Origin of the sequence: Cecembia lonarensis LW9 (assembly GCF_000298295.1) — a bacterium.
Taxonomy (GTDB): Bacteria; Bacteroidota; Bacteroidia; order Cytophagales; family Cyclobacteriaceae; genus Cecembia; species Cecembia lonarensis.
In genome coordinates this window covers 1-57,671 of sequence record NZ_AMGM01000013.1, presented here as the reverse complement: position 1 = coordinate 57,671, position 57,671 = coordinate 1, and the positions used below count along the sequence as shown (strand labels likewise).

At 42.3% G+C, this 57,671-nt stretch carries 51 protein-coding genes and 1 tRNA gene (1 of these 52 running past the window's edge); 31 read left to right on the top strand and 21 right to left on the bottom strand.

From position 1 onward, the window contains the following. The 3 genes from B879_RS06275 to B879_RS06265 form a co-directional block, all read left to right on the top strand. A protein-coding gene (locus tag B879_RS06275; protein WP_009184314.1) for a gluconate:H+ symporter crosses the window boundary here: on the top strand, positions 1-916 show its 3' portion. 398 nt of this gene lie to the left of the window's left edge; only the last 916 of its 1,314 coding nucleotides appear in the window; the start codon falls outside the window, past its left edge; the stop codon is at positions 914-916. A gap of 159 nt (positions 917-1,075) precedes the next feature. Then, positions 1,076-1,540, top strand: a complete 465-nt coding sequence (locus B879_RS06270; RefSeq protein WP_009184313.1) for a RidA family protein — start codon at positions 1,076-1,078, stop codon at positions 1,538-1,540. Positions 1,541-2,147: 607 nt separating this feature from the next. After that, positions 2,148-3,245 (top strand): dipeptidase, encoded by a 1,098-nt coding sequence (locus B879_RS06265; protein ID WP_009184312.1) that lies wholly within the window; start codon positions 2,148-2,150, stop codon positions 3,243-3,245. On the opposite strand, the gene B879_RS06260 is transcribed toward B879_RS06265, so the two are convergent. Continuing rightward, positions 3,216-4,886 carry a carboxylesterase/lipase family protein gene (locus tag B879_RS06260; protein ID WP_009184311.1) on the bottom strand — a complete coding sequence of 557 codons (1,671 nt, stop codon included), beginning with the start codon at positions 4,884-4,886 and terminating at the stop codon, positions 3,216-3,218. The genes B879_RS06265 and B879_RS06260 overlap by 30 nt on opposite strands. A gap of 317 nt (positions 4,887-5,203) precedes the next feature. On the opposite strand from B879_RS06260, the gene B879_RS06255 reads away from it, so the two are divergent. From B879_RS06255 to B879_RS06245, 3 genes are read left to right on the top strand one after another with little or no spacing between them, the layout of a single operon-like run. Beyond that, the gene (locus B879_RS06255) at positions 5,204-7,759 is read left to right on the top strand and encodes a DUF7133 domain-containing protein (protein ID WP_009184310.1); all 2,556 of its coding nucleotides are present in this window, start codon (positions 5,204-5,206) and stop codon (positions 7,757-7,759) included. Between the two features lie 2 nt (positions 7,760-7,761). After that, positions 7,762-8,865, top strand: coding sequence for a sugar phosphate isomerase/epimerase family protein (locus tag B879_RS06250; protein ID WP_009184309.1), 1,104 nt, complete (start codon positions 7,762-7,764; stop codon positions 8,863-8,865). Between the two features lie 33 nt (positions 8,866-8,898). Further along, a complete protein-coding gene (locus B879_RS06245) occupies positions 8,899-9,678 on the top strand; it encodes an SDR family NAD(P)-dependent oxidoreductase (protein WP_009184308.1) in 780 nt (259 codons plus the stop codon). Here the strand turns inward: B879_RS06245 and B879_RS06240 are convergent, their stop codons facing one another. Then, positions 9,679-11,010: a GntP family permease gene (locus B879_RS06240; RefSeq protein ID WP_009184307.1), complete on the bottom strand. Its 1,332-nt coding sequence runs from the start codon at positions 11,008-11,010 to the stop codon at positions 9,679-9,681. A gap of 118 nt (positions 11,011-11,128) precedes the next feature. Here B879_RS06240 and B879_RS22975 point away from each other — a divergent pair, with 118 nt between their 5' ends. The 8 genes from B879_RS22975 to B879_RS06200 all read left to right on the top strand — a co-directional run bounded on the left by B879_RS22975 (position 11,129) and on the right by B879_RS06200 (position 18,781). Further along, entirely contained in the window at positions 11,129-11,521 is a 393-nt protein-coding gene (locus B879_RS22975) for a collagen-like protein (RefSeq protein WP_009184306.1), read from the top strand. Positions 11,522-12,213: 692 nt separating this feature from the next. After that, positions 12,214-13,581 carry a D-arabinono-1,4-lactone oxidase gene (locus B879_RS06230; protein WP_009184305.1) on the top strand — a complete coding sequence of 456 codons (1,368 nt, stop codon included), beginning with the start codon at positions 12,214-12,216 and terminating at the stop codon, positions 13,579-13,581. 37 nt (positions 13,582-13,618) lie between these two features. Next, positions 13,619-14,323 carry a 6-phosphogluconolactonase gene (locus B879_RS06225; protein WP_009184304.1) on the top strand — a complete coding sequence of 235 codons (705 nt, stop codon included), beginning with the start codon at positions 13,619-13,621 and terminating at the stop codon, positions 14,321-14,323. A gap of 128 nt (positions 14,324-14,451) precedes the next feature. Further along, positions 14,452-15,135 (top strand): orotidine 5'-phosphate decarboxylase / HUMPS family protein, encoded by a 684-nt coding sequence (locus B879_RS06220; RefSeq protein WP_009184303.1) that lies wholly within the window; start codon positions 14,452-14,454, stop codon positions 15,133-15,135. Between the two features lie 26 nt (positions 15,136-15,161). Then, positions 15,162-16,196 (top strand): zinc-binding dehydrogenase, encoded by a 1,035-nt coding sequence (locus tag B879_RS06215; protein ID WP_009184302.1) that lies wholly within the window; start codon positions 15,162-15,164, stop codon positions 16,194-16,196. 1 nt (position 16,197) lies between these two features. After that, positions 16,198-16,998 carry an SDR family NAD(P)-dependent oxidoreductase gene (locus B879_RS06210; RefSeq protein ID WP_009184301.1) on the top strand — a complete coding sequence of 267 codons (801 nt, stop codon included), beginning with the start codon at positions 16,198-16,200 and terminating at the stop codon, positions 16,996-16,998. A 14-nt stretch (positions 16,999-17,012) separates the two neighbouring features. After that, positions 17,013-17,900 carry a sugar phosphate isomerase/epimerase family protein gene (locus B879_RS06205; protein ID WP_009184300.1) on the top strand — a complete coding sequence of 296 codons (888 nt, stop codon included), beginning with the start codon at positions 17,013-17,015 and terminating at the stop codon, positions 17,898-17,900. Between the two features lie 11 nt (positions 17,901-17,911). Then, positions 17,912-18,781, top strand: a complete 870-nt coding sequence (locus B879_RS06200) for an SMP-30/gluconolactonase/LRE family protein (protein WP_009184299.1) — start codon at positions 17,912-17,914, stop codon at positions 18,779-18,781. A gap of 588 nt (positions 18,782-19,369) precedes the next feature. Here the strand turns inward: B879_RS06200 and B879_RS22595 are convergent. Then, on the bottom strand, positions 19,370-19,507 hold the full coding sequence (locus tag B879_RS22595; protein ID WP_157231546.1) for a hypothetical protein: 138 nt from the start codon (positions 19,505-19,507) through the stop codon (positions 19,370-19,372). Between the two features lie 150 nt (positions 19,508-19,657). Between B879_RS22595 and B879_RS06195 the strand changes: the two genes are divergently transcribed. After that, positions 19,658-21,103 (top strand): protein adenylyltransferase SelO, encoded by a 1,446-nt coding sequence (locus B879_RS06195; RefSeq protein WP_009184297.1) that lies wholly within the window; start codon positions 19,658-19,660, stop codon positions 21,101-21,103. 310 nt (positions 21,104-21,413) lie between these two features. Continuing rightward, positions 21,414-21,959 (top strand): energy transducer TonB, encoded by a 546-nt coding sequence (locus B879_RS06185; protein ID WP_009184295.1) that lies wholly within the window; start codon positions 21,414-21,416, stop codon positions 21,957-21,959. 151 nt (positions 21,960-22,110) lie between these two features. Here B879_RS06185 and B879_RS06180 read toward each other — a convergent pair whose 3' ends face one another. Then, positions 22,111-24,342 (bottom strand): S9 family peptidase, encoded by a 2,232-nt coding sequence (locus B879_RS06180; protein ID WP_238542091.1) that lies wholly within the window; start codon positions 24,340-24,342, stop codon positions 22,111-22,113. Positions 24,343-24,428: 86 nt separating this feature from the next. Between B879_RS06180 and B879_RS06175 the strand changes: the two genes are divergently transcribed. Together B879_RS06175 and B879_RS06170 are read left to right on the top strand one after the other, a co-directional pair. Further along, positions 24,429-25,997 (top strand): L-serine ammonia-lyase, iron-sulfur-dependent, subunit alpha, encoded by a 1,569-nt coding sequence (locus B879_RS06175; RefSeq protein WP_009184293.1) that lies wholly within the window; start codon positions 24,429-24,431, stop codon positions 25,995-25,997. A gap of 50 nt (positions 25,998-26,047) precedes the next feature. Then, positions 26,048-26,539 (top strand): DUF2165 domain-containing protein, encoded by a 492-nt coding sequence (locus B879_RS06170; protein ID WP_009184292.1) that lies wholly within the window; start codon positions 26,048-26,050, stop codon positions 26,537-26,539. 70 nt (positions 26,540-26,609) lie between these two features. Here B879_RS06170 and B879_RS06165 read toward each other — a convergent pair whose 3' ends face one another. The 12 genes from B879_RS06165 to B879_RS06095 form a co-directional block, all read right to left on the bottom strand. Then, positions 26,610-27,164, bottom strand: coding sequence for a cupin domain-containing protein (locus B879_RS06165; RefSeq protein WP_009184291.1), 555 nt, complete (start codon positions 27,162-27,164; stop codon positions 26,610-26,612). Positions 27,165-27,711: 547 nt separating this feature from the next. After that, positions 27,712-28,092 (bottom strand): hypothetical protein, encoded by a 381-nt coding sequence (locus B879_RS06150; protein ID WP_009184290.1) that lies wholly within the window; start codon positions 28,090-28,092, stop codon positions 27,712-27,714. A gap of 961 nt (positions 28,093-29,053) precedes the next feature. Continuing rightward, entirely contained in the window at positions 29,054-29,218 is a 165-nt protein-coding gene (locus tag B879_RS22590; RefSeq protein ID WP_157231545.1) for a hypothetical protein, read from the bottom strand. Between the two features lie 155 nt (positions 29,219-29,373). Beyond that, entirely contained in the window at positions 29,374-32,592 is a 3,219-nt protein-coding gene (locus B879_RS06140; RefSeq protein WP_009184288.1) for a type I restriction endonuclease subunit R, read from the bottom strand. Continuing rightward, positions 32,589-33,029: a GxxExxY protein gene (locus B879_RS06135; RefSeq protein WP_009184287.1), complete on the bottom strand. Its 441-nt coding sequence runs from the start codon at positions 33,027-33,029 to the stop codon at positions 32,589-32,591. Before B879_RS06135 ends, B879_RS06140 begins: the two co-directional genes overlap by 4 nt. A 22-nt stretch (positions 33,030-33,051) precedes the next feature. Then, the gene (locus tag B879_RS06130; RefSeq protein ID WP_238542090.1) at positions 33,052-34,056 is read right to left on the bottom strand and encodes a virulence RhuM family protein; all 1,005 of its coding nucleotides are present in this window, start codon (positions 34,054-34,056) and stop codon (positions 33,052-33,054) included. Between the two features lie 4 nt (positions 34,057-34,060). Beyond that, complete coding sequence (locus B879_RS06125) at positions 34,061-34,918, bottom strand: hypothetical protein (protein WP_009184285.1); 858 nt, start codon at positions 34,916-34,918, stop codon at positions 34,061-34,063. After that, entirely contained in the window at positions 34,906-37,197 is a 2,292-nt protein-coding gene (locus B879_RS06120; RefSeq protein WP_009184284.1) for a Piwi domain-containing protein, read from the bottom strand. Before B879_RS06120 ends, B879_RS06125 begins: the two co-directional genes overlap by 13 nt. Before the next feature lie 11 nt (positions 37,198-37,208). Next, positions 37,209-38,351: a restriction endonuclease subunit S gene (locus B879_RS22585; protein WP_009184283.1), complete on the bottom strand. Its 1,143-nt coding sequence runs from the start codon at positions 38,349-38,351 to the stop codon at positions 37,209-37,211. Continuing rightward, positions 38,335-39,891, bottom strand: a complete 1,557-nt coding sequence (locus B879_RS06105; protein WP_009184282.1) for a type I restriction-modification system subunit M — start codon at positions 39,889-39,891, stop codon at positions 38,335-38,337. Before B879_RS06105 ends, B879_RS22585 begins: the two co-directional genes overlap by 17 nt. A 610-nt stretch (positions 39,892-40,501) precedes the next feature. Continuing rightward, the gene (locus B879_RS06100) at positions 40,502-40,759 is read right to left on the bottom strand and encodes a GIY-YIG nuclease family protein (RefSeq protein WP_009184281.1); all 258 of its coding nucleotides are present in this window, start codon (positions 40,757-40,759) and stop codon (positions 40,502-40,504) included. Positions 40,760-40,779: 20 nt separating this feature from the next. Then, a tRNA-Arg gene (locus B879_RS06095) sits at positions 40,780-40,851 on the bottom strand. Between the two features lie 231 nt (positions 40,852-41,082). Between B879_RS06095 and B879_RS06090 the strand changes: the two genes are divergently transcribed. From B879_RS06090 to B879_RS23420, 11 genes are all read left to right on the top strand, one after another. Further along, the gene (locus B879_RS06090) at positions 41,083-41,646 is read left to right on the top strand and encodes a 30S ribosomal protein S16 (RefSeq protein ID WP_009184280.1); all 564 of its coding nucleotides are present in this window, start codon (positions 41,083-41,085) and stop codon (positions 41,644-41,646) included. A gap of 14 nt (positions 41,647-41,660) precedes the next feature. Next, positions 41,661-42,191, top strand: a complete 531-nt coding sequence (gene rimM, locus B879_RS06085; RefSeq protein WP_009184279.1) for a ribosome maturation factor RimM — start codon at positions 41,661-41,663, stop codon at positions 42,189-42,191. Then, positions 42,191-42,877, top strand: coding sequence for a tRNA (guanosine(37)-N1)-methyltransferase TrmD (gene trmD / locus B879_RS06080; protein ID WP_009184278.1), 687 nt, complete (start codon positions 42,191-42,193; stop codon positions 42,875-42,877). Before rimM ends, trmD begins: the two co-directional genes overlap by 1 nt. A gap of 85 nt (positions 42,878-42,962) precedes the next feature. Further along, entirely contained in the window at positions 42,963-43,328 is a 366-nt protein-coding gene (gene rplS / locus B879_RS06075) for a 50S ribosomal protein L19 (protein ID WP_009184277.1), read from the top strand. Positions 43,329-43,632: 304 nt separating this feature from the next. Further along, positions 43,633-45,171 carry a glutamate--tRNA ligase gene (gltX, locus tag B879_RS06070; protein WP_009184276.1) on the top strand — a complete coding sequence of 513 codons (1,539 nt, stop codon included), beginning with the start codon at positions 43,633-43,635 and terminating at the stop codon, positions 45,169-45,171. Between the two features lie 13 nt (positions 45,172-45,184). Next, positions 45,185-45,442 carry a hypothetical protein gene (locus B879_RS06065; RefSeq protein WP_009184275.1) on the top strand — a complete coding sequence of 86 codons (258 nt, stop codon included), beginning with the start codon at positions 45,185-45,187 and terminating at the stop codon, positions 45,440-45,442. A gap of 62 nt (positions 45,443-45,504) precedes the next feature. Beyond that, complete coding sequence (locus B879_RS06060; protein WP_009184274.1) at positions 45,505-48,267, top strand: TonB-dependent receptor; 2,763 nt, start codon at positions 45,505-45,507, stop codon at positions 48,265-48,267. Positions 48,268-48,295: 28 nt separating this feature from the next. After that, a complete protein-coding gene (locus B879_RS06055) occupies positions 48,296-48,967 on the top strand; it encodes an outer membrane beta-barrel protein (RefSeq protein ID WP_009184273.1) in 672 nt (223 codons plus the stop codon). A gap of 54 nt (positions 48,968-49,021) precedes the next feature. Next, a complete protein-coding gene (locus B879_RS06050; RefSeq protein WP_009184272.1) occupies positions 49,022-49,603 on the top strand; it encodes a NifU family protein in 582 nt (193 codons plus the stop codon). Positions 49,604-49,674: 71 nt separating this feature from the next. Then, positions 49,675-50,745 (top strand): DUF3810 domain-containing protein, encoded by a 1,071-nt coding sequence (locus tag B879_RS06045; protein ID WP_009184271.1) that lies wholly within the window; start codon positions 49,675-49,677, stop codon positions 50,743-50,745. 115 nt (positions 50,746-50,860) lie between these two features. Then, positions 50,861-50,986 (top strand): hypothetical protein, encoded by a 126-nt coding sequence (locus tag B879_RS23420; protein WP_262481905.1) that lies wholly within the window; start codon positions 50,861-50,863, stop codon positions 50,984-50,986. A 35-nt stretch (positions 50,987-51,021) separates the two neighbouring features. Here B879_RS23420 and mnmC2 read toward each other — a convergent pair whose 3' ends face one another. From mnmC2 to metK, 5 genes are all read right to left on the bottom strand, one after another. After that, positions 51,022-51,708 (bottom strand): tRNA (5-methylaminomethyl-2-thiouridine)(34)-methyltransferase MnmC2, encoded by a 687-nt coding sequence (gene mnmC2 / locus B879_RS06040; RefSeq protein ID WP_009184270.1) that lies wholly within the window; start codon positions 51,706-51,708, stop codon positions 51,022-51,024. Position 51,709: 1 nt separating this feature from the next. Continuing rightward, positions 51,710-52,192, bottom strand: coding sequence for a 2-C-methyl-D-erythritol 2,4-cyclodiphosphate synthase (gene ispF / locus B879_RS06035; protein ID WP_009184269.1), 483 nt, complete (start codon positions 52,190-52,192; stop codon positions 51,710-51,712). A gap of 147 nt (positions 52,193-52,339) precedes the next feature. Further along, a complete protein-coding gene (locus B879_RS06030) occupies positions 52,340-53,581 on the bottom strand; it encodes a M16 family metallopeptidase (protein WP_009184268.1) in 1,242 nt (413 codons plus the stop codon). A gap of 27 nt (positions 53,582-53,608) precedes the next feature. Then, positions 53,609-53,818 (bottom strand): heavy-metal-associated domain-containing protein, encoded by a 210-nt coding sequence (locus B879_RS06025; protein ID WP_009184267.1) that lies wholly within the window; start codon positions 53,816-53,818, stop codon positions 53,609-53,611. 13 nt (positions 53,819-53,831) lie between these two features. Then, positions 53,832-55,085, bottom strand: a complete 1,254-nt coding sequence (gene metK, locus B879_RS06020; protein WP_009184266.1) for a methionine adenosyltransferase — start codon at positions 55,083-55,085, stop codon at positions 53,832-53,834. 236 nt (positions 55,086-55,321) lie between these two features. On the opposite strand from metK, the gene B879_RS06015 reads away from it, so the two are divergent. Continuing rightward, positions 55,322-56,485 carry an AIR synthase related protein gene (locus B879_RS06015; RefSeq protein WP_040400325.1) on the top strand — a complete coding sequence of 388 codons (1,164 nt, stop codon included), beginning with the start codon at positions 55,322-55,324 and terminating at the stop codon, positions 56,483-56,485. Continuing rightward, a partial coding sequence (locus B879_RS06010) for a neutral/alkaline non-lysosomal ceramidase N-terminal domain-containing protein (protein WP_040400324.1) occupies positions 56,485-57,671 on the top strand: 1,187 nt, incomplete at its 3' end. The genes B879_RS06015 and B879_RS06010, both read left to right, overlap by 1 nt.

Genomic DNA, 57,671 nt, shown 5'->3' with positions numbered 1-57,671 from the left:
GTTACCTGCTGTGTATGTAGGAATACCCTTATTGGCGGCGCTTTCGGTAACCCACGGCTTTCTCCCACCCCATCCCTCACCGGCGGCTTTGGTGGCTCAGTTTGGAGCCAATATGGGCTTGACCTTGGTTTATGGTCTTTTTATCGCTGTCCCCACCATTATCATTGCAGGACCCTTTTTTGCGAAATTTCTTAAAAAAATTGAGGCCAAACCCTTGGCTACTTTTCAGGCCAAACCAAAAGCGGAAAGTGAATTACCGGGCACGTTCAACAGCTTCTTTTCTGCCCTTTTCCCCGTATTTCTTTTAATAGGCACAACGATACTCAGTTTACAGCTATCGGAAGGCCATGCTTTGTTTCCACTTATCAAATTCATAGGTGATCCAGGTATGGTGATGTTGATTTCCATTTTATTGGCTACCTACACCTTGGGTATCCGAATGAAATTCAAAACAGAAGCGTTGATGGATATCTATGTAGTGGCCACCAAGGACATTGCCATGATTCTACTGATCATTGCTGGTGCAGGGGCGCTAAAAGAGGTACTCATGGCCTCTGGCGTAAGCAAGGAAATTGCAGATGCCTTACAAGGTTGGGATGTTCACCCGCTTATTTTGGCCTGGACCATCACTGCCATTATCCGCGTAGCAGTGGGTTCAGCTACGGTGGCCGGGTTGACCACAGCGGGCATCATAGCCCCTATGGTTGGAATGGGCCATGTGGATCCCAACCTTTTGGTGCTTTCCATAGGTGCTGGAAGTTTGATGTTTTCGCACTTCAATGATGGAGGATTTTGGTTATATAAGGAATATTTCAACCTTTCCGTAAAAGACACCATCCTATCCTGGTCCTTGATGGAAACCATTGTGGCTGTGGTGGGCTTGCTGGGCGTCTTGGTTTTGGATATATTTATTTGAAAGGATACCCAGATTTCTGCCAAAATTCGGATTATCCTTGTTAACGGAAAAGATATTTATTGATATTGGATATTCATTGATATTTAATCACAGCGATTATTAATTACATTAAATGTTTCCCTACCGGGTTGATTTATTATAAACATTTCAAAAAAAAAGATGAAAACAGCTGAAGAAAATTTCGCGGCCTTAGGCCTTACCCTTCCTCCCGCCCCCAAACCACTTGGGGTATACAAACCATGTTTGGTAGACGGGAAATACCTTTACCTTTCCGGTCATGGCACCGTAAAGGAAGACGGAAGTCTGATCATTGGAAGAATTGGAGTAGATATGGACATGGAAGCAGGAAAATTGGCCGCTAGGCAGGTGGGACTGGCCATGCTGGCTACCATCAAGGCCAACATAGGCTCCCTGAATAAAGTCAAAAGGGTCATCAAGGTCTTGGGCATGGTCAATGCAACAGGAGATTTCGAAAGACATCCTTATGTGATCAATGGGTGTAGCGAACTCTTCGCTGCAGTTTGGGGAGAGGAAAATGGCATTGGTGTACGAAGTGCCGTGGGCATGGGGTCGCTGCCGGATAATATTCCCGTGGAGATTGAGGCAATGTTTGAATTGGAGTGAAAGATTAGAGACTAGAAGCGAGAAGCGAGAGAGGGCCGAGCGTTATAAAAAGTTATTTTGATAGCTTTTTAGCGAGGAGCCAGGTTGCAGGGCTGGAAAAATAAGAACTTAGTACCGAAAGAAAAGGCACAAGAATCAAGAAGGGAGCGTAATTCAGAATGGAGAGTGATGAATGAATAAAAATTCGGTTAGAAGGCAAATTTCTGGAAAATGATGCATTCAGCATGAGCTAAATGCATACGATAGGGCTTGCTGAAAAAGTCTCAGGCATGCCAGCTTCAAAGCGGGCGAATGAAGATGTATGCTTATACTTCGAATGAGCCCAATGAAGAAGATGGTATGCCTGAGGCTAGCCTGAAAATTTCAAAATTTGAAATTTTCAAGTGCACGCAAATCAAACTAGATCATTGAATAAGTTTGCACCTGCTTAAAAAGACTACTCTTAATAAATGGGGTATTCATCAAAATTTAAAGAAATTATTCTCCAATTGGCGTTTTTCAGCACGCCCTACGATAACTACGAAGTGCCTGACCATCCGATCAAGTGGGGTTACAAACCTTTCAATAGACCTGATCAAAAATTATCATTAATTTTAAGAAACAGAAAATGTTCACCATAGACGCCCATTTAGACCTGAGTATGAATGCCCTGGAATGGAACAGGGACCTGAGAAAACCTGTTGCTGAGATCAATCTTAGGGAAAAGGGCATGGATGATAAACCCGACAGGGGAAAGGCCACGGTTTCCTTGCCTGAACTCAGAAAAGGAAATATAGGGTTGGTGGTGGCCACACAAATTGCCCGCTTTGTTGACAAAGACAATCCCCTTCCGGGCTGGCATTCCCCGGAGCAGGCCTGGGCACAAACCCAAGGGCAGCTGGCTTGGTATAAGGTCATGGAAGATGCAGGAGAGATGGTACAGATTAAAGACTTGGAGGGTTTAGAAAAACACCTGAATCTGTGGTTGAATGAATTGCCTTTTGGCCCCAAACCCATTGGCTATATTTTATCCCTGGAGGGAGCCGACTCCTTGGTCAATATATCTTACCTGGAAAAGGCTTATGCTAATGGCCTACGGGCTTTGGGTCCGGCACATTATGGCCCAGGGAGATACGCCAATGGCACAGATGCCAGTGGAAAAATGGGCCCACAAGGGCTGGAGTTGCTTAAGGAAATGGAGCGCCTTAATATCATCTTAGATGCCACCCACCTATGTGATGATGCTTTCTGGCAGGCAATGGATCATTTCCATGGTCATGTTTGGGCCAGCCATAATAATTGCCGGACTTTGGTCAGCCACAACCGTCAGTTCTCAGATGAGCAACTCAAAGTGCTTATTGAAAGAGGTGCCGTGATTGGAGGAGCGATGGATGCATGGATGATGGTACCAAACTGGGAAAGGGGAAAATCCAAACCAAAAGACATGGGCTGTAACCTCGAAGTATTGATCGATCATATGGACCATATTTGCCAACTTGCAGGCAACGCAGATCATATTGGGATTGGGTCAGACCTGGATGGTGCCTTTGGCAAGGAGCAATGCCCTTACGATTTGGGCACCATCGCAGATCTTCAAAAGATTCCTTCCCTGCTATCCAAGCGAGGTTACTCCGCTAAAGACATTGAAAAGGTCATGTTCGGTAATTGGCTACGCTTTTTAAGGCAAGCTTGGAAATCAGACAACCGGGAGGGACTGTCTAGCTGACCTATCAGGGTCATTTTGTACTTGACAAGTATCATTGAGAACCATGGTTTCCCCTTTTTCAATCGTGAAAGCCGGCCAAGTGGGAAGTTGAGGACTATTGGGATTACCAGAACGCATAAAGGAAAGTAATGCATCAGACATTTTTTCAGATAGTTTCCTTGGTCTACTACCCCCACCCGTATGGGTGTACATTCTATCTGTATTAGAAAACCAAAAACAGATATCTATGCAATGGAAGGCCCTCATCCTTCCGCTATACAGACTGGGCTCCCATCCAAACCAAGCCATATATACGGGCGCATTTTGGGTGGACTTGGCAGTAGCTGTGTTTACTGCCGATAACCTGTTAGACAATATCATTGACCAGATTTCAGCAGGTTTTTTCCCGGGGAAATTGGTCTGAAAAGCCTTTACTATACTTTCTGATTGATCTCCGAATCTTGGTTTAATTTGCTCAATGACTCCCTGAAAATCTATGGCCTCCAATTCAGGACTTGTTCTGGTAGGATTCCATTCATGGAAAGTGGTACAAATCAACAAGGGAACTTCAGAGCCATGGCTATCCGGACCTGCGAAAAATTCTCCAGACGGCAGATGAACCCCATCCGCAACAGGGGCAAAACCTGTCCTTGAGCTCCCAGTTCTTTCATTTCTCATTTTTTCCAAAGCCCGATAGGAGATATCCAAGTATTCTCTCCATGGCAGTTCCTGCAATTTATCCAAAGTTGAAGGAGTAAGACCTGCTTCCAACATTACATATTCCCCCAATTTTTTCGAATAATTAGGATCAATTCCTCTCAACATAGATCCGCTTAAGGCGACAGCTTTTTGCACTTTCCCTTTGGAACTGGGCATGGCCAAAGTGGCCGTTACTTTCGAACCACCACCGGATTGACCGATGATGGTCACATTATTGGGATCTCCTCCAAAATTTGCAATATTCCCTTTGACCCAGTCCAAAGCTGCAATGATATCCAACATCCCCACATTACCTGAAGCTTTATACTTTTCACTTCCCACTCCCGAAAGGTCGGTGAAACCCATAGGTCCCAGGCGGTGGTTGATGGACACAAATACAATATCCCCTTGCTTACTCAGGTTCTCCCCATGATAACCATCCTGTTCAATGGCATTGCCATTGGTAAAACCTCCACCATGAAACCATACCAAAACAGGGCGTTTTTTACCGCCCCCAATTTCAGGAGTCCAGACATTGAGCTTAAGGCAATCTTCGCTGACATCATCATAGTTCCAATGATCTGCAAAGGAGTAATGAACATTGGCATAGCGATTGTCCATAATCTGAGGGGCAGAATTACCCCACCAAATGGTATGTTTTACATCAGACCATGGTTCAGGCTTTTGGGGAGGCATAAATCTATTTTTCCCAGATGTATCCGCGCCATAAGGAATCCCAAGAAACGTATATATTCCATTCAGTTGGTAACCCCGGATTTTACCATATTGCGTATTTGCATTGGCTATTTCGTCGCCTATCTTCAGAAATTGATCATCATCTGCAGGCACATTTTGATACTTAACAGGGTGGGGCATAGCATGTAAAGGAATGGTTGCTGCCATACCCAAACCGGCACTTCCAAGTCCTACTTTTTGTAAAAATTCTCTTCTGTTTGTTGCCATGGTTATCAGGTTTAAGTGTTTTAGAAACATGAACAATCTAATCAAAAAGACTCCCTGAAAACAAAAACACCCTTAGGATTACACAGAAGGTAAATTCTTATTGTGAATTTAACATAATGAGTTTTGAAATATTGATCTCAACCTCCTGGAACTCATCAGAACAACAATTTCATTTTTCTGCTAGTCAATTATTTAGCCACTGCTGTAAAACCCTATTGCGTATTTGAGGAATTAATGCCATATTATGGCAAGTGCCGGTTTTCATAAAAATTATCAATCTGCACCTACCCGCAATAACCTATTAACCCAACCGTAAGATGCATACCATCCGGTTTTTATTCCTTATTGGCATACTCGCCTGCTATGCTGCTTGTTCGCAGCAAGAAGCTATCGATGGGTCAGCCCCTTCCCCACCCAAAAGCACCAAAGAAGCACTTAGAAGCTTTCAAATAGAAAGTGGATTTGAAATCCAATTGGTCGCCTCAGAACCATTGGTTCAGGACCCCATATTTATCACTTTTGATGAAGATGGAAGACTATGGGTGATTGAAATGAGAAGTTTCATGCCGGATATTGATGGAGAGGGAGAAAGCTTACCGCTGGGTAGGATCAATGTTTTGGAGGACAGCAATCGCGATGGACAAATGGACAAAAGCACCATTTATCTGGACAGCCTCATCATGCCAAGGGCACTTGGACTGATCAAAGGTGGCGCATTGGTGGCAGAAAATAATGCGCTTTGGATAACTTATGATGATGATGGGGATTTGGTAGCAGACAGGAAAGAACTTTTTGACCCTACCTATGCTGCCAATGGGATACCCGAGCATTCGGATAATGGCTTGCTCAGAAATATTGACAATTGGTACTACAATGCTAAATCCAAATTGCGGTACCGTCAAATTAATGGAGAATGGGTAAGGGATAGTACCGAAGCAAGGGGCCAATATGGCATCAGCCACGACGACCAAGGTAGGTTGATTTATAATTACAATTGGTCACAGCTTCACGGAGACCTCGTTCCACCAAATTACTTAAACAGAAATCCTCATCACAGCCCCTCTTCAGGCATTGACCATGGCTTGACCTTGGATCGAAGAATTTACCCGATCCGGCCCACGCTGGCGGTCAATAGGGGTTACATTCCTGGCACATTGGATGAAGAAGGGCGCTTATTGGAATTCACGGCAGCCTGTTCCCCAGTAGTTTTTAGAAGTCCCTTGTTTTCTGAAAATTACTATGGGAATATTTTTGTCTGCGAACCTGCTGGCAATTTGATCAAAAGGAATGTGGTCAGAGAGGCCGGTATTGTTTTGGAAGCTTTTGACCCAAATCCTGGCAGAGAATTCTTGGCTTCAACTGACGAGCGATTCAGGCCTGTACATTTGGCTGTAGGCCCAGATGGGGCAATGTATGTAGCGGATATGTACCGCGGTCTGATTCAACATGGAAGCTACGTCACGCCCTATTTACGGGAACAGACTTTGAAAAAAGAATTAGTGCTACCCATTCATATGGGAAGGATTTGGAGAATAGTACCCAAAAAATGGAAACCATCCCCCTTTCCGAAATTATCCCAAGAAAGTAGCGAAGCGCTTGTGCAAAGATTGAATCATGAAATAGGGTGGCACAGAGATATATCACAGAGGTTACTGGTAGAAAGAAAAGACCGGTCAGTTATCCCTGGGTTGGAAAAAATGGTGAAAGATGGAACCCATGAACTGGGCAGGATGCATGCTTTATGGACTTTGGAAGGAATGGGGGCCTTGTCCAGTGATCTTTTGCTCTCCCTGATTTCTGATCCCTCCACACTTTTGGCCAACCATTCCCTGAGGCTTTTGGAAGAAAAAATCAACCAAGAACCAAGTTTGGCGGAAATAATTCAAACATCCTTTTTAGAAGAAGCCCCAAAAGCTTCTAGAAAAAGAGCCCTCCAATTGGCCTTAAGCGCCGCCATACTCCCTGAGGCAAAACAAGTGGATTTGGGTAAAATCTTATTTGAAAAATATGGAGAAGAGCCATTGATCCGGGATGCCTTGATAAGCAGCCTGACAAATAGGGAATTTCAGTTAGCCCAAGCTTTATGGAATTCAGAAAGCTGGTCAAAAAGCAACCCCGAAAGAGAGATATTTTTGGAAATGCTGATCACTGCGATTATCAATAAAAAAGATACCCAGCAGCTCCGGGAGCTTGTCCGATGGATAGAAAAAAAAGATCCGAATGAAGACTGGAAAGCCAATATAGCCCTCAACAGCATGGCCATTCAGGCAGCAGAAAGTCAAAATCTAGGATTATTGACCTATAGGGATCAACCATCAATCATTGCACTAGCTGAAAAAAATCTCAGCCCCAACAAAGCAGACTTTATCAAAAGAATGTTTCAATGGCCTGGACATTCACCGGAAATGTTTGCTGCATCCACTGTCAGCCTTAGTGAATCAGAGTTAAAGCAATTTGCTTTGGGAAGACAAAAATACCTATCAAGCTGCGCAGGATGCCATGCTTCTGATGGCAAGGGTGTAGCCCGAATGGGTCCTCCTTTGGTGGGTTCGGAGTGGGTAACAGAAAATGAAACCCGCCTTGCCCTGATACTCTTACACGGCATGGAAGGGCCATTGGAAATTGCCGGCAAAATATATGATGCCCCGGAAATCCTTCCTGTCATGCCCTCCCATTCCACCATGGACGACGGAAGCATTGCCGCCATTCTGACCTACATCAGAAACGAATGGGGCAATCAAGCTGGTCCGGTCAGCGGGAGATTGGTGGGTACTACCCGGCATTTGAACCAAGGGCGGGTATATCCTTGGACTGCAACTGAACTCAATGAGCATATCAAACGCCTGGAAAATCCTCCCAGCCAAAACCCTTGACCATGAAACCCACACTTGAACCCCAACACCCCTTTGACCCTAGCCGCAGAAATTTTCTCCTCAGTGCGGGAATGTTGGCATTGGCCATGAATTTTCCAGGACCTGTTTTGGGAAAATCTGTTACTAGGCAAAAAATGGGGATAGTCGTGCATTCTTATGGGCTACGATGGAATTCCTCCGTAGACAGCCAGGATTTTCCTGGATTTCAAAATGCCCTTCAGCTATTGGAACACTGCCATAAAATAGGTGCCGGAGGCATACAAGTTGGGGTGCAAAATTGGACCAATGAATTTGCAGGCCAACTCAGGGAAAGAAGCAAAGCTCTTAATATGTTCATTGAAGGAAGTATAGGGCTTCCCAGGTCAGAGAAAGAAGCCAACACCTTTGAAAAGCAAATTGAAATAGCCAAATCGGCCGGAGTGGGTATTTTCCGAACCGTTTGCTTGGGAGGAAGACGCTATGAGACTTTTAAAAGCCGATCAGAATTTGACAGTTTTAAGGAAGAATCCTTGAAGGCCTTAAAAACAGCCTGCAAAATAGCAGAAAAGCATCGGGCAAAACTTGCCATTGAAAACCATAAGGACTGGAGGGCCAGGGAATTGTTAGAAATCATTCAGTGGCTGGATAATCAATGGGCAGGGGTGACCTTGGATTTTGGAAATAACATTTCCCTTTTGGAAGATCCGGATGAAGTCATTGAAATTCTGGCGCCTTATGCCTTTTCCACCCATATCAAAGACATGGGGCTAAAGGCATATGAAGAGGGGTTTTTACTTTCAGAAATCCCTCTTGGACAAGGAGTGGTCAACCTGGAAAAAGCAGTGGCCCTTTGTATGGAATACAATCCCGACATCAAATTCAACTTAGAAATGATTACCCGGGACCCCTTGAAAATCCCCTGTCTGGAGGAGGAATATTGGAAAACTTTTGGGGATTTGCCGGGAAATGAACTGGCAAAAACACTGAGGTTGGTAAGGGATAAAGGTTTCCCCGAAGACCTACCTATCATCAGCACATTGAATCCTGAAGAAAAATTATCAAAGGAGGAAGAAAATATCCTTGCTTGCTTGGCTTACAGCCAAGACAAACTAAACATGAATCAATAAAACAAAGCATTCTAATTATCTAAATGAAAGACTATGGAAAATCTACCTGGAATAAAACTTTTTGATTTAAGTGGAAAAGCGGCCATCGTAACTGGTGGCTCGAAGGGCTTGGGCCTTGCCATGGCAGCCGGGTTGGCCTCGGCAGGTGCCAACGTAATGCTTGTAAGCAGAAACCAAGCTGAGGGAGAAAAAGCAGCCAAGGAACTGGCTTCCCAATACCCGGTTAAAGTAAGCTATTTCAGTGCAGATGTATCCAATCAGGAGCAAACCGAAGCCATGGCCCAAAAGGCCATTGAATTATTTGGCCGAATTGACATTTTGATCAACAGTGCGGGAATCAATATTCGTGGCGCTATTGATGAACTGAGTTTGGAGGATTTCCAAAAAGTCATGGATATCAATGTGACCGGGACTTGGTTGTGTAACCGTGCTGTTACGCCTTATATGAAAGCCGCAAAAAAAGGGAGCATTATCAACTTGGCCAGCACCTTAGGCTTGGTCGGCTTGGCAAACAGGACACCCTATACCTCGAGCAAAGGCGCGGTGGTACAAATGACAAGGGCCTTGGCTTTGGAACTTGCTCCATTTAACATCACAGTAAACGCCATTTGTCCAGGACCTTTTCTTACGGAAATGAATTTACCCATTGCAGACACAGAAGAGGGTAAAAAATTTGTAGTCGGTGCCACCGCCTTGGGCAGGTGGGGTGAACTGAAAGAAATCCAGGGAGCTGCCCTTTTCCTGGCCAGTGATGCCGCTACCTATATGGTGGGATCTATCATTACTGTAGATGGGGGTTGGACAGCCCGTTGATTAATAGAAAATTTTGGTAATCAGGAAAATGAGACCTATAGCTGTAAAGGACATGATGATGGTTCCTAAGCTATGGGTTTTGTTTCCTTGAGAGATTTTTAAACCAGACAATTGGGTAACCGCCCAGAAAAAGCTGTCATTGGCATGAGAAATAGCCATTGCGCCAGCTCCGGTAGCCAATACAGCAAAAACACGCATGGATTCAGAATCCATGCCTAAAGACCCTAATAATGGGGCAATGATGGAGGCTGTGGTAATCATGGCCACAGTGGAAGAACCTTGGGCAGTTTTTAGGGAAAAGGCAATCAGAAAAGGTAAGAAGATTCCCCAGCTGGCACTGGCCAAACCTTCTCCGACCAAATCCGCAATGCCTGAGTTTTGCAGCATTTTCCCAAATACTCCACCTGCTCCGGTAATAAGAATCACAGGCGCTGCAATTAAAATGGCTTCTCCTATCCAGCCTGAAGAGGAAAGTAATTTATTGTCAAATTTGGCAGGTAAAGTAAAGGAAAGAAAAACACCTAACAATAGGGCTATCACCGGACTGCCGACAAAGGTAATGATGGTGGTAAAGATGCCGTCTCCAAAGGGTTGGGAAGGGTATTTGGCAATAGAAGCCAGGATTATTAATAACAAAGGCAATACGACCGGCATAAAGGACTTCGCTGCTGAGGGGTATTTCTTTTCAATTTTTTCAGTGTCAATTTTTGCCAATTGGGGCTCTAAAGGAATTTTATAAGCTACTTTTTTGATAAAATAATAGGAAGGTATTAATGTGATCAAACTGATAATCAGCCCCCAAAAGATCACCATGCCGAGATCTGCTTCCAGAATACCTGCTGTGGCAATTGGCCCTGGGGTGGGCGGAACAAGGGAATGGGAAGCAGTGGCACCCAAAGCTACTGCAATAGTAGTCGCTGCATAAGGCACCTTGCTTTTTAGGGAAAGGGACTTACTGATCGGATTCATCATGATAAAGGTACTGTCTCCAAAAACGGGGATGGATAGAATATAACCGCAGAGCAACATGGCTTTGGTAACAGATTTATGACCGATCCAATCCAGGATTTTTTCAGCTATGACAATGGCTCCCCCAGTCTTCTCCAGGAAAGTACCCAAAAACACACCCAAAAGAATCAGCAATCCAATACTGCCAAGGACGCCTCCAAAACCCTCAGAAATAGATTTGATGATGAGGTCTCCGGACATTCCTGACAACAATCCATACAAAATGGCGGTAACAAAAAGTGCTAAAAAAGGGTGGATATCAAACTTAACGATGGCGATCAGGATAATGGCCAAGGCAAGCAAGATGGTCAAGATCAGTATCATGCGGGTTGTGGTTAAATAGGTTTATTGCTGAAACTCGTCCTCTCAATATACCCAAACTTTAGACAGAGGAAAAACCATTAAAAGATTTTCAGTTAATCGCCACTGATATTTTATATAAATGTGCCGAAATGGCCAATCAGTGGTGGTATTTTCCCTGTCATACGAAGAACCGGAAGGTCCTGTTGGACCTGCGGGACCCGCTGGTCCTCAAGGTGCTGCTGGCGCGCAAGGCACTATCGGGCCCCAAGGCCCTGCAGGAATTGGTGCTTATAAAATAGTAGATTTTCAAACTATTGAAGAAGGCTGGTTTGAAGATGAAGAAGAAGGCGAAGAGGGCTATGGTTTCTCTTATATAGAACCCATCCCAGACCTTACCCCTAATGTGGTTAATTCCGGAGCAGTCTTGGTCTTTGTGCAATTAGTCGACTTTGAGGAATGGGCGAAATTAAACATCGTTCAAAAAATATACACTGATAAAAAACAAAAGCGGGAAGCAATCTTTGCAGATTGACTTCCCGCTTCATGATCTGATAACCGTAATCATCAAATCATGTCAAGCTACAGTTATTACGACTTTCGATCCAGTTACCCAAACCGAAAAACCCCCTCTCAAAATTACTTTCAACCTTGCGGTTCAAGTCAAAAGTAAAATGCTTCTGCGGTTTCCCGTCTCAAACTTTAACCAGTTGATCAAAGCTCCTTCACAAATAACTTTTACATTTTCAAAGTCAGTCCGAAATACTACTTTCGATCTTTTATCTCTCACTTGATGTTATCAAAGTACGTAAATTTGTTTTTAAAAAACAAAATTTTATATATTTATTTATCAACAAAATATTAACATCAATTTTTGATTTATCAACAAACTTATAAACAGTCATTACGGCTTTCTTCCATTATTAATTAAAACATGAAACCTTGTACAGGATAAATCAATCGGGAATTTAATTTTTTGCATCAAACCTTGCTTTCTGTTTATTCGGTTTTAAATCCATTCGATAAAATGGATATTAATACTTTAAATATAACCGCAGAAACAGGATGCAGTTCTTGCGAAGCAACTTCCCGTCTCATTTTTTGAAAATCATTGTCACCAAAACATGTCAAGCTAAAGTGATTATGGATTTAACCCGGTTTCCCTACATTACTCCTTCATTTTTATTAACTTGTCAATGCCCTTGTTCTTAATTATTCCCAGCCACTATGGACAAAAGACAATTTCTCAAAACAGCCTCCACCCTTGCGGGAGCAGCTATTGTAAGCCCGCTCCTCCAATGTAACCCTAAGCATGAAAAAATAGCATCCACAGAAACGCTCTATAATTGGGCGGGAAATTTACAATTCAGCACAACCCATCTCCACCAACCCAAAAATTTGGAAGAAGCTGTCCGTTTGGTTAAAGAACTTCCAAAATTACGAGTGTTGGGTTCCAGGCACTCATTTAACTCCATTGCTGACAGTGAAGAACATTTGGTTTCGACCAACTTTTTGAATCGCTTGGTGGAGCTTGACAAAGAAACCCGAAAAGTAACCGTCGAAGCCGGGATGAAATATGGAGACCTTTGCCTATTACTAGAAAAAGAAGGATACGCTTTACATAATCTTGCTTCTTTGCCCCATATTTCCATTGCCGGTTCCATCAGTACAGCTACCCATGGATCGGGAATGGAAAATGGCAATCTTTCAAGCGCTGTAGCAGCTATTGAATTTATTAATGGAAATGGAGCATTGGTAAGGCTTAGCCGGCAAAAAGACCCTGACATTATGGGGGCAGTTATTGGACTGGGTGCTGTCGGGATGTTAACCAAGGTTACCCTAGACATCGAACCTTCCTATGACATGGCACAGGTAATTTATAAAGATTTACCGATGCATGTACTCAAAGACCATTTGGCTGAAATCATGGGAGCTGGCTACAGTGTCAGCTTGTTTACTGATTGGAAAAGTGAAAATATCAATCAGGTTTGGGTAAAGAAACGCCCCAATGAAAATGGAGAATTTGGTTTCCCTTCGGAATTATTCGGGGCATCCCCATATGAAAAAGCGGTTCATCCAGTGCAGAGCATGTCCGCTGAAAGTTGTACCACCCAGCTGGGTGAGACTAAAAAATGGTTTGAAATCCTCCCCCATTTCAAAATGGAGTTCCAACCCAGTGCAGGTAAAGAATTACAATCAGAATATTTTATTCCCATAGAACATGCATACGAAGCCATTTCAAGTATTCAGGAAATGGCCAATGAAATCAGCCCTTTATTGTTTATTTCAGAAATACGGGCCATCAAGGCAGATGAGCTATGGTTGAGCCCCTGCTATCATAGAGATGCCATCGCTATTCATACCACGTGGAAACAGGAAGTCCCCGAGGTAATGGAAATTTTGCCTAAAATGGAAGCAAGATTGGCCCCTTTTCAAGCCAGGCCCCATTGGGCTAAATTATTCACCATTTCCCCTTCTGAACTGGAGAGCAGGTATCCGAAACTCAATGACTTTAGAAAACTCATGCATCAATATGACGCAGAAGGAAAATTCCGAAACCCTTTCATTGAGAGGAACATTTTGGGAAATAACTGACTCGATTTAAATTTTAAACAATAGACCCCAAACCCTTATGAACATTCATTATGTGAAAGACTATGAATCCCTTAGCAAACAGGCTGCGGGCATAGTAGAACAAGAGGCAAGTAAAAAAAGTAATTTACTCTTTTGCGCCGCTACAGGTAACTCCCCAACCGGCATGTATGCAGAAATGGCCAAGAAACCCAGTGTTTTTGGCAGTCTTACTATTGTCAAAATGGATGAATGGGGAATCATCCCATTGGATCATCCCGATTCCTGCGAATCCTATATCAAAAAACATATACTAGACCCTTTACATATTGCAAAGGATATGTATGTAAGTTTTGACACCAAACCAGAACTTGTAGAACAAGAGTGCGAAAGGATGGAGGCCTATATTCAGGAAAATGGCCCTTTTGATGTAATCATTTTGGGTTTGGGAAAAAACGGCCACATTGCATTCAATGAACCTGGGGAATATCTGGAAACGGGTTTCCACAAAAACCTCTTGGAACCCTCCACGATTCAGCATGACCCTAACCTTTCCAAAGGAACAGAACCGGCCTATGGACTTTGCGTGGGCATGCAAGGCATCATGCAGGCCAGGAAAATTATTTTCCTCGTAACCGGAAAAGGAAAACAGGACGCCATCCAAGAAATTCTGGAAAGAAGAATCAGCACCTATTGCCCTGCCACTTTCCTTTGGATGCACCCCAATGTGGAATGTCTGATCGATATGAGTAGCCTAAGCACCTAAAAAATAAAATCGGGAAGTGTTTGGTTGAATGCTTCCCGTCTCATATTAAATTAAGAATTCTTTCCTTTTTTGTCAAAAAAGAATCAAAGTCCTATCTTTAAAAAGACCCCATCAGACCTAAATAGCCTATGAAACCCATTGTTCAAATTTCTTTGGACCTGACCAATATCGATGAGGCATTGGAAACCGCTGCCATGGCCCTTCGTGCAGGTGTAGACTGGCTAGAAGCCGGCACGCCTTTAATTTTAGCCGAAGGCCTCCATGGAGTCAGAAAATTAAGAGAAGCCTTCCCTGACACACCCATTGTAGCTGATCTAAAAACCATGGACGGCGGCTACCTGGAAGCTGAAATGATGGCCAAAGCAGGTGCCACCCATGTGGTCGTGATGGCAAGGGCACATGAAGAAACCATCAAATGTGTGGTAAAGGCCGGTAAAGATTATGGCATTGGGGTGATGGGGGACAATTTGGGTTGCCCGGATATGGTCGCAGGGGCAAAATTCCTCGAAGACCTGGGCTGTGATTATGTGATTCATCACATAGGTTATGACGAGAGAAGAGGAATTGCTGCCGCAGGCAAGCCGATGCCAAGCCCATTGGACCAATTGAAGGAGGTAGTAGCTGCAGTAAAAATCCCCGTACAAGCCGTTGGTGGGCTGAGCTTGGAACAGGCTATCCAATGCCCGAAATTGGGCGCACCTCTTGTCGTATTAGGCGCTCCACTTACCATAGATGCAGATGCCTTCAAAACCGCAGACGGGGATTTGGAAGCGTCTTTAAGAAAAATATGTGCAGCCATTCATGGCCAGTAATCAATCAAATTCACACCCAAAAAAACATGTCCAGCAAATCAGCAGCAGTAGTCAATTACGCAGAGGCCAAAGGCTCTGTGGAAATCCGAGAAATCCCCATTCCTGAAATCGGGGAAGATGATATTTTATTGGAAGTTGAAAATGTAGGCGTCTGTGGCAGCGACCTCCATCAGTGGACTTCTGACCATAGTTGGCCAGTGAATTACCCTGTAGTATTAGGGCATGAATTCGGCGGAAAAATCGCCGCACTGGGAAACAGGGTAAAAGGCTGGTCAGTAGGCGACAGGGTGGTAAGTGAAACAGCAGCGGTAATTGATGCCCAAAATCCCATGAGTAGGACAGGGCTCTATAATCTCGACCCAACCAGAAAAGGCTTCGGATATGGCGTAAACGGCGCCATGACAAGATTTGTAAAGGTTCCTGCCAGGTGTCTCCACCATGTGCCTGATCAATTGGCCTTTGAGGAGGCCTGTCTTACCGAACCTTGCTCCGTAGCCTACAATGCAGTAGTTGGGAATTCAAGGATCAAACCTAGGGACAGGGTATTGGTGATCGGTCCTGGGACAATTGGGATCCTTTGCGCGGCAGTCGCCAGCTTATGTGGAGCAGAAGTAGGCATTGTGGGCCTGGAAGCAGACAAAGGAAGGCTGGAAATTGCAAAAAATTATGGTTGCGATGCTTTGATTGGAGACGCCGCAAAAGATTGGGCAAAAAAAACCGATGGCTTGGGTGCAGATCTGATCGTGGATGCCGCAGGTGTTTCAGCCACCCTTAAAATTGCCATGGATCTGGTACGGCCCAATGGGCAGATCACCAAAGTAGGTTGGGGTCCCCAGCCCTGCAATTTCTCCCTTGATCCCTTGGTTCAGAAAAATGTGCGCTTGCAGGGAAGTTTCAGCCACAACTGGCCGATATGGGAAAAGGTGATCAGCCTGATGTCCAGTGGGAAATTGGATGTCAAACCCATCATCGGCGGCGTCTGGCCCATCACAGAATGGAAAAAGGCATTTGAACTCATGCATGAAGGCAAAGTGGTGAAAAGTGTTTTAAAGCCGGTATAGGATGCGATTAAAGGACAAAGTAATCATCGTCACCGGAAGCACGACAGGTATAGGAAAAGCCATTGCCAAAGCGGCCATTTCAGAAGGAGCTAAAGTCCTGGTGCATGGATTGGAAGAGGACTTAGGCCTACAAGCCATCCAAGAACTTGGAGAAGAAAATACTGTCTTGCATATAGAGGACATTAGTGCAGCAGGTTGTCCTGAAAAGTTGGTGGAACTGGCCATTAAAACCTGGGGAAAAATAGACGCCATAGTCAACAATGCTGCATGGGTTGTCAATTCCGACATTGGCACCACTGGCAAGGCATTTTTAGGAAAAGTACTGGAGGTAAACAGTATTGCACCATTTCTATTGATCAAATCAGCCCTTCCTTATTTATCTGTCTCCAAGGGGGTGGTACTGAATATTGGTTCGGTAAATGCCTGGAGCGGCGAACCCAATTTATTGGCCTACAGTATATCCAAAGGGGCATTGATGACCATGACCCGAAACCTGGGCGATGTATTACCCAGAACCCATAGTGTCAGGGTCAATCAGATCAACCCGGGTTGGGTACTCACCGAAAGAGAGCGGCAGCACAAAAAACAGGATGGTTTATCAGAAAACTGGTACGAGGAAATCCCGGCCATGTATGCCCCTTCGGGAAGGATACTTTGGCCTTCGGAAATCGCTGCAGCTGCAGTTTATTGGTTGGCAGACGAAAGCGGACCTATCAGCGGGCAGGTCGTAGACCTTGAACAACATCCACTGATGGGCAGGAATGCACCCAAAGATCCTTCTACTATTCATGGAAAACCTTAAACAAGCAAAAAATTATGCCCAAATTAGCCGCATTTCCAAAAGCCTTTATGCATTCCCTCTGCAAAGATGGCAGCATGAAATTGGCTACCTGGATCGAACTTGCCTCCCAATTGGATATTGAGGGACTGGAATGGTATGCCGGTTTTTTGGAAATGCAGGATACCCATAATTGGAAGCTTTTTAGAAAAATGGTGGAAGACAAAGGGAAAGTCATTCCCATGATGTGCTGCTCCCCTGATTTCACCCATCCCAGCAAAACTTTCAGGCAAAAAGAAATCGACAAACAAAAATACTGGATAGACATGACCCATGCACTGGGCGGTTCCTATTGCCGGGTGCTATCCGGTCAAAGACGTCCAGAACTGAGCATCCAGGAAGGTGTAAAACTGGCGGCGGATTCTATCCAAAGCTGCCTTCCCTATGCCGAGGAGCGTAACATTATCCTGATTTTAGAGAACCATTACAAAGATGATTTTTGGGAATATCCGGAATTTGCCCAAAAAATGGACGTATTCACCCAATTGGTGGACAGCATCGACCATCCCAATTTTGGGGTAAATTACGATCCCAGCAACGCTTTTTTGGCAGGGGAAGATCCATTGGAATTGCTCAAAAAAGTTTCCCATCGGGTGGTCACCATGCATGCCAGTGATAGGTACCTGAAATACGGTACCATTGAAGATTTGAGGAATGAAGAAGACGGCGCCCTTGGCTATGCCAAAAGGTTGAGCCATGGAGAAATCGGCAAGGGTTTAAATGATTATGATGCCATATTTACCGAACTAAAACGGGTGGGTTTTGACAGTTGGATCAGCATTGAGGATGGCGTGGAAGGTATGGATCAACTGGAAAGAAGCGTGGCATTTTTAAGAAAAAAAATGGCCCAATATTGGCCTGATTAAAATTGATGATTATGGAAGCAGTTCAATTGTACGCATCGCAATGTTTTTTGGGAGAAGGGCCCTATTGGCATGCAATAAGAAACAGTTTTTTCTGGGTGGATATAGAAAGTGGGAAGCTGTTTGAATATCCCATGGACAAAGGAAAAGTTAACACCTGGAAATTTGAACAGCGCATCACTTTGGTGGTGGAAGGAAAAGCCGATCACCTGATTTTGGCTTTGGACCAAAAAATCGCAAGGTTTAACCTCAAAACTGAAAACCTGGAATGGATTGCTTCGATAGAGGACATACCAGGTAACCGCCTGAATGACGGAAAATGTGATGCCAAGGGAAGATTATGGGTGGGTTCAATGAGCAAATCATTCGACAAAGGTGCTGGAGCATTTTACAGCCTGGATGCAGATCTCAAAATTCAAAAGTATTTGGACCAGATTACCATCTCCAATGGAATGGCCTGGACCCATGACAACAAAACGCTCTACTATATTGACAGCCCCACACAAAAGGTCAATGCCTATCATTTTGATTTGGAAAGTGGCAACATTCAATTTGACCGGAACGCCATTGATATTCCCAATTCCTTAGGAACGCCTGACGGGATGTGTATCGACGTAGAAGGAAAACTGTGGATTGCCCATTATGGAGGTTCGGGGATCTACCGATGGGATCCGCTTACCGGAAAATTGATGGAAAAAGTCTCTTTGCCTGTTCCACATGTCACTTCTTGCGCTTTTGGTGGAGAAAACTTGGACACCTTATTGGTGACAACGGCCAGAGAAAACTTAAATGAGGCTCAGTTGAGGAAATTTCCTTTCAGTGGGGATGTGTTTGTAATCCAAACCAAAACCAAAGGGTATTTACCGAATGCCTCTTGCTTCTGAATAAGCCCGAGTAAATCAATCTGACTATCCTCAATTCCACAAATAAGAGAATTTAATTTGGCTTAAGATCTCGTCGGAATAGTTCGGCAAGCTCACTAACCGATCTCGGGGAAGAGGATTTAGATTGGGAAAATTAAGGGGAGTAAACAAAACAAAAGCGGGAAGCTTTCTTTCGAATACTTCCCGCTTCATAACCTGGTAAACCGTAGTTTGCCAAACTATGTCAAGTTACAGTTATTATGAGTCATTTCAGTTACCCGATTTGAAATTACTTTTTCCTGGTATAACGGTCCATCAGATGGCCGCAATGCATTTTCATGCTTTTACAGATTCCAGAATTTCAGCATTACCTGTTATAGTTTGGTTTCTCAACCTCCCTATTTCTTGATCTAATCCAGTTTGTCAAAGTAACCTGAAGCTTTACCTTCACTCTTTTATCTCTCACTTGATGTTATCAAATTTCGCTAATAAAATACTGAAAACCAATATTTTACCATTTTATTTATACACAATTTTTCCACCAGAATTATCGATTTATACACAAAATATCAACATTCATTATCGTTTTTTGGATTTAATTTCAATCTTCTAGTTCAAATCCACCAAGAGATACATTTTGATGGAATAGATCGGCCCTACAGGCCTCTGGGCTACATATTCTTTTGACCCCAGAATTCCGAAAGCTTCAGTCTGGGTTGGCACATATAAGCCTTTCAGGCTTTTCATTTGCCTCTTTCCTAACTTTTTAAAAAACATTAAATTTTATCGACCCTATTATATTTCACATAAATTTGATTTCCCTAATTTTTAATCATTCACAATAGGAATCAAAAACCAATCTCTGTTGTTAAGCCAACAACAACGCATATTTGAAGCATGGAAATTACCTGGAACCTAGAACATACCTACCAACAGTTGCCCGAGGCACTATTTAGCCCCATTCACCCCATTCCCGTAAAAGCACCCCAATTGGTTTTGTTAAACCATAGTTTGGCAGAGGAACTGGGTATTGCACTGGAAAAATATGATGCAGAGACTTTGGGTGCATTGTTTTCGGGCAACCAAATCCCCAATGACGGCCAACCGCTGGCACAGGCTTATGCCGGCCATCAATTTGGCCAATTCACCATGTTGGGCGATGGCCGGGCCATCTTATTGGGAGAGCAGATTACCCCAAAAGGAGAAAGATACGACATCCAACTGAAAGGTTCCGGTAGGACACCCTATTCCAGGGGCGGAGACGGAAGAGCACATTTCAGCGCCATGTTGCGGGAATACCTGATTTCCGAGGCCATGCATTTTTTGGGCATCCCTACCTCCAGGTCCTTGGCCGTGGTGATTACAGGGGAACCGGTGTACAGGGAAAAAGTCAGACACGGCGCCATTTTGACACGGGTGGCTTCAAGCCATATCCGGGTGGGAACTTTCGAGTATGCCAGGAATTTTCATGAAGGCAAATACCTCAAAGACCTGCTCCAATACAGTATTGCCCGGCATTATCCGGAACTGGATGAGGCAGAAAATCCGGCCTTGGCCTTCTTTGAAGCCGTCATGGACAAGCAGTTGCAACTGATCCTTCAATGGATGCGGGTAGGCTTTATCCATGGGGTCATGAACACAGACAATATGAGTATTCCAGGCGAGACCATTGACTATGGCCCTTGTGCTTTCATGAATGCTTATGACCCGATGACGGTATTCAGCTCTATCGACACCCAGGGCCGCTATGCCTATGGCAACCAACCTTTCATTGCCCACTGGAATTTGGGTTGCCTCGGATCAGCCCTGCTTCCTGAAATCGCCTCCAATACAGAAGAAGCGGTAAAACTGGCCAAAGCATCCATCAACGAATTCCCAAAAGCCCATGAAAACCAATGGTTGGAGATGATGGGCAAAAAATTGGGCATAGCCGAAGTGAAAGCCTCAGATAAGGCTTTGGTGGACGACCTTTTGCACTGGATGAAAAATAACAAAGCAGATTTTACCAATACTTTCCTTTACCTCAGAAGAAATGCCTTTCCTCAGGACAGCATTTACCAAGAAACGGATTTCAAGGCTTGGCTTCAATTGTGGCAGGAAAGGATTTCAGGTACCAGATCAAAAGCCCAGGAATTGATGGATCAGAACAACCCTGCTTTTATCCCCCGCAACCACTTAGTCGAAGAAGCCTTGGAGGCAGCAAGTAATGAGGGCAACATGCAGCCATTTCAGGAACTGTTGGCTGTGCTACAGGACCCTTACAGCGATAAGCCGGGCTTTGAGAAATTCCAGGAAGTGCCTGTGGAAGTAGATAAAGGTTATCAGACTTTTTGTGGGACTTAAGTCATGGTATTTTTGATTTTTTCTCATAATCTCATAATTTAGTTAAATGAAAAGTATTGGAGTTCTCAAATATTCCAGTCTTTGCTGTTTCCTTTTTTTAATAGCGGGGGCTGTATTTTCCCAAAACAGAGTTATTGTTCCGATTAATGCGCACTTAATCCCAACTGAAAACGGAAGCAATGAACACATCTACAACAAAGTGGTTTCTGTTTCAACGCAAGGGGAGCTTTTGGAAAAAATATACAATTTAGAAAACCGCCCCATATAAATAAGTAAGTCCTCTTTCAAAGATCCTGAAGGGAAACAACTATTGTGGAAGGAAACCCAAAAGTTTAATGAATTAGGAGAGATAGACAGGATAATAATTGTGGATGCCAGTAGCGATTCCACAAAAACAAAGGTTTTTAACAATGAGAAGTTCCTTCTTGAATTATCCTGTGATGAATTCAGCAATTGCAACGGCTTATTTTACCCTGAGGATTCAGAAGAAACCATACCTGTATACAGGAACATATTCGAGCCTAATTTTTCAGATATCCAAGGTTGGTTTAAGTTTGCCCGAGAGAATTTTAAATACCCAGAAATAGCAAGAAAGGGCAAACATGAAGGAACCGTTTGGATGGGTTTAAGAATAGGTGCAAATGGAGAACTTTTGGAGAGTACGGGCATTAATGCCAAGGAATTGCACCCATCTTTGATAAAAAAAGTCCAAGAAATTATAGATGCTTATCACGGAGGATTTTCTCCCGCACTGGATAAAAAAGGAAATCCTATTGAAGGTTGGATGTATTTCAATACGGATTTTTATTTGCTTCAAACAAAAACTACTAGAACAGTACCAAAATTTGATTTTTAAAGGTTTTTGATAACTTTAAGCTTGCTGGCACCCACTTGATAAAAGAATTATATAAGCCTCTCATATTTTGCGTTACGTAAATTACGTAACGCAAAATACGTCAAAAAACCAGTCACAGACCGAAGCCAATTGCTACCTGATTTCCCCAAGCTTACTTTCCTCCCGGAGGTGAATTGTTCAGCCAAAATCGCTCCATGGTTTTTCGAAGATGAAGGGACGTATTTTCCCTTTCATTGATCCCATGGGCCCGCATGGGGTAGGACATCATTTCAAACTGCTTGTCGTATTTGATCAATCGGTCCACCAACATTTCAAAGCTCTGGTAGTGCACATTATCATCAGCTGTCCCATGAATGATCATCAATTTACCTTCAAGGTTTTGGGCAAAGTTGATGGGTGAGCCATCATGGTAACCACGGGGATTATCCTCCAATAATCCCATATAGCGTTCTTGGTAAGTAGCATCATACAAACGCTGGTCTGACACAAATGCCAAAGCCAGTCCCGCTTTGTACAATTCAGGATACCTAAACAAGGCATTCAAGGTCATCTGACCTCCACCGCTCCATCCCCAGATTCCAATCCTCTCCGCATCAAGGAAATTGTAGGTCTTCAAAAGTTGCTCTGTGGCTAGCTTTTGGTCCTGAGATGCCAGGATTCCAATCTGTCCATAGATTGATTTTCTCCATTCCCTGCCCCTAGGGGTCTTGGTGCCCCTGTTGTCAATACTGACCACCACATATCCCAATTCGGCCATATAATGGTGCCATAAATCTCCTCCCATCCAGGCATCCTGTACCGTGGACCCGGCGGGCTCTCCATAGACATAAAACAACAAGGGATATCTTTTGGAAGGATCAAATGCTTTGGGTTTCAACATCCAGGCATCCAAGACAGCGTCCCCAATGTCAATTTTAATGAATTCTTTATGGGTCAACCCCAAAGCATGGTATTTATTATACAGGATTTCATTGGCTTCCAACACCCTGATGGATTCATGTTTTGGCAAGCTGATCAAAGATATTTTTGGTGGGGTCACCGTATTCTGAAAAGTATGAATCGCATATCCCGAATTGGGGGAAAGCTGATAGGCATGTTGCCCGGGTTGGTCAAGTGGCGTAATGCGCTCCGCCTTTCCCCTCTGCATCAAAGGACTTCGGTAAAGGTACCTTTGCGTGAAATTTTCCGGAGAGGCGATATAATAGACATAGCCGGTTTGGGGATCAATATGGCTGATACGTTCTACATCAAAATCACCCTCAGTAATCAAATCCATTGTTTTTCCATCCCTGGAGACTTTATAAAGATGCATCCACCCATCCCTTTCACTGGTCCAGGTAAAGAATTTTTCATTTTCCAACCACAGGATATTGTCATGGATATCCAGAAAAGCTTCATCCTCATCCACCAGGATGGTGGAAATTTCCATGGAATGAATGTTTCCTATCCAGACTGTATTTCTGTTCTGCGGCCGATTGACTTGCTGCACCATCACTTCTTGAGAATGGGGAATAAAATCCATTCTTGCCAAGTAATTGTTTCTCGGATCTCCCGGAAAATCAAACCAGCGTGTATCCCCTCCTTTGCTGGACACCACGCCAATTTTTACTGAAGAAAGCATTTCTCCCACTTTTGGATAGGGCATAGGAATGGGCTGAGAATAAATCGAGTCAATGTTATTGATCAGGTAAAAGGTCCCCACTCCTTTGGTGTCGGACCGCCAATAGGCGATATGCTCTCCATCCGAGCTCCACCTGAATCCATCCCTGCAATTGAGTTCCTCCTCATAGACCCAATCAAAAGTGCCATTGATGATTTCCTCGCTGCCGTCATGGGTAATTTGGGTAATGGTAAAAGACTGCAGATCCTCCACATAAATGTTGTTCTCACTCACATAAGCTACCCTGGAGGCATCGGGGGAAAACTTGGCAAACATCAGAGAAGAGGTTTTGAGTCCCTTCCCTACCTGATTTAATTGTTTGGATTGAAGGTCCAACACCCAATAATCCCCACGGGTATGGTAACGCCATACTTTTTGGGTATTGGTGAAAATCAATAATTTGCTATTGTCTTCAGACCATTGATAGTCCGCGACGGTCAATGGCTTGTTCGCTCCTGCAGGGATCAACTCATTGGCCCCAACGAGAATAGTACGGTTACCATTTTTGGCCTCATACCTTACAATATCATCCCCTACTAACTGCGAATTTCTTTCAATACTGGAATAGCCTTCAGCATCTTTCATCCAACGGATAGGGCCAAACCTTTTCTGATCATAGGTCCCATTTTGAAAAATATCTTCCAAAGTCAGCGCATTTTGACCCAATACCACCACAATGGAAAGGAAATGGAGAATAAACCCTAAGGCAATTGTCTTTTTCATAGCTAAAATTTTCAGAACCAATGGGTTTAAAGATAATAAAATAAGGCAAAATCATTATATTTAAAGCTAACCAATTGCTGACAACCATGAGCTATCCCAGTATCTTCAATGATGTGCTTGGACCTGTAATGAGAGGGCCATCAAGTTCCCATTGTGCTGCCTCTCTGAGAATTGGCAGGATATGTCATGACCTGATGGGCGGCATCATTTCACACATAGAGATTGATTTTGATCCCAATGGCTCCTTAGCCACCACCCACAAAGATCAGGGGTCTGACATGGGATTATTTGGGGGATTCCTGGGTTGGGAAGCCGATGATGAACGCCTTGTAAACTCAGAGCAACATATAGGAATTGCAGGAATCCGGGTAAATATCAATATCAAAGACATCCAGGCCGAACACCCCAACACCTACCAAATCACCCTGCAGAGCCTAAGGGAACAGCATCAGGTAATTGCCCTTTCCACTGGAGGCGGCATGATTGAAGTGATTGAAATTGATGGGGCGCCCCTGTCCCATGCAGGGGATGCTTACCTTACTTTGATTTATACTTCCAATCCGGAAAGGGTTACCCATTACTTTGAACAGGTTCCCGAGATTGACAGTATTGAGTTTAAAAAGGGAGATCAAAGCTACTGTTTGGTCCGGTCCCAGGCATATTTGGAAAAAGCCATCCTACAGGATGTAGTAGCTATGGATGATGTCTCCAAGGTAAAAGAAATTCGACCGGTATTACCTGTGCTGACAGCCAATGACCAAAAAGTCCCTTTTATCACCTGCGAGGAAATGCTGGCATACAATGAGGATAAAAATCTGAGTTTATGGGAGCTGGCAGTCAGGTATGAAAGCATCAGGGGAAACATTACGGAAGAAGAGGTCTTATCCAAAATGAGGCATATCTACGGCATTATGCGCAACGCTGTGGACACAGGATTGAAGGGCACCCAATTTGAGGACAGGATTCTCGGGCCCCAGTCAGTCACCTTTAAAGAAAGGATGGAAAACAAAAAAATGGTAGATGCCTCTGTGCTGAACAGGATCATCATGTATGTATCGGCCATCATGGAGGTAAAGAGTTCGATGGGGGTGATTGTGGCCGCTCCCACGGCTGGCTCTTGCGGGGCAATGCCGGGTGCAGTTTTGGGCGTTGCCGATGCTTTGGATTTACCCGAGGAAGAGGCAGTGAAAGCATTGATGGTGGCAGGTTTGATCGGCGTTTTCATTGCGGCACATTCCACCTTTGCCGCTGAAGTCGGAGGTTGTCAGGCAGAATGCGGTTCTGGATCCTGCATGGCGGCAGCAGCAATCGTGGGTCTGGCAGGAGGCAATTTACATCAAAGCCTTTCCGCAGCCTCTATGGCTTTGCAGAGTTCATTGGGCATGATCTGTGATCCCATTGGTAACAGGGTCGAAGCCCCCTGTCTCAACAGAAATGTCATGGCCGCTTCCAATGCTCTGTCTTGTGCCAATATGGCCCTGGCGGATTATGACCATCTGATCCCTTTGGATGAGGTAATTGAAACCATGTATGAAGTAGGAAAAAGTATACCCAACACCCTTAGGTGCACCAATTTAGGCGGACTTTCCATCACCAAAACCGCCAAGGAAATAGAGAAGAGACTGGAGCGAAAGCAGTTTTTCAAAAGTTGCTGAGGGCTGTGGGTAAATCTGGAAATTAAAGCACCAATAGAAAAATACCAGCTATGAATCCAAAGCAGATAAAAAGCCTCTTTGCTGCATTTTTTTCCTTATACTTTTTTCTACTTGCCTTTAATAACCTCAGTGATTATGCCTCTAATCAGGCTTTTGTAAAGGGGGTACTGAGTATGGAGGATGTTTTTTCAAACCCGGCCAACCAATGGAGGGCAATTCCCTGGGATTGGGCCGTACCGCTATTTTATGGATTGATTATCATTTGGGAGTTGGGGACTGCCTTTGTATTGGGCGTGGGAGCTGTGCTGATGTTTCGCCATTCCGAAAAAGACAGCCTCAAGTTTGAACAGGGAAAAAGATGGGTCAGCACAGGCTATGTGATGAGTTTTGTGCAATGGTTTGTTTTCTTTGTCACCATAGCCAGCGAATGGTTTCTGATGTGGCAATCAGAAACCTGGAATGCACAGGGCACAGCTTTTGCGTTGACAGGGATTACTTTGTTATTGTTACTGTTTCACCATTTGGTGCCGGAGAAGAATTAATGATCAGAATTTAATCTGTTTTCAAATTCCTTAATACCCAATATATTGGTTTAGCTTACCGGATTGTATCTCAGTTTGCCTTTGGAGCAATACTTTTAGCTCTCCCGGTTATTTTGGCAAAAAGCGCTAGGGTCCCTAATAGAAGGTTTTCTACAAATATTGGCATCCCTCCTATCCTTTGTTCATCCCGGCATTGCCACATAATATAGCCCATTTCAGGAAGACAAGTTAAATCATTTCGGCTACAATTTTTCTCGACTGCTACCTTAGCCGATTCAGTCATAAACCATTGAAAATGCAGCGCAGGCTCCAGCGTGATGCGTGTTTCAAGTGGTTGGTCCTTACTGGCATTTGAAAAAGTATGTATAGCCCCTGGGGGCACAATAAAAGTCTCGCCTTGTTGGAGGACTTTTTCTTTTTGCCCTTTAATTCTTCCGATCATTTTACCTGCCACCACATAAAAGGTTTCTGTTTGCTTCGGATGGACGTGAAAACCAGGTCCTTTTGCACCTGGAGCAAAAACACAATCAAATTCGACCATGTTTGCTTTACTGTCAGGCATTGAATGAAAGACCAGTTTTTCTCCTTCTTTTACAATGTCATAAACTATTTTTTCTCCTAGCATGCTGAATTTTCGGACAGAATTCAAAGGAAAATGAAGTGTATTTAGGTTTTAAAAAAGCAAAATTTAAGAAAAAGAATTTCTTTTGAATTATTCCTACCACCAAAATCCACCTAAGGGAGGAGTAAAATTTTTCTGGTTTTAAAGGAGTATTAAGAGGTTGGAGGGAAAAAGGGTAGGGTAAATTGTGCTGGAAATTGAACTCATTTACATGTCTGGTTTTTCCAGACATCTCAAGTTTGGCTAATATCTGGCCTGAAATAATGCGGCTAGGATAGGATTATCTGATTTTTTAAGGGTTTGCAGTTTTTTTTGAATGTTTACGAAGTCGGAGAAATTGATTTTTGAGTTGTAGGACCAGTTTAATGCCCTGAATTGATTGAGGATGTCGCCTGTTGTTGTACGGATTGATTTATCGGATTTATACCACTTGGGTCTAGGCAGGACCTGGCTTTTAGCTGTTTCTGCGGCCAACATATAAGGGCTAAACCGAAATTCCGCTGCGCTCCACTTCGGTTTAGCCCTTATATCTTAGCGGTTCGGTTTTCTTCTATTTGTTCCATTTTGGTAATTTTCCTGTTTGGTAAACAAAATCTTTTAGCATTTCAACTTGTTCTTTCTTTTGGTCGTCTTTGCTATTTGTTACATACCAATAAACGTCAAGTGCGTCAGTTTTATCTTTTATTGTTTGATAAGTCCACCCAATTTTCCTCGGATTTTTGTCGTAGTGAAGCCCGTTTACTATTTCGTTGTAAAGTCCACCCGAATTTGAGAAACCGATATAAACTAAATTTATTTTTCCGTTTCGTAGTTCCAAAACTTTAAAAACACCGTCTTTGTCTTTCGGAGCGTTACAAACTTTTTCCAATTCCTGATTTGGTTCAAAAAAGAAATGGTCGTTTTCTGTATATTTTGTAGGTTCTTGAAACATTATCTATTTGTTATTATATTTTGTGAAGATTGAATCTTAATAATTCATTTTCGTAGCCACAAACGTTTATTTTCTTTTTCAATTCGTTTGTCTGCCGTGCCTAAAACAAATTCTGGGTGTTTATATGTCGGTTTTATTTTTGTCATTTAGTTCATGTTTTACGGTCTGTTCTAAACTGACCGCTAATCGGGTCAGGCAAGGGAATTTCACCCTCACCTTCCCACAGAACCGTGCGTGAAGGTCTCTCCGCCGCGGCGGACTCTTCATACCAATAACCACTAAAGGTAATGCACTGATACTAATTTATCAGTGGTGGTCTTGTTTCCTTTTTCATAAATCCTCTCCGCCGCGGCGGATTGTAAACAAATTGGAAACATGATATGCTCCCACCCCGCACACCTCGCTCAAATGTCCTTCCCGGACATTTGCCGTGCTCCACTCCCATTACAGGAGCTTCAACACTACTACGAATGAGTCTGCCCCCAACACCTCTTCCACATTACCTGAAAGTCTGCATCCTCTCTCGATTTTACAGAGCGGTGTAGAGTTCACTTGTTCCCCCGAAATAATCGGGGCAGGCATTGAAGTGGCCTATACTGCGTTCCTGCCAGCTTAACCCCGGATGCGATGTGGCCAGTATATCCGATCGTCCGCCACACTTTGTCATAGTTATCCCGATAGCTATCGGGATAACTACCTATTTTTCACATCGTAATTTGCCTTATCGAGGCTTCGTCACTGGTTCTCCGCCGCGGCGGATCAGCTCCATCAGTACTCAACTACAGGGATCAATGTCCCCGTTTTTCCTTACCGCTCACCACATATTGGTTTCCTAGATATGCAGCGTAAGGTAGTTTGATAGCTGTCTCGGTAAACCGCCATCGGAGGGCCTCTCTATTGGTTACCCAATAGTCCTCCATCCATTTCAAAGCATTCGACCTGCTTTTAAGGTCGATTCAAGTCACACACGGTCCGCGTGTATGTTCAGTAGCGGATTAGAAGCACTTCCCTTTCCATTTAGCACAAAGTTTCTTAGAAGCACAGACCTTCGATTTACCACATCACCCGCTATTGCCACATACACGCTGTTGTGCGTTCGGTGTTCTTCTTTCGCCTTGATTTTCATTCGTTTGTACGTATTTCTGTCAGCGTTGGCAAAGACATACTCTTTTGCAATTTTTGGTTGCAGCGTGGGCTGGTGCGAAACGAAGTTCACGAACTCCAAAAACAAATCAAAAATGCGTGAGTAATTGCAAATGTGTATGGCTTTTAGCGTTGGCATTATTTCGTTATTACTCTGTTTTTTTTAAAATTTTCTGCTTGTTCAAATATGTCCTTATATACTTCGTCTCTTTCTACTGGCGGATATCCGTGTTCGTCCAAGAGTATTATCAGTCCTACTTTTAAAGCAGATTTGATGTCTTCTCGTTTGCTCCAATCAGGGTATTTGGCTTGTGAATCCACCAAGTCTTTAACTGCCTGGGCTAACACAATCAGTTTGTCCTCTGGATATTTGAAGTCATACTTGATGCACAAGTCTTTCAAAATGTCGTAAAAGGCTTTTTCTTCAAAGTCAATTCCTAATTCGTCTCCTGCTGAAAATTCCTTTTGAACTTCCCAAATCAAGTTGGTCAAATGCTCCGCCATTTCTTCGTACACTTCGCTTCGCAAAACGTCATCTTCTTTCCGCTCGTTGTAGCGTTCTACCAAGGTTTGCATTTTCTTAGAAAAGTCAATTCCTTTTACTTTATTGACTTTCTTCATCTCTCCAATGGCTTTGGCTAAAAGTTGTTGAAGCAATTTGATTTTGGTATGTGGCAACTTGATTTTATCAATCTTGGCCAAATAGTCTTCTGAAAAAAGGTCTTGTTCGCTTTGGGTTTCATCTCCGAGTTTGAAGATTTCCTGTACGCCATCGCTTTCCAATGCGTCTTTTATCATTTCCCGAACTTTGGCGTTCATTTGCGCTGTGTCGGGTGCACTGCCTTTGGTTAGTTTGAAAACGATGGAACGAACCGCTAAATAGAAATGCGTATAGTCTCTTTCTTTCTGTGTTAAATGTTCACTTCCTGCACAAATATCATAAGCGGCTTTCAGACGTTTTACCAAGCCCATAAATCGGGTTTCCAAGTCTTTGGTCAACTGAACATACTCAGCTGCCATATTCAAGGTGTTCAATTGTTCCAAAGCTGCACCTGAAAAATATTTTGAGCTGTCGAACTTATGGAACACTTTAGCCAAAAGATCTAAATGGTTTCTTACCACAATCAGCGACTCTTGAATGTCTTCAAAGTTTTCTCTTTCGCCTTTGTTGTATTTGGCAAGAGCCATATTCATAGCTTTCTTGATGCCAATGTAATCGACAACCAAGCCCTTGTTTTTGCCTTCAAACTTGCGATTAACTCTTGAAATGGTCTGAATTAAATTGTGTTGTTGAATCGGCTTGTCAATGTAAATGGAATCCAAGAATGGCACATCAAAACCTGTGAGCCACATATCTACCACAATGGCTATTTTGAAATTGGATTTTTCATTTTTAAACTGTCTGTCTAATTCCTTCCGGTATTCTTTTGTACCGAGCAAATCGTACATTTCTTTTGGGTCGTCTTTCCCTCTGGTCATAATCATTTTGATACGCTCCATTGGTTTGATTTCCCTTTTGTCTTTGTCTGTTAAAACAGCTCCTTCTTCGGCAATTCGTATTTCCGCCCATTCAGGCCGTAAGGCGATTACATTCTTGTAAAACTCGTATCCAATTTCACGGCTACTGCAAACAAACATTGCTTTGCCTTTTACAGTTGCTCCTTCGTTTACTCTGTTTTCATAATGCCGAACAAAGTCTTCTGCTAATTTCAATAAACGGTCCGGGTCACCTAAAATAGCGTTCATTGTTGCCGTTGCCTTTTTGCTTTCTTCTATTTGGTATTCATTGGCTCCTGCTTCGGCTGCTTCTTCGTAGTATTTTTCTATTTTCTCTAATTCGCTGTTGTGCAAGGCAACTTTAGCCGCTCTGCCTTCATACACAATACGAACAGTGATTTCATCTCGTACCGATTCTGTCATTGTGTAAGCATCAACCACTTTACCGAACACATCCAAAGTGGCATCAATTGGCGTTCCTGTAAATCCAACAAAAGTGGCGTTGGGTAAAGAATCGTGCAGGTATTTCGCAAAACCGTAGGTTTTCTTCACACCATCTTTGGTGACTTTTACTTTTTGGTCGAGATTGGTTTGGCTTCTGTGGGCTTCATCCGAAATACAAATCACATTAGTTCTTTCGGTAAGCAGTTCGGTGTCTTCTGTAAACTTATGGATGGTGGTCAAGAATACGCCACCGCTATTTCTCCCTTGTAGTTTGCTTCTTAAATCGGCTCTGCTTTCCACACTTTCAACCGCATTGTCTCCAATGAATTGTTTGGCATTGGTAAACTGTCCTGAAAGTTGGTCGTCTAAGTCGGTTCTGTCGGTAATGAGCACAATGGTCGGACTTTCGAAATGCTTGCTTTTCATCAACAAACGGGTGAGATAAAGCATTGTGAAACTCTTTCCGCTTCCTGTTGCTCCAAAGTACGTTCCGCCTTTTCCGTCACCGTCTGGTTTCTCTGCTATTTTGATGTTTTCGTACAAACTGCGTGCTGCGTAATACTGCGGGTAGCGACAAACGATTTTCTCATCCTTTTTGGATGAATCGGGAATGTAAATGAAGTTCTGAATAATATCCCGCAAGCGGTTTTTATGCAACATTCCCTGAACCAAGGTGAACATACTGTCTATGCCGTCCACATCTTTTGCCAAACCTGCAATTCTTCGCCACGCATAGTAAAACTCGTAAGGGGCAAAGAATGAACCTGCCTTGTTGTTCACACCATCACTGATGATGCAAAAGGCATTGTATTTAAACAACTCGGGGATGTCCCTTTTATAACGAGTGGTCAGTTGGACAAATGCATTGTGAATGGTGGTGTTTTCCTGAATGGCGGTCTTAAATTCAAAAACTACTACAGGCAAACCATTGACGTATAAAATGCCGTCTGGAATGCGTCTTTCTGTGCCAACAATTTCCAATTGGTTGACGAACTTGTAAACATTGGTATCAGCCGGATATTGTGCTTCAGGTTCAGCAACAATGATGTCTAAATTTTCACTTTGTCGCTGACGGTCTAAACCAGCGTAATCAATGAGCGAAATATGAATGTCTTTTTGGGTTCGGTCTTCTCGTTTAAGAATGAAACCATCAGCCAACCACTGCATTATCTTTTTGTTGCTTTCGTAAAGGTCTGCCGAGGAAAGCGTTTTGAGTTGAAGAATAATGGATTGAGCTTCTACCTCGGTGAGATTGGCATTCTGATAGCGAGTGAGTAAGTAGGTTTTTAGGTCTTCTTCAATAATTACTTCGCTTTCATCTGCACGTACCAAACTACTGCCCACAAAATGCGGATAGCCCTCATTTCCTAAAAGCTCTATAAATGCTTGTTCTAATTTCGCTTCTGTGAATTTCATCGTCTCGAACTATGATTCTTCTGATTTTCTGATGGACTTTGATGTCTTTGAGGTTTCATAACCCGTTTGAATTGAAGTGATGTGTTTCCAAAATTGATTAGTAAGCCTATTTCCATTCCATAGGCCTCAAGGTAGTTGATGGCTTGTGCCAAATGAACATCTTCCAATTCTTTAACCGCCTTGATTTCTAACATTATTTTTTCTTCAATAAAAAAGTCAACTCTTCTGGTTCCAATATCAAAACCCTTGTATTGCAAAGGCATTTCTTGTTCTCTAACGTGGGCAATTCCTTGCATATTTAATTCAATGGACAAGGCTCTTTGATACACTACTTCCTGAAAACCATTACCCAAATATTTGTGTACCTCCATAGCACAGCCTATAATCTTGCCCGTCAATTCGGAATATTTATACTTTTCGTCAATCATAGTTTTCATTAAATCATTTAAAAATCATAGTTCAGGACTTTTTCAGCTTCTTAATATCTTCTTCTAACTCTTTCATACTCGCCTCTTTTTCAATGGCTTTTTGCTGTTTTTTGAATTTCTCATATTCTTCTCCTGATTTCTCCAATGCCATTTTATGCGAGATTTTGCCTGCGTGGGTCAGCAACTCCCTGCCGTTGAGTTGCAAAATGGTGTCCAATCGCTCAATCCAATCTTTCATATACATTGGCGTTTGCTGCTGTGCCATTGTCTCGGCAAATGCCAAGTATTGCTCCACCAACAAGCCCAAAAGTTTCATTTCATCTTCATTCAAGTAATTTTTAGCTATGCTCACTTCGGCTTTTTTAATGGAAGCCACTTGTTTTTTGTCGTAAGAAAGCATTCCCATTAAGGGCAAACTGGCATCCACACGCCTGTACACCAATTCGGCTGCGGTTTGCTCGCTGATGGCCCAAAGCAGTTTGTTTTGCACGATTTTGAAAAACTCAATGGTTTTTTCGTCTTTCGGGTCATAGTCGATACTGGTGGCGTAGATGTCTTTGATTTTTTGGTAGAAGAATTTCTCCGAAAGGCGTATCTCCCGAATGCGCTCTTGCAGTTCGTTGAAATAGTTCATTGAGCTGCCCGACTTAAAGCGGTCGTCATTGAGCGTAAAGCCTTTGATGATGTATTCCTTTAATCGCTGGGTTGCCCAAATACGGAATTGTGTACCCTGAACCGACTTTACCCGATACCCAACCGAAATAATAACATCTAAATTGTAGTGGTCAATTTCTCTTTCTACGGCTCTCTTTCCTTCCGTTCGAACCTGTCGGAATTTCCGACTAGTTCGATTTTGCTCTAATTCACCTTCTTCGTAAACATTTTGAATATGCTCGGTAATCGTGTTTCTGGCTTTGCCAAAAAGTGTAGCCATTTGGTCTTGGGTAAGCCAAACGGTTTCTTCCTGCAAGCGAACATCTATTTTGATATTGCCCTCTTGGTTTTGGTATATGAGAATGTCGCTGGTCATTTTCATTTTTTTATGGATGATAGCCAAAGGCTCTTAATATCAACTCTTGAAACTTAGTTTTCAGTTTAGGGATGAAATTCCCCGACAAACCTATTATTGCTCCTAATCCTATAATTAGGTTCAGGTCGTTTACAACCAGTTTTTTATCCTCCGGTAGCAGTTGAAGTATTTTATACGCTCCAACAAGTATTCCTACAATGAAAAGGTTGTATACAATTATTGAGAAAACATTGATTCGCTTCCTAAAGCGAGATTCAAATTCTAACAAACGAGACACTTCATCCGTATCTCTTGGCAGCTTGAACTGGATAATAATATCAAATGCTCGGTAATGCAAAATGCGTATAAAATCGTTGTTGAATGATTCTTTTGTATCACTCATTGCATTGTAGGCTTCATTCAACTGGTCATTGGTTATTTTAGATTTATCGAGTAAAAACAGGAATACCAAAACCATGGACTGATTATTGGCTTTGCTTTGGTAATTCCCGGTCAATAAATTTTCAAAAGTGGTGGTAGTTTTACCCTTTGCTCTGTTTCGGATAACCCCTAAAAGCCAGTCTTTATCACAGTCAAATTTTAACACCCCAACTATCAAGGTCAAAATCAGGAAATCGTCATGCACAAAAGGTGCAGCAGAATTTTCGGAAACTTTACGTTTTGAGATTTTGGCGTACTGTATATCAAAATTTGCCTTTGCGTTCTTTTTTATTGCTTGTAAGGAAGAGTAGTAAATAGCATCTGTTTCAGAAACCTCATTAGGTTGACCTGTAAAGGTTTCATCTGATACCAAAGCATAAAGAGCCTTTTGTTTTGGCTGGTCTGCTATGCTGGTTAAATAGCTATGCTTCTCGTCTATAAAAACCATTTCTTTCTCTTTAAGGTGTAATTCAGTTTATCCGCATCCCATTCCGGTATGCTTCTCATTTTACCAAGTAATCTTGAAATAAGATTAGAATACAACATAGTAGCTGGTTCTTCTCTTGGTAAAAAGCTTCTCCAGGACAAGTAAGTAAAGGAATAAATCTGCTGTGTGATGTAATTTAAATCATAGAACATTAAGTCTTTTAATTCCTGATCGTTATGATTCCCTTGCGGTGTTCTAAGTTTTATTTGAATCGGAGTACTCATGCCATGTTTGGCTGTTTTCAATTCCCTTGCACCAAGCATCTGAACCAAACTGGTTTCATCGTCAATAAAGATGTTGCTTCCTCTCTGCGGAATATATTGTCCGATTACTTGATTGGAACCATACTTCTTTTCGCCTTGCTGACTGGTATCAAATAAAATGCTCGGATGGCTTTTGCTAATTGTAACAAATGCAAACTTGATATTGAACTGGCTAATATCTTTTACCAATTGACTGATTACATCAAACTCAACATTCTTTATAGGTTTAAAAATGTGGAAAATCAATCGAACTGTATCACCATCTTGCCAAGCGTATTCGTCTGAAAGTCGGCTAATAGAGCTTTTTAAACTTTTGAGCAGTTCTTCAAAATAGCTTTCATAAGGCACATCCTTTACCTTATCTCCCAATAGGTACTGACCATCGCTCGACATGAAAGTTGTTATACCCACAACACGGCTGTTTTCAGCCCCTTTATACATTCCGCTTCTTAGCCAACTGTGCCCAATGCCAATTACTATCTCTCTATCAACCGAGCGTTGAGCAGGCAACACCCAAGGCGTACCACCTAGCTTCGCATAAATTTGAAGTGCCAATGGATTAAGTATGTATTCCGAATAGCTTGAAAGTGTTGTTGAACGGACAAACTGCACCGGTATTTCCAATGAAAGCAACTTTGCCTTTATCTTGAAATAGGGATTATCACGGTCGGATAATTTTTTAAACCTGTCAGGAATTTCAATGATTGCCAAATGAGGTTTTTCATCATCATAATTGCTTATTACTTCCAAGTAGTCTTCCAGTCGATAATCTGAAATTTCCTGAATAAGGTAATTCACCTCTTGTAGCTCGTATTTCTTTAGTAGCCCTTTTTTAAACCAGCTTGAATTTGGTAACCCATCCTTTAAATCATGAAGAAATCTTGTGAATGAACCTCTATTCGTTTTATGGCAAATTGACAAAACACGAGGCTTTTTAATGTCAAATGTCAAACTATCGTATGGCCCATAGTAAGATAGGCCTTGATCAGCATTTCTCGTATTAGTTTTTGTTCCGGCATGATCGTAAATAAATGTGGGGGTTTGCAAATTCATACTGTTTTGCACCTGCATTGGGGTAGTATCCACCTTGAAGCAAAAACCATCCATATTTTGAAAAAGAACAGGATTGCCTTTATCTGAGAATAGATGCTTGGCAATATTACTTATTTCACTGAACTGATTGACTGGGTTTTGTTTTCTGATACGCTCCTGACTAACGGCAGCCAATATTTGATCGCATTTTTTCTCTCCGGTAGCAAAATTCAAATAAGCTTGAATGTTGTGTTTGGTTTTGCGAATGAAAAGCTCTTGTAATGAATAACTCCTAGCGCCTTCACTGGTAGATACAATGGCGGTCTCTCCATTGATGGATTTAAGTAAACCTACAAAGTCTTCATTAGGGGCGAGTATATTGTCTAATCCAGGAAGTGTTTCAGCATGCAACACTTCAAAATCTGTTAAATCAAATCCTTCTTGGTATAGCTCCAGACATGAGATGTTAAAAACCCAGTTTCTTCGAATATTTACCACAAAGGCAAATCCTTGGGTACTATTGAGGTTCGTTTCTCTAAGCTGAACTTCAATAAGTTTTTTGAAAGCTATTTTGTGTTTAAGCTTTTCGGGTAGATGATTTAAAATCAAATCATCTTTTTCCTGACGAGAGTAAAAACGGAATGGATAAAAATCTACAGGAATAAACCCTTGAAAGCGGTCTTTAAAGGTTCTAAAAAAGATGTGCTTCACCATTGATGCTGTAACTTTCGCATCATCAAATACAGAACGATTCTCTACATTTCCAGTCAGTTGGTTTTCTTCGTCCTCCTTATTGGATATTACAATTAAATTACCGTCCCTAAAAAACGAATACGAAGCATTATACGCTTGCCGTAGTTCCTTCAAACGTTCATCAGAATAGGGTTGTGTGATTACTTGGTAATCGGAAAAATCAAATTGTATGGGAAAGTAGTTTAACTGCATGGTATCTGTATTTATTCCACTGTCGCCAACTTAGATAGCAACAACTCTTTCAGTTCCGTTAGCTTTTGGTTTTCTAACTGATAATTTTCAATCAAATCAAAAATTGGTTCAACAATTCTATTAAATTCCAATATTTTTGATTCATCTGGTTTGTCAATCTCGAATGATGTGAGAAGTGTTGCGTTTGCTTGTGGTTGCGCTGAACCCTCTGCATTTGACAGAATAAAATCTCTGTAAATTTGGGTATCGACAGTTAATCCTAAATATAAATTCCATTTTATTTCCTTAGGTATGAGTCGTACAAGAAATGATGCAAATACACAATCTGGAAAGTTCTTATGCAGTCTTTTTCCATATCCTGCGGTTGCCCCTGTTCTTGCAACAACTATATCTCCTGATCTTAATCTGTATTTTTCAAAATCACTATCTGAAATCTTGCAATAAGGCACATTTGACCAATTAATTTGATTCTGTGCTATATCTGTTATTCTTAAAAATTTGGGACCAATTATTTCTGCAGACGCTGTTTCAGTATAACCATATTGAGTTTGAACTAACTCATTGAGTTTTATTTTCTCAGAATTATTATCAATACCCTCCACAAACCACTCCCGATAAATCGCCTGTGCGGTTTCTTCGAGTTTTTGGATGAGTTGCTGGTTTAGGGCTATGCGGTTTTGGATGGTGTTGTATTCTTTGACGATTTCGCGTTGTTTGTCAATGTGGGGGATGGGGAGTTGCATATCTTCAAATGCTTGCCAAGCCAATCCACCTCTAACATCTGCATCTGTATAAAACCAAGCATTTCGGTCAAACTCTGCTCGTGAAAACCACATCATCAGGTATTCAGGAATCAACTGAGTTGGGTTTTCTATCTCAAAAACGTCATAAGCAGGTGAAACCATAAAGGGTTCTGCACTTTGGGAAAGAGCAACGGGAATTCTATAATCACGACCTACGTGCATTCGATTACAAGCAAATTGATTTTGCTGTACAACCTTATACTTTGATAAGTCAGTACCAACAATATTTGCTACTGAAGGCATAAAATATTTGTTAATGTTGATACCCAACAGTTCCGTTGCCTTCAACTCGCTATTTCGGACTTTAACAGGAGTTATGAAATCACCCAATCTTTTATAATTCGATTTCATATCCCAACTCTTTGAACACGTTTAGTAAATCATTTTTGCTTTGGGCTTCTGCTTTCAGCAATTCGGCAAACTCACCTTTTAAAGCCGTCATTTTCTCGTCAAAGTCAATATTCTCGTCCCGGTTTACGAACTCAATGTATTTGCTCGGCACAAGTGAAAAATCTTTTTTCTCCACTTCCTCCAAGGTTGCAGAATAACAAAACTCAGGCACGTTTTCTATTTCGGCTACCTGCCATTGATGATATGTACCAGTTATCTGTTTAATATTATCTTCTGAAAACTGAATGAACTTCTTCTCAAAGGGAACGCCTATTTGTCGTAAGTCCATAAACAGGATTTCATTTTCCCGATTTCGATAGTGCCGGATTTCATCACCAATTTCTCTGGAGTGGGCTTTTTTATTCTTATTCAGAATCCAAAGGGTTACACTAATATTGGTGGTGTAAAACATATCCTGTGGCAAAACCAAAATGGCTTCTACCAACTTATTTTCAATCAGCTTTCTGCGAATTTTATATTCTTCGCCACCGCCTGAAAGTGCACCATTGGCAAGAATGAAACCTGCCACGCCATTTTCAGAAAGTTTGCTCACCATATTCAAAATCCAACCGTAGTTGGCGTTGCTTTTGGGTGGCACTTCATAGCCCATCCAACGCGGGTCGTCCAGTAGTTCATTCTCTGCCCGCCAGGCTTTTTGGTTAAAGGGGGGATTGGCCATAATAAAATCAGCCTTCAAATCCTTATGCTGGTCGTTGTGAAACGTATCTGCCGCTTTTTCGCCCATATTACCGGAAATGCCCCGAATAGCCAGATTCATTTTGGCCAGTTTGTAGGTGGTATTGGTGTATTCCTGTCCGTAGATGGATACTTCCTTTTTGCTCCCGTTATGCGCTTCTATAAATTTAATGGACTGCACAAACATACCACCTGAACCACAAGCCGGGTCATAGATAATTCCCTTATAGGGTTCAATCATTTCGGCAATCAGATTGACAATGCTTTTAGGCGTATAAAATTCGCCTTTCCCTTTTCCTTCTTTTAAAGCAAATTTGGAAAGGAAATATTCATACACACGGCCTACGACATCTTGTCCATTATCTCTTAAGGTATCAATTTCATTGATGGTATCCAGCAAGGAAGCCAGTTTGGATTTATCCAGTCCCAAACGTGAAAAATAATTGTCAGGCAAAGCACCTTTCAGAGCAGGGTTGTTTTTCTCAATGGTATTGAGAGCCGTGTCAATTTTTAGGGAAATGTCGTTTTGCTTGGCATTTTTGATGATGTAGCTCCACCGGGAAATTTCTTCCAAGTAGAACACATTTTTCATTGCGTAGAAATCTTTCATTTCCACGTATTTTTCTTTGCCTTCGGCAATCAGTTCTTTTCTGCGTTGTTCAAATTTATCGCTGGCGAATTTCAGGAAAATCAGTCCGAGTACCACGTGTTTGTACTCCGCAGGTTCTACCGAACCTCTTAACTTGTCGCAGGATTGCCACAAGGTTTCTTCAATCGCTTTTTCCTTTACTTTCTGTTTGGCCATTTATGTTTTATTTCTTTTTTATCGTTTTCCTGCCTGTGCGATGCACGCAGACAGGCAAATTTAGTTCATTCTGTCCGAGCATTGGCAAAAAACAGCTCTTTTGGTTTTTTACTCACGTCACTTTAATTTTTATCGGTGTTCGTGAATGCTTCGCATTTCAGCTTTGGATTTGCGTGTTGGCAAAAACCAAATGTGCTGTTTGTGCGGTTGGCTTTTTACACTGACGCACAACTCCTCTATACATCTGGTTTTTCCAGACATTATTAACCTAAATTAATAAATATGTGGGGTTTTTCAGTACAATACCAAAAATCTTCACCTTTAACTGAATGAGATATTTACCAAAAAACTCCCTTCAATTTAAACCAAGTGTATCCAAAAAATCCATTCCCAACTGCAATCCCAAAGCAATGTTGGGGTATATACACGAAAAAAGGGATGATTACCATCCCTTAAACACTTGAAAATCAATTTTGTAGCCTCGACACCCGCCCGAACGTACCGTTCGGTACGGGCGGGGGAATCGAACCCTAGCCTAAGCTCAAAGAAGAATATTTAATGGAAACTAGAAACAGGTTTTGGATTTAAAGGCATATCTAAAAGATGAATTTTATTGTAACCCGATTTTATATTTCAGAAATCTCCTCCCTGCTGCTGATTTGAAATATTTCTCTCTTTTGATTGCTTCCTGTAAGGTTTCAAATTCTTCAAAATAGACAATTTCAAAGGGAATGAAAGGTTTAATTGAAGCAGTCATGCCTGAATTGTGCTGCAAAAGTCTTTTTTGAAGATCCTTACAATGACCTTTATAAAAATAATCATGGTGCTTACTTTTCAACACGTAAGCATAAAACACTTCCTTCATCATAAAAAAGTTGAGAAAGATTGTAGCCTCGACAGGAATCGAACCTGTATCTAAAGTTTAGGAAACTTCTATTCTATCCATTGAACTACGAGGCCATGCTGAGACTGCTAGAAGCTAGAATCAAGACTGTTTCGAGTTTCGAGTTTCGAGTCTTGCCTCTTGTCTCTTGTTTCTTGGCTCTTATTTGCGTTGCAATTTAAAGCATTCTTCCCCATCCAAGCAAATAAATTTCAAGGCATTTGTGCATTTCGATAATTAAGCGCTATCTTTGCAGTCCAAAAATTAAGATGGACGGGATCCATCAATTCACTAAATATCAAAATTATATGGCAGTAAAAATCAGATTAGCGCGTAGAGGCAGAAAGAAAATGGCCATCTATGACGTCGTAGTCGCTGATGCTAGGGCTCCACGTGATGGACGCTTTATCGAGAAGTTGGGTAGTTACAACCCGAACACTGACCCCGCATCTATCAACATCAACAATGAGCGTGCTCTACAATGGTTGTTGAACGGTGCACAGCCTACGGATACCGTGAAGGCTATGCTTTCTTACAGAGGTGTCCTATTGAAAAAACACCTTCAGATCGGTGTGTTGAAAGGCGCCATCACCCAGGAACAGGCTGATGAGAAATTTGAAGCTTGGAAAGCATCCAAAGAAGCAGCTATCGGAGGTAAGGTTGATAAATTGACCAAAGCCAAAGAAGAAGCCCGTCAGAAGGCACTTGAGGCTGAGGCAGCTAAAAACCAAGCCCGTCTTGACGCAATCAAAGCCAGGGAAGAGGAGGCGAAAGCCGCAGCTGCGGCTGCAGAAGCCCCAGCTGAGGAAGCTGCAAGTGCAGAAGGTGAAGCCCCTGAAGCATCTGCTGAAGGAGAAGAAACCCAAGCTTAATTATCGCCTTTCCCATGAACAAAGACAATTGTTTTCAATTGGGCTATATAGCCAAAGTTCATGGACTTCATGGAGAAGTGGGTGTCGTACTGGATGTGGATTATCCGGAAGATTATGAAGACCTAAAGAGTGTCTTCATTGAGCAAAAATCAAGATTGGTTCCCTATTTCCTGGAACACTTTGTTGTCTCCCATAGCAATAAAGTACTGGCCAAGTTTGAGGACCATGATTCAGTAGAGGAAGCAGAAAAGCTGGTCGGTTCGGCCTTGTTTCTACCGCTCAACCAACTGGCACAGCTTGATGAAGACCAATACTATTTCCATGAATTGATCGGTTTCGAGGTTTTGGATGAAAATCTTGGAAAAATAGGGGAAGTCAAAGTCATTTATGACCTAGAAGCCCAGGATTTATTGGGTGTTGACCATAAAGGAAAAGAGGTGCTGATTCCCATTCAGGACCAAATCCTCCTCAAAGTCGACAAGGCAGCTAAGAAAGTTTACTGCCATTTGCCCGATGGATTGCTTGACATATACTTGGAAGACTGATGCGCATAGATATCATCACGGTGGTACCAGGCTTATTGGAGGGACCTTTTTCCCATTCCATCCTAAAAAGAGCGGAAGACAAGGGTTTGGCCATGGTCAGGATACACAACTTAAGGGATTATGCCAGCGGCAAACAAAAGCAGGTCGATGATTATGCTTTTGGAGGCGGTGCGGGCATGGTCATGATGATAGAACCGATCGCCAAATGCATTGATGCATTGAAAAGCGAAAGGGAATATGATGAAGTTATTTACATGACACCGGATGGTAAGACATTTGACCAAAAAATGGCCAATGAACTGTCGCTAAAAGGTAATCTCATCATTTTGTGCGGCCATTATAAAGGCGTGGATGAACGGGTCAGAGAGAAATTCATTACCAGGGAAATCAGTGTCGGCGACTTCGTGTTGTCCGGAGGAGAGCTCGCAGCAGCTGTAGTGGCCGATGCCGTGATCCGGTTGATCCCAGGGGTACTGAATGACGAAACTTCTGCCCTGACAGATTCCTTCCAAGACGGACTATTGGCACCGCCGGTTTATACCAGACCGGCAAATTATGAGGGAATGGAAGTTCCTGAAGTGCTTTTGTCCGGACATCAGGCAAAAATAGAATCCTGGAGATTTGACGCATCGGTTCGCCGTACCAAAGAAAGAAGACCTGACCTACTGGAAGGGAAAGGTTTCTAAGGCGATAACAAGAAAGCAAGATTGAATAGAGTTTAACAAATACTGCGAAGTGGCGCTTTGCTACAAGCAAATAAAAGATAAAGCTATGAGCGAACTACTTAAATTTGTAGAAGCGGAATACAGCGAGGCAAGAGCTAAATTCCCTTCTTTCAAGGCTGGCGATACCATTAACGTTCACGTAAGAATCGTAGAAGGTAACAAAGAAAGAGTCCAGCAATTTCAAGGAACTGTAATCCAAAGAAAAAACCCCAATACCAACGGTGAAACCTTCACAGTAAGAAAAGTATCCAACGGTGTGGGTGTGGAAAGAATTTTCCCTATCCTTTCTCCTTCCATCGAGAAAATCGAGTTATTGAGAGAAGGTAAAGTGAGAAGAGCGAGATTGTTCTACTTGAGAGGCCGTCAAGGAAAGTCTGCCAAAATCAAGGAAAAAATCAGACACCGCAAATAAGATCAACCGCATCTTATGCAAAAAAGGGAATCCGAATGGGTTCCCTTTTTTGGTTATTGCTCAATTGTAAAAAGAATTCAATGTAACAAAACCCACAATTAATCCATCCCGACATCCGAAATCTCCCTTTGTACTTTTTCCTTGGCTCTTACTCTACCCTTAAATTCAAATTTACGCAGCTACGTTACTTTAGCAATATCTTAGAATCCAGGTTAAAATTTATTATCTTTGCACCCTGATTTTCAGCAATCCTTCCAACCATTTCAAAGCTAAAAGGGTTGGATTACAGAAGTAAAAAACCAACATGAACAGAGAAGTACGTGTACGTTTTGCCCCCTCACCTACCGGGGCACTGCATATAGGAGGGGTGAGAACCGCCCTGTACAATTACCTTTTTGCCAGAAAAACCAATGGCAAATTTTTATTGAGAATAGAAGATACCGACCAAACCCGATTTGTGCCGGGGGCGGAAGAATATATCAAGGAAGCCCTGGACTGGCTGGGAATAAACCCTGATGAAAGTCCTTGGAATCCCGGTGACTGTGGCCCATACCGACAGTCCGAACGTAAACCTATGTACATGCAATATGCATTGGACCTGGTAGAAAAAGGACATGCCTATTATGCATTTGACACGGCTGAAGAATTGGATGCCATGAGGGAAAGGTTGACCGCCGCAAGAGTGGTTTCACCTCAGTACAATTCCATCACAAGAACACAGATGAAGAACTCCCTGACCTTGCCTGAGGATGAGGTGAAGGCGAGACTGGCTTCCGGCGAACCTTACGTGATCCGCATCAAAATCCCCAGAAAGGAAGAGGTAAGATTGAATGACTTAATCCGTGGATGGGTGATGGTACACTCCTCTACCTTGGATGATAAGGTTTTAATGAAGTCAGATGGTATGCCCACCTATCACTTGGCCAATATCGTGGATGACCACTTGATGGGCATCACCCATGTGATCCGTGGGGAAGAATGGTTACCTTCTGCGCCTTTACACGTATTGCTCTACAAGTATTTTGGATGGGAAGATACTATGCCCCAGTTTGCCCACCTGCCTTTACTATTAAAGCCTGACGGTAATGGAAAGCTCTCTAAAAGGGACGCCGACAAGCAAGGTTTCCCCATTTTCCCTATGGAATGGACAGACCCGAATTCAGGAGAAAAAGCCATGGGCTTCAGAGAGCAGGGATACCTGAAAGAAGCCTTGATCAACTTCCTGGCGTTTTTGGGTTGGAATCCAGGTGATCAAAGGGAGATGTTTTCTTTGGAAGAACTGGTGGATGCTTTTTCCATTGAGAGAATTGGCAAATCAGGCACAAAATTTGACATCAATAAGGCCAAATGGTACAATGAACAGTACCTGAGAGCTAAATCTGATGAGGAACTCGCTGTGTACCTGATGGCTGATCTTGAGCAGGAAGGTATTCAAATAGAAGGTGATAAGGCAGTACAAATAGCCCATATCATGAAAGAAAGGATCACTTTTTCCGCTGACCTCTGGAAAGAAGGGAAGTTTATGCTGATTGCCCCCACAACATTTGATGAAGCTGTTGCGTCTAAAAGATGGAATCAGGATGCTGTTACCGTCCTTAATGCCTATAATGAAAAATTAACTGCATTTTCGGGAGTGCTTAATCCTGAAACAGCCAAATCCCTGCTCGAAGCAGCAGCTGAAGAAAATGGTATTAAATTGGGCAAGGTTATGCAGGCCGTAAGGTTAGCAACCACAGGAGTAGGTGCCGGCCCTGACCTTATGGCTGTATTCAGCATCATCGGCAAGGAAGAACTCAGCCAACGTATAACTTTCGCGCTAGCGCATCTTTCAATTCAACCATAAATCGAACAAGGAAATGGCCAAAAAACCTAAAAAAGAAGAAACCCCAAAGGTTCACAAAGACCTGGAAGGCTTTAAAATGAATATTGATTCTTTTGGGGAGATTTCCAGTACCTTTTCCATTGACAAACTCAACGAATTCCTCAATAAAAATGTAGAGGATAAAAAATTGAAAGACAGGGAAGATATTGATGAAATCAAGGATAAAAAAGAAAAAAACAATAAGCAAAAGCCGGCTACAGTGCCGGCTTTTTGTGTCTATATTAAAAATTAGCATCAATAATTACTTGGAGATCATGAAAATACCTATATTTCCACTTAATAATTAGTAGAAACATGAAGACTTTCTTTATCACATCCATTTTTATTTTCTGCTCATTTTTAACTTTTGGGCAAACTGGAACCATTTCCGGAACAGTCACAGATGGTGAAACCGGTGAACCTCTCCCTTTTTGTAATGTTTTTATCAGCAATACCACAGTAGCCACGACAACGGACTTTGATGGCAATTACCTCCTTGAAAACGTGCCAGAGGGGGAATTCGAAGTGGGCTTTTCTTTTATCGGATATCAAGCCCAGCAAAAGGCAGCATCCATTCGTCCTGGGAGCAAATTAACTTTCAGTATAAGTTTGATGCCATTAGTTCAGGATTTGACTGATGTGGAAATCAAAGCTTCAAGGGATAGGGCTTGGGAGCGAGAACTCAGAAAGTTCAAATCTTACTTTCTTGGTAATGATGAGATGGCTGCCCAATGTGAAATTTTAAACCCATGGGTAATTGATTTTCCGGATGACAATAAAAATAACGATTTCAAAGCCATAGCCTACCAGCCCATTGAAATTGAAAACAAGGCCTTAGGTTATTTGCTGACTTTTGACCTTAAAGCCTTTCAGTTTACCCCCAGTTATTACATCATTTCAGGAGCTACCAGGTTTTCTGATCTAGACGCTCCCGATGAAAAAACCAAGTCGGAATGGGAAAGTAGAAGACTTGACACTTATCTGAAGTCTCCTGCCAATATGTTCAGGGCCATGATTATCAACCAGCACAATCAGGAAGGCTTTTTTCTCTATGGAGATAAGGTCGGCGGATCAGAAAGCAGGAACCTTAGGTCTGATGTTTTTGCCAATGAACTGGGCAAATCCGTCGTCCCTTACCAACCGGAAAACCTGGTTCAAGCAGGGAGAAGGCCAGGAGAATACCGAATCCTAATGAAAGGCAGGATTGAAATCCACTATGAAAAAGGCTATAGTACGGTAAACACCTATAAAGATGCCCCTTATCCCATTTCTTGGCTGGAGGTGAATGGTAACTATGTTCAGGTCAATTCCAATGGGATGATCTTAAATCAAAAGGATGTGATTTTTTCGGGGGATATGGATAAAAGTAAGATTTCCAAGCTATTGCCTTTAGACTACCAACCCAATCTGACAGGAAGGAATAATGTGCAGTTGGCCAAAGATGCCTACAGCATGCAGGAAAGGGTTTACCTTCACACTGACCGTTCTTTTTATTATTCTGGAGACCAGGTATTGTTCAAAGCCTATTTCAATTATGCCCGTCCTGAAATGAAGAGGGTGCTGAGCAATATCCTCTATGTGGAATTGATTTCTTCTGAAAGGGACATGATACTTCAGAAAAAATTCAAAATAGAAAATGGACAGGCTATTGGAGATATCACCCTTCCCGATACACTTAATCATAAAAACTATTACCTAAGAGCCTACACACAATGGAATAGGAATTATGGTCCAGATGCCTTTTATGTACAGCCCCTACCTGTTGTCAGCCCATTTGATAGGATCAGTGGTGAAGTTGAAAAATCAGAGCCCACTGAGATTCAGGTTAAATTTAGCCCTTCAAAAATCTCTTTGGGAAAAAGAGAAAAAATATCTGTTGAGCTAGCCGTCCAAGACCAGAATGGAACCCCCCTGGCCTCCAACCTTTCCATAGCGGTTAGGGATGGTTATTTTGCCCCCGATTTAACCTCAAAAACAAGTATTCAAGAAGTACTGGGAATTCAAGAAATACCTCCCCATATCACCACCGAAAAGTTTACTTATGATTTGGAAAGGTCTTGGAATGTTACGGGAAGATTTTATAATGAAAAAGGCAAGCCAAGTGCAAGTCCTTTCACGGTTTATTTCAACAATTTTGAGGGTATGCTTGAAATGGAATCTGATAAGGATGGAAACTTCACTTTGGAAGAAATGGAGTTTTATGGCCCGATGGAGTTTGCATTTATCGCTACAGACAGAAAAGGCAAAGCCTTTGGTAATTTTGAATTGGTGGAAAGTTTAAACCCACCTTTTTATGTACCGGAACACCTCCAACTGCCTAAAATTTCTACAGTAAGTACGCCCATATTCAGTGGATTAAATGACGAGGCAAATATGATCCCCTTAGAACAAGTTACTGTAGAAAAGGAAAAAGAACAGGGAGCATCAAGGGCAATTTATGGTACAGCAGATTATATTGTTACAGCAGATAAACTTAACCGAAATGGCAGTATCATGGACCTATTGATGAGTTTAAGAGCTCAGGTTCCAGGCATGTCTATGAATACCAATATGGAAATAAGGATTCGGGGAGGTGCTACTTCTGCGAGCCTTTCCATGGAGCCCTTGGTGATGATCAATGGCACGATAATGCCGTCCACCCCTGGCGTCCGTGCAGCAGATAACATTGCCTCCATCAACCCCAATGATATTGACAGGATAGAGGTAGTCAGTAGAACAAGTTCAATGATGGGTGATTTGGGAAGAAACGGTGTGATCGCTGTATATACCAAACAAGGCTTTAATCAATCATCTCTTTTGGGTGGGACGCCGGGTCTGGTCAGTATGATCATTGATGGTTTTGGCATTCCGACCAATTTTATGCCTTTTGACCATGATAATACCGAAGAAGTATTAGAATTAGATCAAAGGGTTACTTTATACTGGAACCCTTATGTGGTAACCGATTCAGAAAGCGGCAAATTCACTTTTGAATTTTTCAGTAATGACAGTGAAGGGCCAAAAATCATAGAGGTTGAGGGCTTAAGTATTGATGGGAAACCTATCCGAGCCACTTATTTACTGCCTTTTGGACAGTGATTCCAAAATCTATCCTTAATTTTGTCTCATGCATAGCAAAGCTATTCCTTTCACCTTTTTTCTTTTAGGGCTGGCCCTGATTTTTGAAGCTAAGGTTTTGGCCCAAACCAGTGTGGGTTTGAGAGGAGGAATCAGCAGTTCAGAGGTCACCTACCGTTATCAGTTGGGCAGACCACCCGTGTTCACATCAGGGGTGAGGCATAGCACTTTTGCTTTTGTCATAGAACATTTCGGTCAAAAAAATGCAGGCATACAGCTGGAATTACAGCGGATAACATTAGGCTATACCCAAGAAAACGAATTCCAGCAGGTCAATCAAAGTGATTGGGAATATTTGAAAGTACCTTTATTGTCCAATTTTTATTTTGGGAACAAGGGCAGGTTTCACATCAAACTAGGCCCCCATTTTGGTTACCTGATGCAGGCCAAAGATGTACGCCGGGAATTTGAAGGTGATGAAACTTTTCTCCCGACTTATGGCCAACCTGAGGATGACCCACGCCGCATCATGTATGGACTTAACTTGGGTGCAGGGCTTTCCAAACTTTTTGGCAAGAGTACACTGGCAGGGGATGTCCGACTTGCCTACGAATTCGGAAGACCTGAATCCTTGGAAAGGATATTTGACATGAATACTACCACTTTAGAAATCACATTAACTTACCTTTTCCAAATTCGAAAAGGAAAATGGCAAGATTAGAGGAACTATTCCAAGTGTTTCAAGGTATATTAGAAAAAACCAAACCTGATCATTATGCTTCAAGCGCAAAAGAGACCCGTTCATATTTACATGGAAGCCAACCCCAACCCAAACTCTTTAAAGTTTGTGGTAAATTTCATGTTGGCTGATGATGGCATCAGTTTCGATTACCCAAACCCTGAAAGCACAGAAAATTCTCCCTTGGCCAAAGAGCTATTCAATTTTGCAGCCGTAGAGCGGGTTTTCATAGCTTCCAATTTTGTCACTGTGACCAAAAATGAAGAAGTAGAGTGGCCTGAAATCCAGGATTTCGTCAGAAATCATATCAAGCAATACCTTGAAACCGGGAAAGCCCCAGTCAACGTTGTTTTTGACAAGGATCCATTATTTGATGAAAATGACTCCGAAACAGTCAAAAAAATCAAGGGGATTTTGGACGAATATATCCGCCCAGCTGTTGAACAGGATGGCGGCGCCATCGTTTTCCACAGTTTTCAGGATGGGGTGGTGAAAGTCTTGCTGCAGGGAAGCTGTTCAGGATGTCCCTCCAGTACTGTTACCTTAAAAGCCGGTATCCAAAACCTTTTGACTAGAATGCTCCCTGAGGTAAAAGAAGTACAGGCAGAAGGCGTTTAATAGCAAAGAATCATATCTGAAAAAGGAAAGTCTTTTCCGGCTTTCCTTTTAATTGTAAAACCATTTTTAATGTGCTAAGAGGAAATTGGACCTGGGCAATTCTTGGATTATTGAGCATATTTGTCAGGTATCTAGCCGTAAGATTTCCTGAAAAAACAGAAGAACTTTATTCCAGGACCATTTTTCCTGGCATCAGGAATCTCATCGACCTTAGTATTTCCCGTTTACCCTTCCCCACCGTGTATATTTTTGTGGGTACGGTCGTGTTGGTCTTTTCCTTTTTCATTTACCACTTGCTTCAGAAAGTAGGTTGGAAGGATAAGCTAGGTTACAGTATCCGGTCATTATGCAATGGCTTAGGGGCTTTAGTTTTCTTCTTTTTGATTTTATGGGGCTATAACTATCAGCGCATTCCCATATTTGAACAGATTGGGATGAAACCCGTTGCCCTCACAATGGAACAGGTACAAGCTGAACTGGATTTGACAAGAAATATCCTGAACCAACTCAGGTACAACATTGAAGAGGATACAGTGGCCATTGAAGCCATCATGCCTTATGATGAGTTAGAGCGCATGGTACGGTCCAATATGCGGGAGAACCTTTACCTCTTGGGCTTAAACTTTACAGGTGAACCACGTACCAAGCAGTTCTTCCCAGCAGGTTTTATGCGGCGCATGGGCATTTTGGGCATTTACTTTCCCTTCACCGGTGAAAGCTACATCGACCCAACCTTGCATCCTTTAGAAAAGCCTTTTACCATAGCGCACGAAATGGCCCATAGCTATGGTGTCACCGACGAAGGGGAAGCCAATTTTATCGCTTGGGTGATTTGCTCCAATTCCGATGACCCACTCTTACAATATTCCGGTCAACTCCGCTTGCTCAGGTATCAAATGAATGATCTTTTCCGCATGTCAAAGGAGCAATATGGGGAATTTTTGAAAACCTTGCCCAGAGGCATCAGAAATGACCTGATATCTATTCAGCAGGCTAATGAAAAAATCAAGCCCTTCAATCTGGAAATCAGCAGAAAATCCAATGATCTTTTCCTTCGCACCCAAGGTGTAAAGGCTGGAGTTGCCAGCTACCAACAACTGCCGATGCTGGCCTATGCCTGGAGAAATAGTTTGAATGAGTGATTTTTCCGAATATAAAAAAGAATCCAACAACATCAGCTATCTAGGTACGGGATTTTACCTGGAAGAGGCCACCACCATTTGAGCGCCAAGGAAGGGAATTATCAGTGAAATGAAAATGGAAAACGGGATAAAGGGTAGTAGTATTTCTTTTGATGCCTCAGACAATTTCGTTGAAATATATCATGAAGACGGCACTTTCACCAGATTGGTCGTGCTGAAATCTGGATCAGAAAAGAAATGAGCAAAAAGGAACTGAAGCGCCTGGAATCCGAATAATCAAATGGGCAGCCAGGCCCTTGTCATTTCTTTTTTTCCTGGAGGACCAGGTAGGGTTTCGACCTCTAGTCCAAGCTCTTTGAGGTTTCTTTTCAATTGGCCCTGCGCACAGTAAGTCACGAAAACTGCCCCTGGATTCATGGCATCTACTACCTTGTCAAGACTTTCTTTGGTCCACAGCTCTGGCTGCTTACTCGGTGCAAATGCATCAAAAAACACCACATCGGCAGGGTACAATACTGACTCTTCCAAAGTGGTTTTATCCTTTTTCATGTTGAAATACTCGGATACGATGGCACCTTCATTCCAAGGGGCCTCATGCAACATGTGAAAATAGGGCGCATAGTGATAAATCGAAGTATCCACCTCAGTATAGTTCAATTGGCCATACACTTCCTTTTCCAAGGGAAAAGGCTCTATGCTGTGATAAAGTAAGGGGACTTTGTATTGTTCCGCCCAAACTAAGCTCAACCAGGCATTTAATCCTGTACCAAAACCCACTTCAAAAATTCTGATTGGGAATTGACTAGGATTTCGAGCTGCCCAAGCTTCTAATCCATAAAGCATGAAAACATGCACCGATTCCCTATATGCTCCATGAAATGAATGATATGTCTCATTTAACTCTGGAACAAATAAGGAATGGGAGCCATCCTCAGTGGTAATGATTTTAACTTCTCTGGACATTTTATTTTTTATAAATCAGGGCAACACAATAGGCCGAAACCCCCTCTTCTCTGCCTACAAAGCCCAACTTTTCAGTAGTAGTGGCTTTGATGGATATGGCACCCTCTTCTACCCCCATTACTTCAGCAAGACAAGCTTTTATCGCTGGAATATGGGGATTGACTTTTGGCAATTGCAAGCAGACAGTGGAGTCAATGTTCCCTACTTCATATCCTCCTTCCCTAATCAGCTTCATCACTTCGCGCAAAAGGATTTTGCTATCAATTCCCTTGTATTTGGGGTCTTTGTCAGAAAAATGATACCCAATATCACGCATATTGGCAGCACCCAAAAGGGCATCACAGATCACATGGATCAATACGTCTGCATCGGAATGGCCCAAGGCCCCTTTTTCATGTTCCAGTTTGATCCCCCCTAACCAAAAATCTAAGCCTTCATGTAACTGATGCACATCATAGCCAAAACCAATTCTGAAGTTATTCATAACGCTTTAATATTCTTTACGGTTTGAAATTAGATACAAGAGGAAAGAACCAAGAGTCAAGACAAGATGCAAGACATAAGACCTAATTTCTTCATATCCATAAATACCCCAATATCTATTGCAAACTTATTTCTTTTTTATTCAAAATTATTTAGCAACAGCCTTATAATAAACTGTTGAAGCATTCTCCTCTTTGAGAATCTCTTTTCCCCAATCTAAAATGCTTTCAGCTGGTATCTGTGTTTTCTTCTCATAGCTGGTTTGGTACAATTCAGGATCTCCCAAATGCGCATAATAGGCTAAACTCATGGCCCGGTTCAACAATTGAACCGACTCATATGTTTTCATGGCTTCTGCCTGGTTTTTTACTTTGGTGAGGGTATCTCCGGGAATTATGGACTCAAGAAACTCCTGTACTACCTCATCTAGTGCATTTTCGGCCCATTCAGCAGTTTGGCCTTTTTCCATCTTACCGGAAAACACCAATAATCCAGGATCTACTGTTCCGAAAATATACGCCCCAATGGAAGCAAATATATTCCCGTTTTTAACAAGTTTTTGTTCCAAAATAGAAGAACGCCCAAAACCCAGAATATCAGTGATTAAATCTGCTTGCAAATACCCTTCCTTCAATTTACCTGGCATATGGTAAACCTTGTAAAGGGCATCTGTAGGCACCTCTGACTCCACTGTAAGAACTTTTTTAGCTTTTTGAGGCATTTCTTGGGAGATGGTCTTTTTAGGCATACTGCTGCTGGGAATATCCCCAAACCATTTCTTTGCCAAAACTTCCACCTGATCGAAAGTTACATCTCCAGCAACTACCATGATTGCATTATCAGGCCTGTAATGGGTGAAGTAAAACTCCTCTACATCCTCCTTGGTATAGTTGACGATATCTTCAATGTCTTTCCCAATGGTCGGCCATTGATAGGGGTGTATGTCAAAAGCCAATCCCCTGATATGGTGAAACACATCACCATAAGGTTGATTCAGATAGCGCTGCTTGAATTCTTCAATAACTACCTTTCTCTGTGTTTCAATGGTTTTCTCACTTAAATTAAGCTGCAGCATTCTGTCCGACTCCAGCCAAAAAGCAGTCTCAATATTAACTGCAGGAAGCGTGATGTAATAGTTGGTAATATCTGTATTGGTAAAGGCATTACAAGATCCTCCTACCCGCTCAAGTGCCGTATCAAAAACGGGTACATTTTTAGAACTCCCAAACATGAGGTGTTCAAAGTAATGTGCCAGACCCGTCTTTCCAGGGATTTCATTCCTGGAACCTACCTTGTACAGGATATTGAGCACAGCCATCTTGGTGCTATGGTCTTCATGGACCAATACTTCAAGGCCATTATCCAATACAAACCGTTGATAGTTGATCATAAATCAGACTTAAGAAATGGGTTCAGCTTAAGCATCTATGCTTTCCCCTTTGTAACCCGCCTTTTCCAATGCCAATTGGATTGTTTCTTCTTCAACATCTCCTTCCACGGTCAATATTCTTTCAGGGTGGCTTAAATCAACTTTCCATGCATTCGGTACCACCTTATCCATCTCAAGGGTGATAGCAGCTACACAGGCTCCACATTTAACATTGGTTTTAAATTGTATTTTCTTCATATCAAGGTTTAATTTACAAACCAAATTCTTTTTTGATGGTATCTACATAATCCAGTTTTTCCCAAGTAAAGAGTTCAACTTCAAAACCTAAATCTTTACCATCAGGCGTTTTAAATGTTTTAGTGATCACCTCATTTTTCCTGCCCATATGGCCATAGGCTGCAGTTTCTTCATAAATGGGATTTCTAAGTTTGAGTCTTTGTTCAATGGCATAAGGTCTCATATCAAAAATATCTTCCACCTTTTTGGCTATTTGTCCATCACTCAAATTAACCTTGGAAGTACCATATGTGTTCACATAAATACCCATGGGTTTGGCAACACCAATGGCATATGATACCTGTACGAGCATTTCATCGGCAACACCTGCGGCAACCATGTTTTTGGCAATGTGCCTTGTAGCATAAGCCGCTGAACGGTCCACTTTTGACGGGTCTTTTCCTGAGAAAGCACCGCCACCATGTGCCCCTTTTCCACCATAAGTATCTACAATTATTTTTCTGCCGGTCAGCCCGGTATCTCCGTGTGGGCCACCAATGACAAACTTACCGGTGGGGTTGATATGATAGGTGATTTTATCGGTGAACAAAGCCTGGTTATCTTGCTTTAATTGGGCCTTTACCCTTGGTATCAGGATATTGATCATATCCTCTTTTATTTTTGCCAACATCGTAGGTTCATCAGCAAAATCATCATGTTGTGTGGAAATTACAATGGCATCAATCCTTTGTGGTACATTATCATCTGAATATTCAATGGTCACTTGGGCCTTTGAATCAGGTCTCAAATATTTTATCTCTTGGTTTTCCCTCCTCAAAGCAGCTAATTCCTTAAGAATCATGTGAGAAAGATCTAAAGCCAAAGGCATATAATTATCGGTCTCTTTGGTAGCATAACCAAACATCATTCCTTGGTCACCTGCACCTTGCTCTTCCGGATTGCCCTTGTCTACTCCCTGATTGATGTCCGGTGATTGTTCATGAATGGCAGAAAGCACCCCGCATGAATTACCATCAAACATATACTCTCCTTTAGTATAGCCAATTCGGTTGATCACTTGACGGGCAATTTGCTGTACATCCAAGTAAGTATCTGACTTCACCTCTCCTGCAAGAATAACCTGCCCGGTAGTCACCAGGGTTTCACAAGCAACTTTCGAATTGGGGTCAAAAGCCAAAAAATGATCAATCAAGGCATCTGAAATCTGATCAGCAATTTTATCTGGGTGTCCTTCAGATACTGATTCTGAAGTAAATAAATAAGGCATATAATAATAGGTTTAGTCCTTTTCCAAACGGTGTGTAAAAATACAGTTTACAGGGGAAATAAAAAATTGATTTACACCATCCATATTTTGAAAGTCACATAATGAAGTTAATCCTTAGGAATACAGAATGAAGCAAGGATAGTTTTAAAATTGCGCGTCAAGCTTTGGCATATTTTCTTCCAAAGCCCCGTTAAATCCTTAACTTTGTTTGCAATATGACCAATTCAAGCCCCTCCATGAACGAAAGGTATATGCAAAGAGGTGTATCTGCCTCAAAAGAAGATGTGCATCAGGCCATCTCCCAATTGGATAAAGGACTTTTCCCCAAAGCATTTTGTAAGATAGTTGAGGATACCTTGGGCAACGACCCTGAATTCTGCAACATCATGCATGCAGATGGCGCAGGCACCAAATCCTCACTAGCTTATATGTATTGGAAAGAGACAGGTGATTTAAGTGTTTGGAAGGGCATTGCCCAGGATGCGATCATCATGAATATGGATGACCTACTATGTGTGGGTGCCATCAATAACATCTTGGTTTCCTCAACAATTGGCCGAAATAAAAACCTTATCCCAGGAGAAGTGATCTCCGCTTTGATCAATGGTACTGAGGAAGTTTTACAAATGCTTAGAGACCATGGGGTCAATGTGGTATTGACAGGGGGTGAAACAGCAGACGTGGGTGATTTGGTACGTACGGTAATTGTAGACAGCACGGTAACCTGCAGGATGCGCAGGGATGAAGTCATTTCAAATGACAATATCCGGCCAGGGGATGTGATTGTGGGCCTTGCTTCTTTTGGACAGGCCACCTATGAAGACTACTACAATGGAGGTATGGGATCCAATGGACTGACCTCCGCAAGGCATGACGTCTTCCATAAGCTTTTAAAAAATAAATATCCTGAAAGTTATGATGCAGCGGTTCCCGATGCGTTGGTTTACACAGGCAAATATAACCTAACAGACCCAGCACCCGGTCTTCCGGTCGATATGGGTAAATTGGTTTTATCACCGACAAGAACCTATGCTCCTATCATGGTGGATGTATTGAAGTACCTTAGGCATAAAATCCACGGTATCGTACATTGCAGTGGTGGTGCCCAAACCAAAGTACTTCATTTTGTAGACAGCGTGCACGTAGTAAAAGACAATCTTTTTGAAACGCCTCCTTTATTTAAAATCATCCAAGAGGAAAGTGGTACCGACTGGAAAGAAATGTATAAAGTATTCAATATGGGACACCGCATGGAGATTTACCTGGAAGAGCGGTATGCTGAAGAGGTGATCGATATTGCCGAAACTTTAGGAGTTGAGGCCAAGATCATAGGAAGAGTCTTGCCTTTTGAAGGCAAAAAGGTTACCATTCAGGGTGCTCATGGTACTTTTGAATACTGATGAATCAGAATAAGCTTTCCAAATCCACGATTCAAAAAATATTCAGGCTACTCGCATGGATTCTGAGTATATTATTTTTTTTATTGATGGCAGTTTTTACAAGAGTAGATAGAAGGCCTTATCAGGAAATGGGGTACTACCATGAAACCATGCAAAGGCTGGAGAATTTATCCTTTGAGGCCGATCAGGGAAATTTCTGGAAAGCAGGCTGGTCTAAAGTAAATGCCACTCCCAATCAACCGGCAAAATTAGCAGGATACCGTCCCCGTGGCACCTATGAGTTTGTCCAAGATAGCAGCTATATCCGCGCTATCGTATTAGGAAACGAAAATAAAAAGGTGGTCTTTTTGAATTACGAACTGATGATTATTCATCCCCACCTGAAGGAAAGGATTATTCATAAAGCCCAGCAATCGGGACTCGCCATTGACCACTATTACTTTACAGCTACGCATACACACAGTGGCATGGGCGGCTATATGCCCGGTTTGATCGGGAAGTTTGCATTTGGAGGGTTTGACAAAGCATTAATCCATTTTTGGGAGGAAAAAACACTGCTTGCCATACAAAGTGCCATTGAAAAAATGGATGCCGTAAATTTGATCTACAAGAAAACCAACACCGAAAATCTTTTAGCCAACAGGTTAATCCCAGATGATCCCGTAGATCCCTTTGTACGACAGTTGATCTTTGTCAAGAATAATGGACAAAAGGCTACACTCCTGACATACAATGCACACCCAACCATATTGGATAGAAAGTTCATGGGACTATCTGGAGATTACCCCCATTACCTATCCAAAAACTTAGAAGAAAGCTATGACTTGGCCCTATTTGCTGCAGGTACCATGGGGAGCCATAAACCTATATCTGGCGGTAAATCAATCACTGACGTGGAACAATACGGCAGGATTTTATCGAGGCAACTTACAGAACAACCATCGAAATCCGATACCTTAAAAGCCCCTGGCCTGACCCCACTGTTTTTACCATTGGATTTAAGAAAAGCACATTATCGAATTGGAAAGAATATTAGAATAAGACCTTGGCTTTTTAATCTGTTGTTGGGAGACACCCACCCACATTTTGATATCATCAAACTGGACAATACATTAATTATCAGTTCCAGTGGTGAAATTTCAGGTGTTTTCATGAAAAAATGGGAAGAGGAGGCCCGGAAAAGAAA

What these genes read in the sequence shown, in the direction of transcription:
- B879_RS06270 (WP_009184313.1), top strand. Translation starts at nt 1,076, where the DNA reads ATGAAAACAGCTGAAGAAAATTTCGCGGCCTTAGGCCTTACCCTTCCT.
- B879_RS06265 (WP_009184312.1), top strand. Translation starts at nt 2,148, where the DNA reads ATGTTCACCATAGACGCCCATTTAGACCTGAGTATGAATGCCCTGGAA.
- B879_RS06260 (WP_009184311.1), bottom strand. Translation starts at nt 4,886, where the DNA reads ATGGCAACAAACAGAAGAGAATTTTTACAAAAAGTAGGACTTGGAAGT.
- B879_RS06255 (WP_009184310.1), top strand. Translation starts at nt 5,204, where the DNA reads ATGCATACCATCCGGTTTTTATTCCTTATTGGCATACTCGCCTGCTAT.
- B879_RS06250 (WP_009184309.1), top strand. Translation starts at nt 7,762, where the DNA reads ATGAAACCCACACTTGAACCCCAACACCCCTTTGACCCTAGCCGCAGA.
- B879_RS06245 (WP_009184308.1), top strand. Translation starts at nt 8,899, where the DNA reads ATGGAAAATCTACCTGGAATAAAACTTTTTGATTTAAGTGGAAAAGCG.
- B879_RS06240 (WP_009184307.1), bottom strand. Translation starts at nt 11,010, where the DNA reads ATGATACTGATCTTGACCATCTTGCTTGCCTTGGCCATTATCCTGATC.
- B879_RS22975 (WP_009184306.1), top strand. Translation starts at nt 11,129, where the DNA reads ATGTGCCGAAATGGCCAATCAGTGGTGGTATTTTCCCTGTCATACGAA.
- B879_RS06230 (WP_009184305.1), top strand. Translation starts at nt 12,214, where the DNA reads ATGGACAAAAGACAATTTCTCAAAACAGCCTCCACCCTTGCGGGAGCA.
- B879_RS06225 (WP_009184304.1), top strand. Translation starts at nt 13,619, where the DNA reads ATGAACATTCATTATGTGAAAGACTATGAATCCCTTAGCAAACAGGCT.
- B879_RS06220 (WP_009184303.1), top strand. Translation starts at nt 14,452, where the DNA reads ATGAAACCCATTGTTCAAATTTCTTTGGACCTGACCAATATCGATGAG.
- B879_RS06215 (WP_009184302.1), top strand. Translation starts at nt 15,162, where the DNA reads ATGTCCAGCAAATCAGCAGCAGTAGTCAATTACGCAGAGGCCAAAGGC.
- B879_RS06210 (WP_009184301.1), top strand. Translation starts at nt 16,198, where the DNA reads ATGCGATTAAAGGACAAAGTAATCATCGTCACCGGAAGCACGACAGGT.
- B879_RS06205 (WP_009184300.1), top strand. Translation starts at nt 17,013, where the DNA reads ATGCCCAAATTAGCCGCATTTCCAAAAGCCTTTATGCATTCCCTCTGC.
- B879_RS06200 (WP_009184299.1), top strand. Translation starts at nt 17,912, where the DNA reads ATGGAAGCAGTTCAATTGTACGCATCGCAATGTTTTTTGGGAGAAGGG.
- B879_RS22595 (WP_157231546.1), bottom strand. Translation starts at nt 19,507, where the DNA reads ATGAAAAGCCTGAAAGGCTTATATGTGCCAACCCAGACTGAAGCTTTC.
- B879_RS06195 (WP_009184297.1), top strand. Translation starts at nt 19,658, where the DNA reads ATGGAAATTACCTGGAACCTAGAACATACCTACCAACAGTTGCCCGAG.
- B879_RS06180 (WP_238542091.1), bottom strand. Translation starts at nt 24,342, where the DNA reads ATGAAAAAGACAATTGCCTTAGGGTTTATTCTCCATTTCCTTTCCATT.
- B879_RS06175 (WP_009184293.1), top strand. Translation starts at nt 24,429, where the DNA reads ATGAGCTATCCCAGTATCTTCAATGATGTGCTTGGACCTGTAATGAGA.
- B879_RS06170 (WP_009184292.1), top strand. Translation starts at nt 26,048, where the DNA reads ATGAATCCAAAGCAGATAAAAAGCCTCTTTGCTGCATTTTTTTCCTTA.
- B879_RS06165 (WP_009184291.1), bottom strand. Translation starts at nt 27,164, where the DNA reads ATGCTAGGAGAAAAAATAGTTTATGACATTGTAAAAGAAGGAGAAAAA.
- B879_RS06150 (WP_009184290.1), bottom strand. Translation starts at nt 28,092, where the DNA reads ATGTTTCAAGAACCTACAAAATATACAGAAAACGACCATTTCTTTTTT.
- B879_RS22590 (WP_157231545.1), bottom strand. Translation starts at nt 29,218, where the DNA reads ATGAAAATCAAGGCGAAAGAAGAACACCGAACGCACAACAGCGTGTAT.
- B879_RS06140 (WP_009184288.1), bottom strand. Translation starts at nt 32,592, where the DNA reads ATGAAATTCACAGAAGCGAAATTAGAACAAGCATTTATAGAGCTTTTA.
- B879_RS06135 (WP_009184287.1), bottom strand. Translation starts at nt 33,029, where the DNA reads ATGAAAACTATGATTGACGAAAAGTATAAATATTCCGAATTGACGGGC.
- B879_RS06130 (WP_238542090.1), bottom strand. Translation starts at nt 34,056, where the DNA reads ATGAAAATGACCAGCGACATTCTCATATACCAAAACCAAGAGGGCAAT.
- B879_RS06125 (WP_009184285.1), bottom strand. Translation starts at nt 34,918, where the DNA reads ATGGTTTTTATAGACGAGAAGCATAGCTATTTAACCAGCATAGCAGAC.
- B879_RS06120 (WP_009184284.1), bottom strand. Translation starts at nt 37,197, where the DNA reads ATGCAGTTAAACTACTTTCCCATACAATTTGATTTTTCCGATTACCAA.
- B879_RS22585 (WP_009184283.1), bottom strand. Translation starts at nt 38,351, where the DNA reads ATGAAATCGAATTATAAAAGATTGGGTGATTTCATAACTCCTGTTAAA.
- B879_RS06105 (WP_009184282.1), bottom strand. Translation starts at nt 39,891, where the DNA reads ATGGCCAAACAGAAAGTAAAGGAAAAAGCGATTGAAGAAACCTTGTGG.
- B879_RS06100 (WP_009184281.1), bottom strand. Translation starts at nt 40,759, where the DNA reads ATGATGAAGGAAGTGTTTTATGCTTACGTGTTGAAAAGTAAGCACCAT.
- B879_RS06090 (WP_009184280.1), top strand. Translation starts at nt 41,083, where the DNA reads ATGGCAGTAAAAATCAGATTAGCGCGTAGAGGCAGAAAGAAAATGGCC.
- rimM (WP_009184279.1), top strand. Translation starts at nt 41,661, where the DNA reads ATGAACAAAGACAATTGTTTTCAATTGGGCTATATAGCCAAAGTTCAT.
- trmD (WP_009184278.1), top strand. Translation starts at nt 42,191, where the DNA reads ATGCGCATAGATATCATCACGGTGGTACCAGGCTTATTGGAGGGACCT.
- rplS (WP_009184277.1), top strand. Translation starts at nt 42,963, where the DNA reads ATGAGCGAACTACTTAAATTTGTAGAAGCGGAATACAGCGAGGCAAGA.
- gltX (WP_009184276.1), top strand. Translation starts at nt 43,633, where the DNA reads ATGAACAGAGAAGTACGTGTACGTTTTGCCCCCTCACCTACCGGGGCA.
- B879_RS06065 (WP_009184275.1), top strand. Translation starts at nt 45,185, where the DNA reads ATGGCCAAAAAACCTAAAAAAGAAGAAACCCCAAAGGTTCACAAAGAC.
- B879_RS06060 (WP_009184274.1), top strand. Translation starts at nt 45,505, where the DNA reads ATGAAGACTTTCTTTATCACATCCATTTTTATTTTCTGCTCATTTTTA.
- B879_RS06055 (WP_009184273.1), top strand. Translation starts at nt 48,296, where the DNA reads ATGCATAGCAAAGCTATTCCTTTCACCTTTTTTCTTTTAGGGCTGGCC.
- B879_RS06050 (WP_009184272.1), top strand. Translation starts at nt 49,022, where the DNA reads ATGCTTCAAGCGCAAAAGAGACCCGTTCATATTTACATGGAAGCCAAC.
- B879_RS23420 (WP_262481905.1), top strand. Translation starts at nt 50,861, where the DNA reads ATGGAAAACGGGATAAAGGGTAGTAGTATTTCTTTTGATGCCTCAGAC.
- mnmC2 (WP_009184270.1), bottom strand. Translation starts at nt 51,708, where the DNA reads ATGTCCAGAGAAGTTAAAATCATTACCACTGAGGATGGCTCCCATTCC.
- ispF (WP_009184269.1), bottom strand. Translation starts at nt 52,192, where the DNA reads ATGAATAACTTCAGAATTGGTTTTGGCTATGATGTGCATCAGTTACAT.
- B879_RS06030 (WP_009184268.1), bottom strand. Translation starts at nt 53,581, where the DNA reads ATGATCAACTATCAACGGTTTGTATTGGATAATGGCCTTGAAGTATTG.
- B879_RS06025 (WP_009184267.1), bottom strand. Translation starts at nt 53,818, where the DNA reads ATGAAGAAAATACAATTTAAAACCAATGTTAAATGTGGAGCCTGTGTA.
- metK (WP_009184266.1), bottom strand. Translation starts at nt 55,085, where the DNA reads ATGCCTTATTTATTTACTTCAGAATCAGTATCTGAAGGACACCCAGAT.
- B879_RS06015 (WP_040400325.1), top strand. Translation starts at nt 55,322, where the DNA reads ATGAACGAAAGGTATATGCAAAGAGGTGTATCTGCCTCAAAAGAAGAT.